The organism is Burkholderia sp. 572 (assembly GCF_040545135.1).
GTDB lineage: Bacteria > Pseudomonadota > Gammaproteobacteria > Burkholderiales > Burkholderiaceae > Burkholderia > Burkholderia cepacia.
Window position 1 is genome coordinate 1 of sequence record NZ_JBEPLH010000037.1, and the last position, 57671, is coordinate 57671.

The window sequence follows — 57671 nt, forward strand, 5'->3', positions numbered from 1 at the left end:
GCGCCGTGGTAACGCAGGCCGTCGCCAACCACGTCGAGGCGCGTGGTGTAGGGGGTGATCCAGCGCGCGCCGAGTTCTCCCGCATCGTAGGCCCCCAGGCTGGAGCGGTAGGTGCGCGTCCAGTCGAGGGGGAACGGCCCGGAGAGCGTGAAGTCTGTGTGGCTGAGCGTCTCGCTGCCCATGGCGAAGCTGATGCTGCCGTTGGTCTTGGCGCAGGCACAGCCGTCCTTCGGCGGATTGGGGTCGTTCGTGGTGGGGTGCTGCCTTGCATGGGCTTCGATCATGCCTTCCGAGCCCGTTTTCTCTCCCTTGCTCGTGGTCTTGGGCTTGACGTTGGCGCTCTGGCCGGCAGCGCCCCGCGCGCGCCAGCGCGCCAAGGCGGTGACCAGGGAAGCGAGCAGATAGCCGATGCTGTTGGCCACTTTCTCGTCGCCCAGGCTGGTGACCTGGCGCTTGAGTTCCGGCGCGAAGTTGCGCAGCGCCTCGGTATTGCGGAGCACCAGTTCGCGTTGGCGCTCGTCGAGCAAGGCCTTGGCGGCAACGTTGGCGGCGGCCTTGCCGGTGGCTTTATAGGCCCCCCACAAGGCGCCGAGAAAGTTGCTGATGCTGGCCTTGGGGTCATGCAGCAACTGGTCGCCAGCGGCACGCATTTGCTCGGCCGCTGCCTTGGCGTCGCCGGAGGCGTTGAGTTTGCCCTTGGCAAGCGCTTCGAGACCGCCTGCGATGTCGACAATCGCCTTGCCGCCCCAATCGCCCGCATCCTTGAGGATGCCGTTGAGCTTGCCCTGGGCTTCCTTGGCGAACTTGTCGATCTCGCCCACGATGCTGGCGTTGAGGTGGGCCACGAGCACGTTGACGAGGGCATCACCGAGCAGCGATTTGCCATTCAGCTTCAGCTCCTGGCGCACCAGGAACAGGGTCGGGCGCAGGCTCATGCGCGCTGCCGCCATGGTCGGCGGCGCCGGCAGCACGCCGATGAGGTTGATGCCCAGGCTGACCCAATCGAGCAGTTGGCGCTCCTTGGCCTGCGACAGGGTGACGATATCGCCCAGGCTGTCGACCAGGGCGATGATGTTGCCGACCACGGGCAGCGACCCCGCCACGGTACGGATGCGGTCGAGGGTGACCACGCCATCGCTGACCTTGCGCAGCCACTGGTCGAACTCTCGGGCGCCGCGGTTGACGTCGCGCGCATCGACGGTGTTCAGCGGCGCGACCGCCACCTGGGGTTCGCGTTGTTGTTCCTGCGGGTTCGGGCTTGCCATGCGTGACTCGTGGTGTAGGTTGGCTTGCACGGCATGACCACGGCCGTGCTCGGTGATGAATGGGGGGTATTGGGCGGAGCGCTATGCAGCGGGGGCGGCAGGACCATTCGCGCGCCCGTGCCGACGCAGGGTGATGACCTTCAACACCTCGGATACCAGCAGCAGCCCGAGGTTGAGCGACAGGCTCGATCCCTCGCCCAAGTGCAATAGCCATGGAATGAATGACAGAGACGGCACCGCCAAGAGCAGGCGCAGCGGCACCTGGGCATAGGCCAGCGGCCGCGCGTAGCGGCCGCCCCGCAGAAACAGGCAGGCCGACACGGCGATGGACACGGTGAGCAGCAGGGACAGGCCGAGCCAGACGGCCGCATGGTCGCCCGGCTCGTGCAATTGCCCGAATGCCTGGATGTCGTGGTACAGCGGAATGCGTCCGTCGGCGAAGTTGAGCCAGAGGAAGCGAATCAGATAGAGCAGATCCAGCCCGCCCCAGAACAGGTAGAGCGGACGCGTCACCACGGCACCTCCCGGTTTGAATCCGGATTGGCCGCTGTCCGCTGAACCGGCGTGGGGGGCCACGTCGGCGTGCCGATATAGCTGCTCTTGTCCCAGGGGGCGGCCGGGTCGTCGCCAGACTGTACGCGCGCGGGGCCGGGAGCCAGGTCAACGACAAGGGCGCGGCCGGCTTCGTCCAGCGTGCCGCTGAAGACTGGCCCCTGGGCATCTTCAACCTCGTAACTTCCATGGCTGACCGCCGCGCCGTTGGCGCGGGTGTTTTCGAGCAGCAGGCGTGTTTCTTTCATGGTTTGACCCCCTTGATTTCGTGAACTTCGTCGGCAACACCGGGTTGCCAATGCCAGGACTTGCCGCCGATGGCCCAGGCATCGGCGCCTTCGAGATAGCGTTGCTTGATCTTCCGGGTCTCGCCGTAGACGTGGACGGCCGAGTTGTCCTTGAGCCACTGGTCGGCATCCGCAGGCAGCGGCGTCCACTTCTGGATCTTGTCGCGCGTGGTGTTCATGTAGTCCTTGCCGTCGGAGCCGAACAGGCGCCCCTCGTCGCCCATGGAGGTCAGGCGATTCACGAACATCACGCCGGTGTTTTTGATGCCGTGGTAATCGTTGTCCGTGGTAACCCAGCGGCCGGGGCCCGAAGCGGGCACTGACGGAGCGCCAGCGCTCAGGGACTTCGCCATGGCTGGCACGGGCGCGGAGGCCTTGGGCTGCGACGGCATGGCGCCGGCGACAAGAGCCTGGACCTGGCCGATACCGCCACTGGGCGGATTCGCAGGCCACTTGGGCACGCCGACATAGCTGGCCTCCGACCAGGGGTCGGCGGGGTCAAGCCCAAAACGAATCTTTGCCGGCCCCGGCGCCACGCCGGAGACCACGTTGCGGCCCGCTGAATCGAGCGTGCCCTTGAAGACTTTGCCGAGCGCGTCCTCGACTTCGAAACCGCCGTTCGCCAGGCCGCGCAGATTGGCGTAACGATTGAACAGCTCGAGGTTGCCCTGGCCAGGCTTGGGTGGCTCGGGGAAGCTGGCCGCCCGGCTCTTGGGCCCGGTGTAGCTGAACTTGGCCGCATGGCCCGTGTATCGCCCGCTGGTCTGGTGGGTGATGCCGCCGGCGTTGTACACCGTGGCGCTGCCGCCGCCGTTGATGACCAGCTCGGTCTTGGCGTTCAGCGTGATGCGCTCGGCGGTGTACGTGATGTTGAGCTTGGCCAGCAGGTTGATGCTGTCCTTCAGCGCGCGGATGTCGATGTCTCCCGCCGCGGCTACCAGGCGGTAACCCATGCTCTGCACGAACAGGCGGATGCCACGGCTGGCACTGGCGAGCAGGCGCTTGCCGCTGGTCAGGCTGATGTGCTCCGTACTGCTGAGCGCAATGTGCTCGCCGCTGGCGATATGGGTCGAGCCCGGCGTGCTGGTGGCGATACCCACCGGGCTGGCGACGACGACGTACGGCTGCGCGAATTCGGGAAAGTTGTTGCTCGCCGGATCGCCGGGGCCGTTGCCGACGATGCCCTGGTGCTGCTTTTTCAGCGCCTTGGCGACCGTATCCTGGTCACCCGCCTCCTGCGCCTGAACTTCACGGGCCTGGGTGCCGAAGCCCTCCTGCTGCTCGCCGGCCACGTCCAGGCGGGCGGCGGTCTCCTTGAGGTCCTTGTGATGCTCGCTGGCATGCGGGCGCGGCTCGGTGGTCAGCAGCAGGCCGGAGCCGGCGCGCACCGCGCCGTGCTCGTCGGTGCGCAGCTCGAAGCCCTTGCCGCGCGCCTTGCCGCCGCCCGGGCGCGGGTGGACCAGGTAGCCCAGGTTGAGCGCACTGGCACCCTGGTCACTGCGCAGCGTGGTGCTGATCTCGCCATTGGTGTCGTCGAACAGCAGTTCGTTGTTGCGCCCGGCCTTGTGCTCCTTGCTCTTGATGGTGCTGAGGATGTTGTGCTTCGGCAGCTCGTACGGCGGACGCTGCAGGGCCATATAGGTGCGGCCGATGATGATCGGCTGGTCGCAATCGCCGTCGATATTGCCGACCAGGACTTCCTGGCCGATGCGCGGGATGGCCACGTGCCCCCAGGTGGCGCCGGCCCAGTTCTGCGAGACGCGGATCCAGCAGGAGCTGTGCTCTTCGGACTTGCCCTGCCGGTCCCAGGTGAACTGGACCTTGACCCTGCCCCACTCGTCGCAGTGGATTTCCTCGCCCGGCGGGCCGACGACGATGGCGACCTGCGGGCCGTCGATGCGCGGCTTGGCCATGGGTGCGGGACGCCATTCCACATCATCGGGAATCAGCTCGGCGGTGTAGCTGTAGTGGGTGCCCTGCTGCGCATCAGCGCTTTCCTCGGCCTGGCTGGTGTGCTGCACGCCGCGGTGCCTGATGCGCAGGGGCCGCCAGCCACGGTTGAGGTCGGCGCGCGGATGGCCGGTGAGGTCGAAGGCCAGGCCGGGCACCAGGCGCGCATCGTCGCCTTCCACTTCGGCGGTGCGGGCGTCGCCGCGCAGCCCGAGCAGGCGGGTCCGGGTGAAGGGCCGCCCCGCCGCGTCTTCCTTGTAGCGGCCGGGGAACTGGTAGACCTCGTAGTCCTGGCTCTGGTGATCGAGCTGCGCGCCGTCGTGTTGATGCTCCTGGTTATAGGTCGGGTGCTTGAAGGTGTAGTCGCGCTGGGTCTGCCGCGCGGTACGCACGCGCTCGCTGTAGCGCAAGCGCCGCAGCGCCGGCGTGGGCTGGTCGCCGCCCGGCGTGGCGTTGTATTCGACCGGGCCGCCATCGATGGAGCCGAAGATGTAGAGATTGTCTCCATGGACCAGGCGGTGGCTGTCATCGGCAAAGGCAAAAGCGTAGTAGAAGCCTTCTTCCGCCGCCAGCCGGGCGAGGAAATGCAAGTCGCTGTCGCCCGCCTGCACGCAGTATTCACGCGGCAGATGCGTCTCGGTCACCAACTGTTCGTAGTCGGTGATCTCGTGTTCCTTGAGCACCGCCGACAGGATGTCCGGCACACTCTGCCGCTGGAAGATGCGCCAGTCGGCGCACAGGCCGGTGCGCGCAAGCTTGGGCTCGACCACGGCGCGGTAGCGGGTGCGGCGAAAGCCGGTGTCCCCTTGTTCGAAATCGCTGACCAGGCCGTGGACGTAGCGCACGGGCTGGTCGGCGCGCCAGATGGTGAGCTGCGCGGGCTGGTCGAGGACGGCCGCGAAGTCGATCGACGGATCGGTGCTGGCCAGATCGACCGACAGCGTGAACGGCTGGCTCAGTCCCTCTTCCAGCTCGAACGAAACCACATCGAACTCGAGGCCCCCAGCCTTGAAGGTGAAGCTCATATCGGATTGTCGAGGCATGGTGTGTTCCTCAATCAGTAAAAATTGCCCGGTGTGGATTGCCGCGAGGTCCTGAATTAGCGCTTGAGAGTGGCGTCGAGTGCGCGCAGCACCTGCCCGGTGCTGCTGTCCAGCTGAACGCTGAAGTAGGTGTACGCGCCGGTGAGCAGCACCAGCGCGCAGGCCCAGGGTGTCCACCACGGCAGTTGTCCGCCGAGCCGGTAACGGCGTGTGGCGATATTGCGGCCGCCATCGGTGAGCTTTTCCGGGACGTCGCCACGCAAACCGCGCAACACGTGGTGCAGCCGGTCGATGATGTGATTGAGCGACTCATCGCGGTTATTACGCACACCGTATTTGCCGGTGAAGCCCAGACACAGGCAGAGGTACTTGAACTCCAGTACATCCCGGTACTTGGCGGGCTCCACGAGCATGCGGGTGAGCACCGTGAAGAATTTCTCGCCGCCCCACGTTTCGTTGTGGAAGTGGCTGAGCAGCGAGCGCTTGGCCCATACCGAATCGGAGCCGCCCCAGGGCGTAGCCATGACGGCCTCGTCGATGAAGGCGCACAACGCATAACGGAAAGCCAGCTGGGTGGCGCTGTCGTAGCTGTGCTGGCGGATTTCCTCGTCCAGCGCGCTGATCTGGTCGCGCACGGTTTGATAGAGCTTGCCGATGTCGTCGCAGCGCTCCAGCCGGCGCAGGCGAATCACCAGGCCCAGCAGCGGCTGCGAGCCGTCCACCAGAGGATTCCAGCCATGGCCTCGCAACTGGAAACTCAGGTCCGGGTCGCCGTTGAGCTGTTCGATCCGTTCATAGCCGACGGTCTGGCTGAGTTCGTCCGCGGCGGCCTGGCCGGGAGCCGGACGAGAGCGCGAGCGCAGCGTGCGCGGGTCGTCGATGGAAATGGTCGTGGTCATGTCATTGGCTCCGGATGGCCCAGAACTGCATTTCAAGTTCGGGGAAGTCGCCGGCAACGTGGAAGCCGAAGCCGGATGTCTGTTGCGTCATGACCTGCCACGCCGGATGCGTGCGATCGAGTTCGAAATAAATGAACCCGGCGTGATACGGCAGATAGCGCGGCGCCACGTGCAATTGCTTGAGCGGAATGCCGGGCAGTTGCAGGCTGACCAGTTCACCGAGGCGCTCCATCGAGGTGACCTTGGCTTGCTGGACGAACAACTGACGCAGGTCGTCCCCGGACATCCGGGCGCGCACGGCGAGCACGAATTCCGCGCTTTCGATCAGCGTGCGATCGTGCACCTCGGCGGTCAGCGTGCCGTAGCGCTGCTCGATGATCGGCAGCGACACCGCGCGGGGCTGGAGCACGGTGCTCAGGGTCCGCCGCAGGGTATCCATGAGCATGCGGAAGGACACGCGCGGATCGTCGTGCTGATAGGCCGGGTACTCCTGCGGCAAACGGCCTTCGTCGGTGAAGGTGACCAGTTCGCCGCAGGCCTGGATGAAGGCCACGTAGAGATCCTCGGGATGCACATGCCGCTTGCGCGACAGATAGCCGAACCAGGGCTGCAGGCGGTTGATGACCTGCAGCAGGTTGAAGTCTGTGATGTCGGCCACGCCCGACTGCCCGGCAGAGCCGATGCGCTCGGCGATGCTCTTGGCTCGCTCGCGCATCAACCCGGCCACCTCGCCGACGAAGCGATGCAGCGGCGCGATGGCGTTCACGGACAGGCTGGTGGGGTAGAACCCGCTGTCGTCCAGCACCAGGCTGCCGTCCGGGCGGCGGTCGAGGATTCGGCACATGGCGATGCCGGTGAAGGCGCTGCGGTCCTGCTGCTCCAGAGCGAACTGAAGGTTGGGGACCACGAGGTCCACCGGCTGGTGATCGCCTTCGAGGCTGTGCGTGTCGCGCACGGCCTCCGTGCGGGCCACGTAGCGTGCGTTGACGTAGGTGTCCGGCCAGCGGACTTCGAGGCCGCTGTCCTGCTTGAGCGGCAGCGTAAGGTAGACCGTCTGATTGGCCACGCTGGCATCGGTGATGGCCAGGGGCTCCGGCGCGGGCTGCTCGCCGGGAATGTCGATGACGGTGCCGTCTGGCATCACGCCGCGCGCCCGCACGATGGCTACCTTGCCGAAGGCCAGGTACTCGTGGTTGAGTTCCAGCTCGCTGAAGCCGTAGAGATGATCCCTGACGCTGTCCAGTCGCTGGTTGGCGTGGTACTCGGCGGCGCGGGCCTGCTGCTGGAAGTGCTGGGGTTGGACGAACAGTCCTTCACCCCAGAGAACGGCGTTGCGTGAAGTCATGGCGTTACCTGGATTCGGGATTGGTTGGAAGCGGCCGGCAGGTTCGGAGCCGAAGGCAACGGCCCCGCCGGCAGCGGCGGAACGGCCGCCGTTGCCGGCAACTTCGAGGTCGGCTGCCTGGAGGCTCTTTTGACGGGTGCGGACAGCACGGGGCAGGCAGCCGGCGCGGGTGTCGCGGGTAGCGCGGGCCGCCCCTCGCGTGTCAGGCTCACGCTCGTTTCGCTCAACTTGACCAGTAAGGAATACTTGCGGCCTTTTGGTTCGATCGGCATGACCTGCTTCCAGGCCACCGCGTTCGCATCGTGGAAGTCCGCGATGGCGGCGATGAAGCGCGTGCCGTCGCGAACCTCGCCGAAGGGCACGAATTTGAACTGTCCGGGCAACAACAGGTAATCGTCGGCGGCAAGGTAGGTGCCGCCCAGGGTCTTCTTCAGGTCCTTGCGCAGTTGATCCGGGTCGGCATTGAGCAGCACGGAGTCGTCCTTGAGCTGCAGGACCTTGAAGGCGATCGGGGTTCCGGGTGCCTTGGCCGGCCTCGACTGAGCGGTCGACGACGCGAAGCTATGACGGCGGCCATTGGCGTCGTACTGCCCCAGTTCGAGACCCTGCCGACCGGCTGCCCCCATGTTCGGTAACGGAGGCACTGTCGGTAGCGGCGGCACCATCACCTGCTCGCTCGACTGCCCGGCTCGCGGACGCGCGACCGGCGCGCCGACCCCGGCCGCGGGCCGCGCGACAAAGGCGGAAGCATCGGCGCCGGCGCGCAGTTGCTTGACAAGCAGTCCGAGGTTTTCGAGAAGCTCCGGCTTGCTGGCGCTGACGAAGCGCACGGCATAGGGGCCGTCTTCCGCGTCCTGCTCGTCGGTAACGTCGAACTCGGGCACCTGATGCTGCCCATTGGGATTGACGTCGTGGTCGGCATACAGGCTGAGGCCGATCTGGGTCGGCTGGTCATCATCCACGCCCACCTGGATGGACGGGTCCATCAGAACCTGCCCCGTCTTCTTGAAGACATTTCCGATGGCGCTGCATCCCGTGAGCATCAGCAGTGGCATCAGCGCCCAGACGAGCCACTTCATCGCGGCTCCTGACGCAGGGCTCGGTCATAGGCCTGTTCGAAGACTTCCCAGAACAGTTTCTCGAAGCCTTGCTGACGAGACGACGCCAGCTCGTTGTAGTAGTGGATGTACATCTGCCAGTTCCAGTCCGCTGCCTCGGTTTGCTGGACCTGGGCCGCCCGATAGCGCTGGAAGCGCTGCTGCAGTTGCTCCGGGGTGAAGGCACGTAACAGGGCCTGGAGGCTGGCCTCGATAGCCTCGATCAACGCGGTCTGGTGCCGTTGAACCTGGGCGAGGCTTTCCTCCACGGCGGCGGACGGCGACAGGTGCACGACGCTGCGCTCGCTGGAGAACAACGCGCGCACAGTCTCCGGGTAGCCCAGCCCCAGGCGCAGGGGGTTGTCCTCGATGGGCTGGAGCGTACGGGCCAGCGGCGCCAGATTGCGCGGCTTGCCGTCCTGGGTATGCTGCAAGGCAGTGATGCCGTGAATGACGGCGCTCAACGTCCTGCCAATCTCCTGCAAGAGCGCGTGTCCCATCTGCGGATCGACCACGCCGACCGAGGCCCCCAGCCCTTCCACCAAGGGCTGGATCAGGGCATTGGCGTCGCCGGTCGAGACGGCACGCGAGTAGGACTGCGACATCGTGGATTCTCCAGATAAGGTCTTCGGTGAGCCGGACACGGCTTCGAATCGGGTACGGGCGTGGTTGGCCTGGGTCTGGCCGGGACTGAGGCCGTAGTTCGTAGGGTCCAGCGGGGCAACGCCGAGTACCGGCTCACATCGCTGTTGCTCGGCATCCAGGGCGGACAGCGGATCGCGTTCCTCTGCGGGCCGGCGCTCCCTCGCAAGATCATCGAAGGCCCGGAAATCGGGCTGGCGCGGCCTCGCATCCAGCGATCTGTCGGTCTCGGCCGTGGGGGGCAGGCCAGCGCCCGGCTCGTTGAGCAACTCGCCGACCGAACGCTGGAGCAGCGGCTGGCTGTTGGTCAGATGCGCTTCGGATGTCTGCAGATGGACGGTGACCTGATAGGCGCCGATATGCAGCACGTCGCCGTCGCGCAGACGCGCGGCCGTGCCTCGCCTCAATGGCGTCTCGGCGTCGTTGACGCGGGTGGCGCCACTCTGGTCGCGCACGCAGTAGCTGTTGTCGATCCAGGTGATCTCGCAGTGAATCGCCTGCACCTGGCCTTGGCCGTCATCGAGCAGCCAGTCGGCACCACGACTGCCGATGGTGCCGCCAGCGTGGCCGAAGTTATGCCGTGCAGTGCTGCCGGCACGCAGGGCATGGGTATTGGCAACGAGGAGTTCGAGGCGCTGCATGCCTGCCGGCGCCTGGCTTGTTGGTGGAATGGGCGTGTTCATAGTCGCACCTTGATACGCACGGGGGTTCGAGCGGCGTCATCACCGTTGACGAAAGTGGTCCAGCCAAGATGCGAGCCACGCTCCCGGCTCAGGTTGAAGGACTCGACTTCCGCCGGGCGAAGCCGCAGTTCCAGGTCGAAGGCCATCGGGTCACGCAGCAGGAATTCCATGAGCTTGCGCAGGCGTGCGAAGTCTTCTCCGCTGGGCAGGAAGTGGCGGAAGCGCTCCTGGTCGAGATCGGAGATGACGACGGTGAACTTGTTGTGGCAGGCACGTACCCGCTTGCCGATCACGAAGCTGTCGCCGACCTCGCCATTACGCTTGCCCAACGACAGGCGCTGCCCGGACGGGATGTCAACGTAGCGAATCTCGAACTCGCGCACCTGAACGGATTTCAGGGCGAAGCAATCGGCCACGATGCCCGCGACCATCGACGCAGAGCGGCTGCGGTTGATGATGGAGCCGGCGAAACTGAGCAGGCGGCTCCAGGGCAACGGTGTCGCGCCGCGCAAGTCACCGTTGCCCAGGCCAACGAGGGCAAATACATAGCGGGAGAAGCCATCGCTGGCTTCGCTGCGGAAGCGGATGTGGTAGCGGTACTTGCGCCATGCCCGGTGCAGCAGCGTGAGCAGGCGGTGGTGAAAGAAGTCGAGGAAGGCCGGACGAATGCCGGTGCCCTGCCCATGCTCATAGGCCAGACGGTCCAGGTAGTAGCCCGGCAGCGGCGAGTCAGGGCCGTGCAGCCCGAAGAAGTTGGCCTGCACCTGGTAGTCGCTGGCGGAGCTGTCGGGCATACGCGCGGCGAAGCTGATGTCCGATGCCGGAAACGCCAGTGCCGCCGAGCTGCCCAGGCGGATGCGCCAATGGGCATCCCCGAGCGGATCGCTCGCTTCCAGGTCGTCGCCGTGCAGCGCATGCAACTGCTCCAGCAAGCGGAAGAAATCGTAGGCCTTCGCGCTGGCGAGCACCGCATCGGCGATGGCTAGATCAGGGGTTGCTTGCCGATCTGCAATGGCCATTGATAGTGCTCGTTGTTGCTGATGTTGATGACTTCCAGCACATGGAAGGAGTTGATGCTGGCGTAGAGCGCAAGGAAGTGGCTCAGCACGCTGCCGAACAGATAAAGGTCCCCTTCGCAGAGGAAGGCATCCTGATCCAGATGCAGCACCGTCTTCAGGCCACGGATGGGCAGGCCCTTCATGAGCCAGTCCATCGGTTTGGTCTCGGCCTCGCCGATGCCAGCCAGGCGCTTGCTGCTGGCCCGTGCATGCTGGATGTCATGCAACGCGGCGAAGTCGTAGGCACGCAGAACCGCCTTGAGTGGCTCGGCCGAAAGCAGAGACAGGTAGTTCAGCGACAGGTTGGAAATGAGGCTCCACTGAAGATCGCCGTCCAGCACCGGGCGATAGGATGGCGTCGGACGCGTGATGTTGCGACAGCGGCTGTAGGATGGCGCCCTCTCCGATCCTTCGCAGATGTCGCCCACGTCCAGTGCCAGCGGAAGGTCGCGATTGGTGCAGGTGAGCGACAGCGAGACCGTTTCGGTCTGGTCCACATACTCGCTTTCGTCGGCGCGCACGAAGGAGACAGCGTGGTCGAGACCGCTGCCGTCAAGCGCGTTGCCGATGTGGGTTCGGTAGTAGATCGCGGTACGGCCTTCGGCATGCTCGACTTCGTGCGCCATCGACTCGAAGGGGCGGAAGGTCCGCAGCCGGTCGCCACGTCGCCCATCGGCGCAGCGACGCAGCCCGCGAACTTCGTCGATGCTGAAGATCTCGTAGGCATGCGGCCGCTGCCCCGTGGGGTAGACCGGCTGTTGCGCGACCTTGCCGTCGATCCTGAGCGGCTCGGCGTCATGGGCGAACAGGTTGACCGCCGGGGTGCAGTACAAGGCAAGGTCGCCATCGCGCAGGCGAATGCCCGGCGGCATCGGTCGGTTGAAGTGGAACTCGATCCGTACCGTCTCCTGGCTGGTGGACGGCCAGAACGGCGCCAAGCCGCTCAACCGGAAGCAATGGAAACGCTGGGGAAAAACGAAGTATTCCTGCAATATCCGGTAGCCGTCGAACGCATTTTTCGGATACGGCAGCAGGGCTTCATCCTCCGCAAAACCGGGAAACTCCACCTGTCGGTTGGGCAGCGAGAATGCCTTGCCGTCAAGGTCCACCCTGACCTTGTCAAGGTACTGGGCCAACCAGAGATAGAGGGTCTGCGCGGTGGTGTCGTCGCCACTGAGCTGGAAATCCAGCCGGTCGCAGTCCATGAGGCTGGGCGGGTTATCGGTCAGGAACGTCAGCTCGACCGTCAGGATCGACTTTTCACGCGAGTGGGCGTCGCTCACCCGGGTCATCTTGAGCGGCAACAGGTGAACGTCCGCGCAGGTGCGAAAGCGACACTGGACGCCATCGACCGGGCGGGACAACACGAGGGTTCCCTTCGGAACGGTTTGCCGCTGCGTGATGGCGGTTTCGACCGGCTCGAAGCAGACGATGGTCGAGCTTGGTAGCGGCCGAAGGTAGTTCGGCCACAGCAGCTGCAGCATCGAGTGAGTCAGCTCGGGCAGATCGTCTTCGATCTTGAGCCGCAGCTTGGCGGTCAGGAAGCCGAAGCCTTCGAGCAGGCGCTCGACATCAGGGTCACTGCTCTCCCCGCCAAGAAAACGGGAGAGTTGCGGATTGTCACGGGAAAACTCGCGGCCGAAGCGACGTAAGTAGTCGAGCTCTTCTCGGAACTTGCGGCGTAATGTCATGGCAACGACTTTCCATTGCGGATTGCGCGGCGGATCAGGTAAACCGCGCGGTCCTGTTGTGATGCTGAAGCACCAGGTCGAGCTCGATGCTTTCGTATGCGTTGCGAACCGGCACCAGGCAGTGCAGCCTGAAATGCAGATCCATCGGGCGCACGGCATCCGTGAGTGGCTGCACGCGAGTCACCTTGACCCGCGGCTCGAACTCGTTGACCACGGCCTGGATGTGCTCGCTCAAACGGTGCCGAAGATCTGTGCTGCCGACCGCGACATCGTTGAAATCGGGCAGACCCAGTTCAGGACTGCTGGACGAACAGCCCTGCCGGGCATTGAGCACCCACTCGATATGCCGCTTGATGGCCTGGATGCGCTCGGCGGCCAGATCCTGGCTCGTTCGTAGACGTCGCAACGGAAGCTCGGGATCGAGCCGCTCGAACAAACTTCCCTGTCCGAGCGTTCTCGGCATGGTCTAGGCTCTCGTCATTCCTTGTCGAGCCTGCCGACCAGGGACAGTTCGAAGTTGGCACCCATGTACTTGAAGTGCGGACGCACCGCGAGCGACACCTGATACCAGCCCGGATCGCCGGCCACATCCTGCACGATCACGCGGGCCGCTCGCAGCGGACGGCGGCTGCGCACGTCGGCCGAGGGGCTTTCCTGGTCGGCGATGTATTGCTTGAGCCAGTTGTTCAGCTCCCGCTCGAGGTCCTGGCGCTCTTTCCAGCTACCGATCTGCTCGCGCTGCAGCACCTTCAGGTAATGCGCCAGCCGGTTGACGATGAACATGTACGGCAGTTGCGTGCCGAGCTTGTAGTTCGTCTGCGCGGCCTGGCCCTCCTCCGTCTTCGGGAAAATCTTGGGCTTTTGCACCGAGTTGGCGGAGAAGAAAGCGGCGTTGTCGCTGTCCTTGCGCATGGTCAGCGGGATAAATCCGGCTTCGGCGAGTTCGAACTCGCGGCGGTCCGACACCAGGACTTCAGTGGGGATCTTGGCTTGCAACTGGCCGAGGGACTCGTACAGGTGAACCGGCAGATCATCCACCGCCCCGCCGGACAGCGGGCCAATGATGTTCGGACACCAGCGGTATTTGGCAAAGCTGTCGGTGATGCGGTTGGCGAGCAGGAACGAGGTATTGCCCCACAGGTAGTTGGCGTGGTTACCGTCGATGCCTTCGCGGTAGACGAAGGTGCGCGTCGGGTTGTCCAGCGGGTCGTAGGGCTGGCGCAGCAGGAAGCGCGGCATGGTCAGGCCCAGGTAGCGCGCATCCTCGGACTCGCGCAGGCTGCGCCATTTGGCGAAACGCGGGCCTTCGAAGATATCGCCGATTTCCTTCAGGTTGGGCAGTTCCTGGAAGCTCTCCACGTTCAGGAACTCGGGACCGGCGGCACCCAGGAACGGCGCGTGGGCCATGGCGCCGACCGCGGCCACGTAGCCCAGCAGCTTGATGTCCGGCGCCGAAGGGCCGAAGGTGTAGCTGCTGACCATGCAGCCCACCGGCTCGCCGCCGAACTGGCCATAACCCGCCGTGTACGCATGCTTGTAGAGGCCGCTACGGGTGATATCGCCGGCACCCTCGAAGTCTTCCAGCAACTCGGCCTTGCCGACGTGCATGAAGCCGATCCTGATGTTCTCGCGTGTATCGGTGTTGTCGGCCAGGAGCTTGAGCTGACGCCAGTGGGACTCCAGGTTCTGGAACGACGGATCGTGGAGAATCTCGTCCATCTGCGCGGTGAGTTGCTCGTCGAGCCGGGCAATCATGCCGTCCACCAGCAGCTTGCTGATGGGCTGCTCGCGATCGTCCGTCTTGAGCATTTCGGCAATGAAGGCGGCAACGCCGCGTTCGGCGACGGCATAGCCCTCGTGACTGGGCTCGATGCGCGTCTGCGCCATGATCTGTTCGAGCAGACCCCGGGATTGGGCCGTTTCAGCCCGGGCAACAACAGCGCTTTCGGTTTTCATGTTCGTTTCCTTGAAGCCGCGGAGATATTGGAAGGTGTGATGTGCCGCGGGAGGCGCGTCAGTCGGACGAGCCCTCGAGCGCCTGGCTCAGCTCCTGCGCGAGCTTGCTCCGCGCAGCCTCATCCCCGAGCAGGGCCTGCAACTGCTTGCGGAAGGCGGGCACGTTACCCATGGGCCCCTTGAGGGCTACCAGCGCCTCGCGCAATTCCAGGAGCTTGCGCAACTCGGGTACCTGCCGGGCGACGGCATCGGGACTGAAATCCTTGATGTGCCTGAACTGAAGGTCGACGGTCAGCGCGTCGTCGGCACCGGCATTTCCAAGGCGCAACGGAACGGTGGTTTTCAACGCCACGCCCGCCTCGCTGAGCACATCGTTGAAGTTGTCCTTGTCCACACGCACCACCGGCCTGTCTTCGAGAGCGGTCTCTTCTTCGCGCCCCTTGAAATCGCCAATCACCAGCATATTCAAAGGCAGCTCGATCTCCGCCTGCTGATTACCTGTTGCCGGAACGTATTTGATATTGATTCGTTCCTTCGGGGCTACCGATGCCGTGCTCTTCGCCATAAATGCTCCTTATCCTTATTTCTTGAGGATGCTGGAAATTCGCTCTCAGCCGTAAACCGCAGCATGACCGAACTGGTTCGGAATCTGCCTGGGAAATCATCCCCAATATTCCTTGGCCATCGGAAACCATGGCTCTCAGAAGCGCTTACCAGACATATTCAGCCATACGCGGCCCGCCTGAATAATTGACCTCGCTCCGCTGCATCGTCAATAAGACATGTCTGAAATTTCACTCAAAATAACCGCGGAATATCATCCAAAAACGAGACAAGAAAAAACATGACATTCAGCAATAATTTTCCACGCACAAAACAATAAATATCTCATTTACTAATCGGCAATATTATGTTTCCTTAATGGGCCAACCATTCCCTGCACCACTGATATAGCTGCGTGCAACGACTCGTTTCCAACCATCCTTGATGGGCTGTGCTTCATGATCCGAATTGAACTCTCGGCAGTCTTCGACCGCTTGAACCCTCCCTCTCGACAAGCCCTGGAAGAGGCCGCGAGCCTGTGCATCAGCCAGCAAGGCGCCGAAGTCACGGTGCCGCACGTGCTGCTCAAGCTGGTGGACCTGCCGTTGGGGGACGTCCGGCTGCTATTGCGGCAGGCCGGGCTGGATCCGGACGCCGTGCGCCAGGCGCTGTCGGCCAACTTCCCGAACCAGGAATCCACAGGAGGGCAATACCCCGCGTTCTCGCCGTTGCTGGTCGAGCTGTTGCAGGAGGCCTGGCTGTTGGGTTCGCTGGAATGGAACCAGGACGCCATCCGCGGCGGCAGCCTCTTCCTGGCCGCGCTGCTCAACCCTGGCCGCTATCTGCCACTGTCCGCCGTGCGTCTGTTCGACCGCGTCAACCGGGAAGCCTGGCGCAAGGACTTCCTGTCGTTGGTCGCGACCTCGGCGGAAACGCCCCAAGTGGCGGAGCGCGTCCCGTCGCCCGCCATCGCGGCAACCGATTCGGCGCTGGCCAGGTACGGCCATGATTTCACCGCCCAGGCGCGTGAAGGACGGCTGGACCCGGTGCTGTGCCGCGATGGAGAAATCGATCTGATGATCGACATCCTGTCGCGCCGCCGCACGAACAACCCGATCGTCGTAGGGGACGCCGGCGTTGGCAAAAGCGCGGTCATAGAAGGCCTGGCGCTGCGCATCGTCCAGGGGCACGTACCCGAGCCGCTGCGCTCCGTGACGCTGTGGGGATTGGATCTGGGCGCACTACAGGCCGGCGCGTCGGTCAAGGGCGAATTCGAGAAACGGCTGAAAGCGGTCATCGACGAAGTGAAGACCGCCGCCACGCCGATCATCCTGTTCATCGACGAAGCGCACACGCTGATCGGCGCGGGCAATGCCGCTGGCGGCAGCGACGGCGCCAACCTGCTCAAACCGGCGCTGGCCCGGGGAGAACTCCGCACGATCGCGGCCACCACCTGGTCGGAATACAAGAAGTTCTTCGAGAAGGACGCGGCCCTCAGCCGGCGCTTCCAGCTGGTCAAGCTCGACGAGCCGAGCCCCGAGACGGCTGTCCATATCCTGCGGGGGCTACGGAACACTTACGAGCGCGCTCACGGGGTCTACATCTCCGACGAGGCCCTACAGGCCGCTGCCGGGCTTTCGGCGCGCTACTTGTCGGGCCGGCAGTTGCCCGACAAGGCCATCGACGTGCTTGACACGGCTTGCGCGCGGGTGGCGACGGCACTTGCCGAATCACCCAGGCGATTGCGGGCGCTGGAGCACGAACTGTTGCAGATCGACGCGGAGTCAGCGCTGCTGCAACGGGATCGGCGTGCCGGCCTGCACGCTGACGCGCAACGGCTCGAGGTACTGGACAACGCGCGCCGCGAGGTTCAGGGCAAGATGGATGCGTTGCAAACCGCATGGTCACGCCAAAAGCCGCTTGTCGATGAAATCCGGACGCTACGGTCGTCGCTGGCGGCCGACGGCGCCCCAGACGATGACGAACGCTCCAAACAACTATCGACCAAGGTGATGGAGCTGGCGGCGCTGCAACGCCCAAGCGCACTGCTGCATGCGGAGGTAGGCCGCGAGCAGGTCGCGCAGGTCATCGCCGACTGGACCGGCATTCCGGCGACAACCATCAGCAGCGACCAGATGGCGCGCCTCGGGGGCTTGCCGGAAATGCTGCGGGAACGGGTCAAGGGGCAGGACGCCGCCATCGAGCACATTCACCGGCATCTGCTGACCGCGATGGCGGACCTGCGGCGTCCCGGCACGCCGCTCGGCGCCTTCCTGCTGGTAGGCCCCAGCGGCGTGGGCAAGACGGAAACCGCCCTGGCCCTGGCCGATTCGCTGTTCGGCGGCAAGCAGTTCCTGACGACGATCAACATGTCCGAGTTTCAGGAGAAGCACACCGTGTCGCGCCTGCTCGGCGCGCCGCCGGGATACGTCGGCTATGGGGAAGGCGGCGTGCTGACCGAGGCGATCCGCAAACAGCCCTACTCGGTGGTCCTGCTCGATGAGGTCGAGAAGGCGCACCCGGACGTGCTGAACATCTTCTATCAGGCCTTCGACAAAGGTGAGCTTGCCGACGGCGAGGGTCGATTGATCGACTGCAAGAATGTGCTGTTCTTCCTGACCTCGAACCTGGGATTCGACCAACAGGAAAACGAGCTGACCGACCAGGACGAGGCCGCTCTTCGCGAACGCCTCTCGCAATTCTTCAAGCCGGCACTGCTGGCGAGAATGCAGGTCGTGCCCTATCGCTATCTGGACGATCGCGTGCTCGGGAATATCGTGGAAAGCCGCTTGCAAAGGCTGATGACGCAGTTCACCCAGCGCTATGACGCCGTCTTGTCGGTGTCCGCGAGCGCCAGCGAGGAACTGCGCCGGCGCTCCACCCGCCACCAGAACGGTGCACGCATGCTGGATGCGAGCATCGACGGCGAGTTGTTGCCACCGCTGTCGTTGTCCGTCCTGCAGCGTCTGGCCGAGGGCACGGCCTTCCGGCGTGCCGAGCTGTCGTGGAGCGGCAACGCTTTCGAGGCCGTCGTGGAATGACGATGCCGCGGCAACTGGATCCGATCGAGGTCGCGCGCATTGCGCGCGACATGACCTGGGCGACTCATCCCGACGGGCTGGCGACGGTGCTCCTGCAAGCAGCTGTGAATAGCGGCTCGTTGCGCCTGGGGATGTGCTATCGCCTGGATCAGACGAGTGACTGCCTGCGGCCGCTGTCCTGCGTGCCGGAAAAAGCGTCTGCTCTGCCGGAGCTGGATATGGGCGAGTTGGACAATCCGCTGGTCTACGGCCTGGTCAGCGGTCATCCCTGCAAGGTCGAGCACATCGCCGGCGTGGTCGGCGTGGGCAGCTCTTTCGAGCGGCTGCGCGAGCGTTTCATGCCCGGGGACGGCGCCTGGATCCTGCCGCTGCGCGATGCCAATCAGCATGCCTTCGCGGTCCTGGCGCTGCTGGGCAATCCCTCGGCACTGCACGCATTGCGCGAGTCCGCGCTGTGGCAGGCGCTGCTGCAAATCCATGAGCGCCTGTTCTCCGGACTTCAGCAGAACCTGGGCGACGCGGCGCGGGCCCGTTCCGCCGACGCCATGCGCGCGCAGGTGCATACCCGCACACGGGAGCGAGCAGCCAGGCTATTGGCGGCGGAGTTCGTCGGCGTGAGCCCGGCGGTCCGTGAACTGCGCAGCGACATGCTGAGCATGACGGACTCGAACCTGGCCATTCTGATCACCGGAGAAACAGGCGCGGGCAAGGATCACGCGGCCTGGCTCATTCACCAGACGGGAAGCCGCCAAGGCAAGTTCGTGCCGGTGAACTGCGCGGCCATCCCCAAGGAGCTGATCGAGGCGGAGCTGTTCGGCAACGAGCGAGGTGCCTTCACCGGCGCCAGCCAGGCACGCGCGGGGCTCGTGGCGGAGGCCGACGGCGGCACGCTGTTCCTCGATGAGATCGGCGACATGCCGCTGGAATTGCAGGGACGGCTGCTGCGCGTGCTGAACGAGAAAAAGTACCGTCCGGTGGGCGCGACGCAGGAGCGTCATTCCGATTTCCGCCTGATATGCGCCACCCACCAGCCGTTGCTTCAACGCATCGCGGAAGGGAGCTTTCGGGAGGATCTGTACTTTCGCATCCGCCAGCAATGCCTGCACGTGCCTGCGTTGCGCGAGCGTCCGGAGGATATTCCCGTTCTGGCCGAGCACGTGCTGCTGCAATACAACCGCGAGCGACAGACTCACATCCCGGGCATCAGCGCCGAGGCGTTGCGCATGCTGCAGATGCACCCGCTACCCGGCAATGTCCGGGAACTGCGCAACCTTGTACTGGTGGCAGCCGAGCGCACCGAGCGCGGCCAGGACATCGCGCCACAGGCATTGCGCGAGCTGCGCTCCCCTGCTCCACGCACTCCCCCCCTCCCCACCCCGTCGACGATGCCGCTGCACGATCTCTGGGAGACCAACGACCTGCCCGGTGCGCTGGCGGCTTTCGAATGCCACCTGATAAGCGAACGCCTGCGTCAGGCAAACGGTTCGCGCGCGCGCGCCGCGCAAAGCCTGGGCATCCCCAAACGCACGCTGGCACGAAGATGCCAGCGCTGGAACATTTTTCAGGAGGACTCAGCACAATGAGATCACTGAGCATCGCCATGGTTTGCGCAGCGCTCGTGGCCGGATGTGACGCCGGCAAACCGGGGGCCGCCACCGGTCCGTCCACAGCGGCCCCGGCAGCCATGAAAACCTGTACCGCCATTGTGTCTGCGGTTGAACGGCTGGCCTGCTTCGATGCCCTTGCGGGAACGCCACCAGCACCGGTTGCGGCGACTCCTGCCACGCAACACAACGAGGCACCGACAAGAGCCGACAGCCAGAAGCCGGCGACAACGCCAGCGATCGTCGAGCTGGTCCGCCTCAACGAGGCGAAACGCGCCGCGGGCGAGACGGGATTCCGGCTGTCGCGCACTGAGGAGGCTGTACCGGGGCGGTGGAGCGTGGTGATGTCCGCTCCGGCGTTGGGCGGCGCTACCGCGCCGCCGATCCTGGCGATCAGTTGCCTGTCGAACATCTCGCGTCTGCAGTTGCTGGAAAACCAGCCGATCACGCCCAACCGGATGAACATCCGGTTACTGCTGGACGGGCATCCCATCTCGGCCTCGGTGCCGTGGCAGGTACTGGAGGACGGCACGGTCGTGGACGCGGGGCGGGGCCTGATCGCCATCGAACAACTGCGCTACCTGGTCAAGGCTGGCGGCCGCCTGCAGGTCGAGAGCGACTATGCGCCGTTCTCCGGGCTGCTGTTCGATGCAACCAACCTGCATAACCTGATGAAACAACAGCGTGAGGCCTGTCACTGGTGATCAACCTGCCTCCCCTGGATCTGGACGCATTGCTCGGCCCGCTTGACGCCAAACAGCCGGCCGGCGTATTCGATGAGGAAGACGAAACGTATCAGGGTATCGAGCATGAAATGGTCAAGCTCGGCAGCCTGCAGGAAGGCAGTATCGACTGGTCTTATGTCGATGAGGCCTCGCGTCAGTACCTGAGCAGCCAGTGCAAGCACTTCCGCGTGGCCGGGCATCTGGTCACGGCCCGCCTTCGCCCCCGCACCTGGCCCCACTGGACCGAGGCGACGCTGGTGCTGGCCGGCATGGTCGAGCGCTACTGGGAAAACGGCCAGCCCAAACCCGGGCCGCGTGGCCTGCTGGCCAAACGCAAGCTGGTCGCCTTGCTGGTGGAGCGACTGAGCCAGACATTGGAGACGCTGGATCAGAAGACCTACAACCCCGGGCTGCACGATCGGGCGCAACAGGCCTTCGACCGATTGCAGGCAGAAGCAATCGCGGCGCAGTTGGATGTATCGATGCTGTCCCGGCTGGAAGCGCAGATGCACCGGCATGTCGAAAGCACCCTGTTCCCGGAGCCGGTGGTTCTCAAGCCGAGTGACGGTCAGCAAGGTGGGCGCGCGCTGAGCGACGCATTCTTCCAGCCGAGCGAGATACCGAGGTCCGGCGATGAACGCGAGGGGCGCCGGACGCTGTTGGCGATGGCGGAGTTCATCAACGAGCAGGACATCTACGATCCCACCGGCTACCAGTTGCGGCGCTTCGCGCTATGGGCACACCTGCGGGCCGCACCGCCCGCGAAGCGCGACCAGTTCACGGAACTGATGTGCGTGCCGGTCGATACCGAAGAGGCCTATCTCGAGGCGATCTCGACCAATTCGGTCAGCCCGGTGGTGTTGCGGCGCGTGGAAAAGAGCGTGACCAGTTCTCCCTACTGGTTGCGCGGCAGCTTCTTCGCGGCGGCCATGGCGACCCGTCTGGAAATGCCGGCTGTGGCTGAAGCCATCCGTCACGCAGCCGAACGCTTCCTGTTGCGCATTCCCGGCTTGAGCGACCTTCGCTTTGCCGACGGCCGGCCCTTCGTCGACAGCGACACCTTGGGTTGGATCGGCAGCGCCGAAGCGCGGCCTGCCGATGCCGGCGCACCGCAAGAGTTCGTGGATTTACGCGAGGAACTGGCCAGCCGGTTGGACACCGAAGGTGTTGAACCCGTGCTGCGCCGACTGCAGGCGCACCAGGCTTCGTCTGGTGGCCCACGTCATCGTTGCCACGCAACCGTGATCGCGGCGGACCTGCTGAAGTCACGGGGTTTGGATTGGCTGGCCGAAGAACTCTATGCCAATGCCAGCCGGTTGATGAAGGGCGTCACGGTGGATCAATGGGAACCTGAACTGTTCCAACACCTCGCCAAACATGTCCCGGCGCCTCAGGAAAACGAACATGGACGAAGCCAGTCGCAAGGAGAGAGAAAATGAAATACTGGTCGTTGCTCAAACGATATGCCGCCCCCCTGCTGCGTTGGGTCAAGGGCGGCATGCCACTGCTGCTGGTACTGGGGCTGCTATTCCTGTTGTTAGCCATCTGGTGGCTAGGGCCGCAGTGGGCCTGGCGTGATCGGCATCCTCTGGCGAGCCTGGGCGCCCGGGTCGGGCTGACCTTTGCCCTGCTGATGATTCCCTTGGTGGCCTGGGCCCTGGTCCTGCGGGCCAGGAACCGCCGGCTGGAAGCCGAGCGTCAACAAGCCAGTGCCGTCAAGGAAGACCCCGTGCTTGTCCATATCCGCGCCCAGGAGAAGTCCCTGGACGCCAACCTGACGGTGTTGCGCTCCCACCTGCGAGGCCGTCAGGGCCTGTACCAGTTGCCGTGGTATCTCGTGCTCGGGCAAGAGGACGCCGGCAAGACCAGCTTCATCAACCGCAGCGGCCAGAACTTCTCGCTCACGGGCGAGATCAAGGCTGGCGGTCATGGCACGTTCATCGACCCCGACCTGATCTACCGGACCGATTGGTGGATGGGCGACCAGGCTGTGCTGATCGACCCGCCCGGAGAGTTGATCAGCCAGTTTCCCGCAGAGGAACATGCCCCCACGGGGGCATCGACGACCGACACTGAAGAAGCGCCGGCGCCCGAGCAGCTTGGAGAGCCGCCCGAGACTCGGGCCCGCCTCTGGCAGCATCTGATCGACTGGCTGGGCAAGAACCGCTCGCGACGGCCGCTCAACGGCGTGGTGCTGATCGTCGATCTGCCCTCGCTGCTGGGCCAGAACGCCAGTGAGCGCAAGGCACTGGCCGTCCTCTTGCGCACGCGCCTGGCGGAACTGAGCCGGCATCTCGGAACGCGTCCGCCGCTGTATGTCGTCCTCAGCAAGTTCGACCTGCTGGAGGGTTTCGAGCAGTTCTTCGCCAGGCTGCCGAAGGCGGAACGGGAGGACATTTTCGGGTTCACCTTCACGCTGGATTCAGCGCGACAGTATGACGCCTGGCAGACAGAGCTCAGCCAGCGCTACACCGACTTCATCGATGGCCTGAACAATCAGGTCTTCGATGTGTTGAACGATGCGAAGTCGCTGCCGATACGCGAAGCGCTGTTCTCCTTTGTCGGGCAAATAGCCGGCATGCGCACCGTGCTGTTCAATTTCCTCGACGACGTGCTGGGCAGCGATCGCTACGGCACCCCCGCCTTGCCGCGAGGCGTGTATTTCTCTTCGGTTCATCAGCAGGGGTTACTGCACAACGCTTTCGTCGACAATGCCTCGCAGACTTACGGTGTGCGAACGCTGGTACCCATGGCACAGCCGGCGGGACGCTCCATGGTGTACTTTGCCCAACAGGTATTCCAGCGGGTCATTTATCCGGAAGCCGGCCTGGCCGGTGACAACCTGAAGGTGCTGGCCGACAAGAAACGGAATCTGGCCGTGGGCTTCGGCGTCGCGGCGCTAGGCAGCGCGGTCGTGATCGGCGGCTGGTATCACTACTACACCGTGAACCGCGCACTGGTGGCGAGCGTGCTGGAGAAAAGCCGAACGTTCGCCAGCAATGCGATCGACGGCGGTCAGGACCCGACCGGACGCAATCTGCTGCTGCCGCTGGACCAGCTTCGCGATGCGGTGGCCGTCTACGGCGACTACCGGGATGCATGGCCGCTGGTATCCGGCATGGGTTTGTACCAGGGGCGCAAAATCGGCCCGAAGGTGGACGAAGCCTATCTGCGCTTGCTTTCGACACGCTTCCTGCCGCAATTGGCCGGCGGAGTCATGACGCAACTGAACGCCGCAGCGGATGGTTCGGATGCGCAGCTCAGCGCCCTTCGGGTGTATCGCATGATCGAGGACCGGGCCAACCGCCGCGCTCCCTTCGTGGAAGACTGGATGAGAAAGGAGTGGCAGGCGGCATTTCCTGGCGAGGCGCCGGTGCAACGCGCCTTGTCGAGCCATCTCGATTACGCGCTGAAGTATGCCGATGTGTCGCTCCCGCAGTATGCCGCCCGGGTATCCGATGTGCAGCGGCAATTGCGGCAGATTCCCTCGCCGCAGCGCATTTACATGGCGATGCGCAGCCAAGCAGGCGACGTCCTGCGGACACCACTGGATCTGCGTAATGAGATCGGTCCGGCCTATGACATCGTCTACCAATCCACAACCGCTGCAGCCGAGGGTGGCGAACACCACGGTACGCGCATCGACGCGCTGCTGACCGCCAAGGGCTATCGCAACTACTTCGAGCCGCGCAATCAGGATGTCGCCGCGCTGGCCGTCATTGACCAATGGGTGCTGGGCGAACGGCGGAACGTCGACTATTCGGAAGCAGACAAGCAAGCCCTCGTCGCGCGTGTCCGCGCGCTGTACAGCCGTGACTACATCGAGAATTGGCGCCGCGGGTTAAACCAGCTCGAGGTCGCCAATTTCGACGATATCGGCACCGCAGCCAACGTGCTCGGCGCCGTGAACAGCCCGGCGGCGCCCCTGCGCAGGCTTCTGGAAACCGTGCGCGACAACACCGATCTGACGTCCAAGGCGGCGTCGGACGCGGCGCGGACCGAAGGCACTGCCACCGCGGCAAAGAGCGGCCCCGACGGCGAAGCCCAGGAGATCGCCAAGATCGCTCAGGCGTTCACCCCGCTGACGGCATTGCTTGAAGCCAAGGGCGAGAAGCCTTCCTATCTGGACGAGACGATGCAGGCCATCGGCAGCGTCCAGGATATGTTGGTGAAGGTACAGGACAGCCCGGACCGGGGGAAAGCGGCGCTGGCGGTGATGCTGGATCGCTTTGCGCTGCGCGGCACCGATCCGCTGGGCAATCTGCATCGGGTGGCTACCGGCCTGCCGGAGCCCCTCAATCGCCAGGTAAAGAAACTGGCTGACGAATCCTCCGACGTGCTGCTGATCGAGGCGCTGCGCGAGCTCGAAAAGCGCTGGAATGCCGAGGTCTTCAGCTTCTATAGCCAGCGCCTGGCCAACTTCTATCCGTTCAATCCGAACAGTCGCACCGATGCCTCCGTCGAGGACTTCACCGCCTTCTTCGGCCCACAAGGCAAGTTGCAGGACTTCAAGGACAAGTACCTGAAGCTGTTCCTGGACGACAACCTGGAAGCACTCTATTCAGAGCGTCGAGGGGGCTACCTGATGCGCACCGATGTGCCAAAGCAGCTGGAAGCAGCCGATCGGATCCGCGATGCCTTCTTCAACAGCCGCGGTGCGATGGCCGTGCATTTCACCCTCGAGCCGCTTGGCCTGGCACCCACTCGACGGAGCAGCGTGCTGAATATCCAAGGACAACTTATCACCTATAACCACGGGCCCAGCGAGACTGTCGGCGTCATCTGGCCCAACACGCTTGGCGGTAGCCCGGAAAGCCGCATGACGCTCGTCAACGGCGATGGCAACAGCAGCAGCCTGGTCTACAAAGGCTCATGGTCGCTGTTCCGCCTGCTGAGTCAGGCACGACTCAATGGCGCAACGGCTACCACCGTCGACCTCAGCTTTACGGCCAGCGATGGCAGCATGCGTTACCGAATCACCGCGGACAAGAGCAATAACCCGTTCACCCAGCGCTTGTTCCACGGTTTCGCGCTGCCAGGCACGTTGCTGCAATGACAGCCGGGTCATTCCTGACCCGGCCAAGTCAAGAATGACCCAGATTTTTCCTCTTTGATTTCAATAGCTTGCCAGCTGACGAGTCAATCTTGACCTATCTGAAAGGAGTCGCTGGCTTGCTTAGCCGACTCGAAGCGCGCCGGCACAAGCCAAATCGAAACATAAACCATTGATTTACATATTTATTTTATGAAACACGGCAGCATGGCACAGCGATTGCGATGTAGGTGTTGCTATCACTGATGGCGCATCGGGCCATGGGGGCCCGCCATAACAAAACGGAGTAAAGCAATGCCTACACCCGCCTATATCAGCATCCAGGGCAAGACCCAAGGCAACATCACCAAAGGCGCCTTCACCGCCGATTCCGTCGGCAACGTCTACCAGGAAGGCCACGAAGACCAGATCCTGGTTCAGGAAATCGAGCACCTGATCGCTACCCCGACCGACCCGCAGAGCGGCCAGCCCTCGGGCCAGCGGGTGCACAAGCCGTTCATCTTCACCTCGCCGCTGAACAAGGCCACGCCGCTGCTGTACCAGGCTCTGGCCTCCGGTGAAATGCTCCCCGAAGTGGAAGTGAAGTGGTACCGCACCTCGACCGAAGGCAAGCAGGAGCACTTCTTCACCACCAAGCTCGAAGACGCCACCATCGTCAACATCAACACGGTGCTGCCGCATGCGCAGGATCCGGACAAGGCTGCGTACACGCAACTGGTCAAGGTGGCCATGGCTTACCGCAAGATCACCTGGACTCACCCCATCGCCGGCACCGAGGCATCGGACGACTGGCGCAAACCGCAGGAAGGCTAAATCTGGCTAAAGGCAAGGCTGGCGCACACCAGCCTTGCTTGACGTACGGGCGGGCTACCCATCCGATGCCGCGACTAACTTGTAGGGAGTGGGTATGAAAGGCACTCGCCTGTGCGGCGCGATCGAAGTGACGCCCCAGAACCACCACGAAGTTGGTTTGTGTCACTGCTCCACGTGCCGACGTTGGGCTGGCGGGCCCATGTTCTCGGTTCTCTGCGGCTCGAACGAGCAGTTCACGGTCGATGTTCAACCTGACGCGCCATTCGCATCATCATGCTCAGGGCGAAGTGCCCTATCAGGATCTCAAGCCGTTTGCCGATGCGCCGATGATAATCGGCGGCTACCTGACGACGATCGTCGTCGCGATGATTCCGCCGCTTTGGCACCGGCTGATGCCCCCCAAGGTACTTGCATGGGATCGCATCCATGCGACGGAACCGGAACGACGCCTCGCGGCCGACGCCAATGCGCGCAGCGGTATGACGGGGTTCGTGGCCGCGACGTGAAACAAGCCTCGCGCGGGCACGACGCGTAACGCGTCGCTGCGTTTCGCGCGGGTGACGCGACACGTTGAAATTCTCATCGAATCGCGATACGACTCCGTTGCGATGCCGACCGCGGCCCGCGGCAGCGTTTCGGCCGGTACGCTGAATGTGCCGGCGTCGAAATCGATGCCGGCACATTCTGTCGTTCAATGTTTGCGGGAAGCGAAGCGTGTTGTACGCGGGAACGTGCGGTCGTCCATCATTCCGGCAATCACGCCTTGCCCATACCGCCCGGCAACGCGGCGCGCATCAATGCAGCCACTTCATCACGATCGTCGCGAACACGACCATCGCGGCGCAGCGGATATTGCCAGCACCGTTGTCGGTCCCGGCCAAGCTCACAGGCATTCCTTCGCGGGGTCGCTTCATGTAACGGAAAAGAACACGCTTACGCCCTTGACTCCGAGAGGCCGGACTTTGAAACGTGTCTTCATCGGCATCGCAGGGAACGAGATTTTTCCCTGCGCTCTAAGGTAAGCGAAATTTCCAGGAGATCACTTGCGAGTACTTGCGCCTGTTTCGCTTGCTCCGCGTGGCGCTTGAGGTCTTCCAACGGCGAACCCAAGTGATCCTCCGTTCCGCCCATGAAAATCAAAACCGCAGCGTTGGCGTGGGCGCGGGCGCGCGCGGCGTGGAACTGAGCTTTCCGGACACGTGAGCCGATCAGGTCTACGTGAGCGCGAGTGCTCGGAAAATGCGCGGTCGGCAGCCTCGCGTGCCGAACTTCGAGACTTTCGAGTTCGGAGACACTCGCTTCCGCTCTGACGGCAGAAATGGTAGCGGCGAGGACCACATCGGCCCCGCTCGGATCCTCGACAAGATCGCTCGACGATTGAAAGCCGATTGGCTTGCGATTCGCCGCAGGAATGCAACTCGAAACCCGAGCACGAATGCGTCCCAACGCAACGCGAATTCGGTCGAGCGACATGGATATGGACATGGCAGGGCATAAGCCTATGCATGAACCGGACCGGCACTCAGTGGCCAACGACCGTATTCGGGATGATGCGTGACGACGGACGATGGCATGGCAAGTCAACTCAGTGCATCGGTTGCCGATGATGCCGCCGGCTCCGCGATCCAATTCGACCGGTGGATCAGGAACTGTTCCCTTGCCCGGCCAGCGATCCACCGAGGCTCTCGTCCCCGCCCACTCCATAAGGCGCCAGACTCCGGATCACGATACTTTACAGTGGCCGGGCCGCGACGCTTGCCGCGACGCAGCTTGAGCTTGCGTTCAGAGAACAGGTCCTCGGGCATCAGGTCGAATTCCTCGATCAATTTTTGTATTTCCTTAACCGCACTCGCCAATTCCTGTGTGCGAGCAAGCTCAGCCTGCTTTTGAAGTTCCTGAATCTGCTCTTTCAAATCACGGTAGCTTTGCATATCGTATTCTCGAAGAGAAGAGCGCCAAGCACTCACCTTGGTTCTCGGATGTTGCGATCGTTAAATATAGGGATGCGAATTATATGAATCAGACGCACCACACCCGTATGAAATCAAAAGCGCGATCGAGAGGGGGATCGCGAACCGCCTGCGCTGAGATCTCGCGAGTCGCCGAACACAGGCAGGGTCGGCGACAGATTACCGGCTTCGTGCCCTGGTGTTCGATCCCCGTTGGGGACGACGACCGCATTGGGTGATTCGGGCAGAGGCAGTGGCTGGCGCGCTTGCGCGGCGCGCCTCGTTCACGATCGACTCCACTTCTGCCAGAGCGGATCGGTCATCCGGGACGCCATCGACGTTCAGCGCGCTTCATTGATTTCCCTTCAGCTTCAGCCAGACCTTGTTACGCAGTTGAATCGCTGCAGGTGAACACATCTTGTAAGGCTTGAGTCGATCCTTATACTGCTCCGGCGTCTTGATTGCAGGATTGTCATGCAGCGCAGGATCAATGTAGCGCTCCGATCCGATAATCTCGTTGCTGTACCGTAGCGCGTTCGTCACCAGCGCGATGTTCTCGGGTCGCATCATCCAGTCGATGAACTTGTAAGCCGAGTCGACATTTCGCGCTTTTGCCGGAACAAGCAGGCTGTCCATGAACAGTCGGACGCCCTCTTTCGGATACACGAATCGGATAGTCGGCAAGCGATCCTGTGCTCGCGCAGCCGCACCGTTCCAGACGTGCTGCACGATGATTTGCCTGGACGCGAGACGATCGACCGTTCCGTCGTTGCTATAGGTCTTCACGAATGGTTTCTGCTTCTGCAGTACGTCGAGGACGCGTTTCGCATCATCGGGGCGCTCGGTGCATTCATCCTGTCCCAGATACCAGCTCGCTGCCATGTACAGTTCCTCCTCGACGTCCAGATCGCCGACCTCGCCGCGAAGTGCGACGGGGGGCTCGAAGAACGACTTCCAGCTATCGTCGAGGCGTCCGCCCGGCACACGCGCGCTGTCGTAAGCAAACCCGGTCAGGACGACCGTGAAGGGCATCGCGTAGTCCCGCTGGGGATCGAACGACGGATGACGGTACTCAGGCTTGATGTTTGCGACATTCGGCAACTTGCGCTTGTCGAGCTTGAGCAGAAGGCCGGACTTCACGAGCACCGGAACGTAGTAGTCTCCGGCGACCACAACGTCGTACCCCCCTCCTCCTGCCTGCAGTTTCTGGGTCAGCGCTGCATCGCTCGCATAGGTGTCGAGTGTCGTCTCGATGCCGGTATCAGCCTGGAACTTCTTGAGCAAATTGACAGGCAGGATGTTCGGCCAGCTTCCGATATGTAGCTCGGCGGCCTGGGTCGTGACAGCGGCAAGAAGCAACATCGCTCCGATTGTTTTTTTCATGCTGTTCCTATTGCGTGGAGATTGGCGTGGTGTATCTCGGACTGCTCGGCCCTGGATCTTCTTTTACCTCGCGCACCGATGATCCAGACTACCGTCAGTTGTATTGTCGACAGGCCGATGACGACGGTTGACACGGCGCTGACCTTGGGTGTGATTCCGATCTTCAATGCACCGAAGATGTACATCGGCAATGTGGTCATGCCGGCGCCGGCGAGAAAGTAGCTGGTGACGTAATCATTCATCGACGCGACGAATGACAGCAAAGCCCCTGCGACGATGCCGGGCAGAGCCAAAGGCGCAGTAATTTGCCGAAATGCAGCCCATGGCGTGGCCGACAGGTCCGCGGCCGCCTCGAGCAGCGTGCGATCGATCGTCTTGAGTCTGGCTTTGATCGGCAGATAGGCCAGCGGCACACTGAACACCACATGAGCAAACAGAACAGCGCCGAATCCAAGCTCTGACTCGAACATCGAGAACAGCATCATGGTCGCGATCGCCAGCACGATTTCAGGTATCGCGAGCGGAAGCGCAATGACGAGTCCGACCGAATCGAAACCACGCCGGTCACTTCTCGACCACCAGGCGACCGCCGCGCTCGTCGCGAGCGTGGTGGAGAGCACCGTCGACGCCAGCGCCAGCAACAGTGAATTCTTCGCGGCGCGGACCAGTGTCGGATCGGACCAGGCCTCGACGTAACCTCGAATGCCAAACCCGTCCCATATGAGGGCCGACGGGCCGACGTTGAAGCTCATCGCCATCACGGTCAGCATTGGCAGATAGAGGAACACCAGCACCGCGCACGCGATCGTTGCGGTCAGCGGAAACCGGCGCAGTTCAGGCGAAATCATGAACGCGCTCCTGCCGTTGGAAGAGCGAACCTAGTCGAGACGCGAGCATCGCCAGAAGCACAGCGGCGAGCAACGCGAACGACATCGCGGCGCCCAAAGGCCAATCCCGTCCGCCGGCAAACTGGAAGTCGATCAGATTGCCGATCATGAAAGCGTGGTTACCGCCGAGCAGCCCTGGGATCGTATAGGAACCCAGCGCCGGAACAAAGACGAGCCCGATTCCTGCCATGATGCCCGGACGGCAACACGGTACGACGACATGGACCAGTACCGCCGGCTTGTGTGCCCCCAGATCGTAGGCCGCTTCGGCCAACCGCCAGTCGAAGTCATCAAGCGCAGCGAAGATCGGCAGGACCATGAACGGGGTGAATGCATAAACGAGACCGATCAGCGTCGCAAGATCGGTGTAGAGCAATCCGAGCGGGCCATGCATGAGGCCGGCTCGGGACAACATCTGATTCAAGAGGCCGTCGTCCGCAATGACGATGATCAATCCGTACATCTGGACGACGACGCAGGTCCAAAACGGGATCGTGACCAGGATCAGCAACGTGGCCTTCCACTTCAGGGAGCGCGTCGCCATGAACAGCGCCGTCGGGAACGCGATCAGCAGACATCCCGCGGTGGTCAGTACGGCCATGGTCATCGACCTGATGAAAATGGCGAGATAACCCTGCTGAAGGACGCGTCCCCCATCCCAGTCCCGATCGAAGAGAATCCGCTCGTATGCCCCGGCAGTGAAGTCGCCCCACGAGACGCCGCCGAAGTCGCGCGGTGCACTGAGCGAGACCACTGCCAGAACGATCATCGGAAGGACAACGCCCGCGATCATGACGAGCGCCGTCGGGCTGGTCATTGGCCGCCATGATTTCAGCAGATTGAGTATTGGGACTCGGCGCACCGCCAACTACCTCAAATCATTCAGTTCGATTGGCAAGAAGCGTACCAAATCGATGGCGTCATTTATAGTCGGCATGTGTGCCGATCACGCCAATGTGTTATCCCTGTGTGCCATTTCCATTATAAATTTGAGGAAATGTATTTTATTGCGGATTATTGCATATATAGAAATTTCCGCGCTCGAGTCTTACTGAGAGCGCCATCCACAATTTTCGGGGCTAACCGAACATTTCGTCTAAATGTTCGGTCACGGTGCACAGCGCCATGCGCCGACGCCAAACCGGTAATTCGCGGGGTGTGCGACGACGTCGTCGGCAGAATCGCTTGACTCCAGCCTCCGGAGCGAACACGTGGATGCCACGGTTGCCATGCAGCGCCAACTGCGCCATCGCGAACAACAAGCGACACACTTCAAACGGATCAATAACACTCACAATAATTCTGTTGACGGATGTTCGTTATGGTGCTCAGTTGACCACCACGGCTATCTGACACCCGCGATCACGTTCGTTGGAGAATTTGCAAAAATCGTGAGATAGTTATCCGAGTTTCGCCACGTAAATTTCACATAACGAGAAGAGAGACGGTAAAAACATGGCCACTGCTGAGCAGCTAGAATACCGACCGATGACTGAGCGCGACGTCGGCGCTTTTTATGATGTGCGATTCTCCGTGAGCGAGAATAGAATCCATCCCCACCAGGTTCATCTTCTGAACCGCAACCTCCTGATCGAGAAAATCAGGCAGGGAGGTGGCTGGATCTGTGAATGTGGCGACGAGGTCGCCGGGGTCTGTCTGCCAGTCATCACCGAGACGCCGTTCATCTCGGCCTTGTTTGTGGCACCTCAGTTCCATGGTGTCGGCATCGGCCGCGAGCTGCTTGCCCGTGCGCTTGCATGGCTGAAAGACAAGGGAGTGAATCATGTCACCCTTGTGACCGATCCAGGCTCGCGGGCCGATGGCTTTTACCAGCGTCTTGGGTGGAAGCGCGGCGAATTGGACGAGTACGGGTGTCAGGTCGTATTTACAAAATTGCTTGTGGACTAGAATCCAAGGAGTCGAATGAAGCCGGTAGCCGACGCGATTCGCCGCACTGCTGCGCAATGTCCAGCGCCACTGCACACCATCTTCATCACGCTCGATTTGATGAAGCGCATGGGTGTTCCGGTCGACGTCTTGCTGAAAGGCACCGGCATTTCTCCTGCAGACATCGAGCGGCCCGGTGCAATGGTGACGCATGCACAGGAAATGGTCCTGTTTGCGAATGCGCTGGAAGCGACCGGCAACAGCGCGATCGGACTGCATATCGGATATGCGATCCCGGTGACGTCGTACGGCCTGCGCGGCCACGCAATGCTGGTGAGCCCAACGTTGGGCGATGCGCTGCGCATGGGATTCGAGCACCCGTTGCTCGGGATCAGTTATTTCAGAATCCGGATAACCACAATAGGCGAGACCGCGAGAATTATAGTTGGCGGTTATACCTATCGTACCGACCTGCTTGTCGTAAATACCGATATGGTATTTACCGCCTTACGTCGACAGATACGCGATTTGATCGGACACAATCCCGATTTTTCCAGAATAGGGTTTGTTTTTCCCGAGCCGCCACACGCGAGTTCTTACGCCGAATATTTTGACTGTCCCATCGAATTCGAGGCCAACGAAAATTACCTCGAATTCAGCTCATCGGTGCTTGATATTGCCCTTCCGCTCGCCCATCCGATCGAATTCGAAGTAGCAAGGAAAGCATGCGCCAAGCGTGAATTTGAACTGGCGCACTGGGTTCCGTCCGACCTCATCGGGCGGCTGCTCGGTCTTATGTATGATGACCCTACGTGCCAGGATATCGCAGAGCAATCCAGAAAGCTTGGAATGTCAATGCGGAGTTTACAGCGGAAGCTTCAGGAAATGGGGACATCGTTTAGCGACCTGTATGATATTGTCCGACAAGATCTGACGTCGCGGTATATTGCGGAAAAGGAATATACAATCAAGGAGATAGCCGCCAGATTGGGGTATAAGAATTCCTCCGCATTCAGTCGGGCAATGAAACGATGGTCAAAATTTTCACCTGAATGATCGCGACATTTCATTACCGCCCCTGCCTCGATTCCACATGCAAGAAGAAGTTTGACAACTTTTTGACTGTATGGAAAAGAACATGGCGGTGTGCACGCCGACACGACGCACAATATGAGTAAATCCTGTCGCTTCCTCGCCAACCCGGCCGATAGTTCCGCCGTTCTGACCTGGTTCGGCACGCTGAGCAATCTTTCGTCCGGGGCACGTCACCGTCATACAAGGTGACGCGCTTTGGGCGCCTGCTTCTGCGTAGCCGTCAACCAGTCGCGGCTACGGAGGGAAGTTCGGGGCAGTATGTCCGCGCGTCAGACCGGTTCGGTCGCAACGCCCGGCGAATTCAGTTCACGCCACCGGTTCGGGGTGATGCCCTCCCAATCGCGGAACGCGCGATAGAACGAGCTCGTGTCCTGGTAACCCAGCAGGCAGGACACCTCATCGATTCCCGCGGACGGGTCCGCAAGCAACCGGCGCCAGAGCTCCTGTCGCGCTTCGGCAAGCAGATCCCGGAACGTCGTGCCTTCGTCCGTGATGCGCCGTTGCAGCGTCCGCTCGCTCATTCCGAGGTCGCGCGCGACGCCCGACAGTTCCGGCCGGCCGCTTGCGAGGCATCGCTTGAGTACGACTTTCACCTGCTCGCGGATCGGGCTGCGCGCGTCGATTTCCCCCAGCGCCGCCGTCAGTGCGGGGGTCAGCATGTCGAGCAGTTCAGGATTGTGACCGGGAAACGGACGGCCCAGATCGGTCGATTTCAGCACGAGCGCATTGCGCGAAGCACCGTAGCGAATCGGACAGCCGAAATACGCGCGGTAGACCTCGTCCCTCGGGCCGGTACGAACGAACTCCACGCGACGCGGCGTCACGTGTTGCCCGGTGCCGCGCCTGCCGAGTTCGAGCAGCATCGCGAACGTGACGTCGGTCGCAACGGCGGGTTCCGGTTCAGTTGCGTACGGCCACGCCGAGGCAAGGATGCATTCGCCTCCCTCTTCGACGATATGCAACTACTCCGGCGTGCAGAGCCGCTTGAAGCGGGCGACCCGCTCGAGGCCGTCGCGATAGTCTCGCGCATGGAACGCAGCCACGATGAAAGGGGGATGCGTTGCGGCTTCGCTCCCGGTCACCAGCGCGATGCCCAGACCGGGCTCGGGCGCCAGCTGCCCGATCGCTTTCCATAGCGCGAAGTACTGGTCGGTGCTCACGAGCGCTTGCGGATTCAGGTGCAGCGTGGCGGGTAGCCGGGCCTGACGCAGTACCGCGGCCGGCGCCAAGCCGGCGTGCGCCATCGAGCGCCAGAACGCCCGCGGTATCTTGCATCTGTCTGCCATGACTGCGCCCATCGTTACCCCTGCGTGGAAACGCCCCTGCCGCTCGTGCGCCCGGCTCGTGGCGGGCGCGCGGATCATCCTAGCGCATCTGGCTCATGATGATGCGGTCGAACACGCGGTCGCCCAACCAGGCGCGGATCAGGATCATCGGTTTCGCGTACTTGCCGGCGACGTATCGCGTGCGCGGTTTCCTCGCGCGCACTGCCTGCGATACGACGTTGGCGATGACATCCGGGTCGGTGCCGCGTCCGTTGCCATAGGCTTGCTGCGTCGCCTTCGCGACAGCCTGGATCAGCTTCGCATAGGCGCCGCTGCCGGAGCGGGTCAGCAGGCTGCGCGAAACCACGTCGCCGAACCCCGTCTCGATCAGGCCGGGCTCCACGATCACGACGCGGATGCCGAACGGCGCGAGTTCGAGCCGCAGGCAATCCGACCAGCCTTCAAGGGCATGCTTCGTCGCGTGATACCACGCACCGAGCAGCGTATAGATCTTGCCGCCCATCGACGTGATGTTGACGATCGTGCCGCTGCCCTTCTCGCGCATGGCGGGCAGGAGCAACTGCGTGAGACGGGCCGTGCCGAACACGTTGACCTCGAACTGGTATCGCGCCTCCTCGATGCCGATGTCCTCCACCGGCCCGTACAGCCCAAACCCGGCGTTGTTGACGAGCACATCCACGCCCCCGGTTTCCTTGAGAATCGTCTCGACGGCCGCCACGATCTCCGCGTCGCGGGAAATGTCCATGCGCAGCAGCCTCGCGCCGAGGCGTTCGAGGTCGATCATCTTGTCCAGGTTCCGTGCAGCCACGTAGACCTGGAAGCCGTCCTGGATCAATTGCCGGGCAATTTCCTTGCCCATGCCCGAGGAGGCCCCCGTCACGAGGGCCGTCTTCTTGCTTCTATCAAACATCGTGGTCTCTCACCGAGTTCTGACTAGCGTGAACGTTACTCGCCGCACGGCGCCGACGCACTAACGAAAGGCGCCACTCTGGTCGCAATTCGCGCCATGGGGAGCGCAGCGGCCGGGAAGCAATCCGCAGCACCGCTCCCGTTCCGCGACGAATGGCACCGTTCGCAACGGGAGCGGCGCCATCCGTCACTGTGCGATCCAGCCTCAGTCCTTACGATCCGGTTGTCTTTCGCAAACGGATCGGCGGCTCTCTCTACGACGGCTCATCCGGACGCACGTCCGCCTGCAAGGCGACCATCAAGGACGGGAAGATGCTTCTACACGGCTACCTCGGCATTTCCGCGCTGGGACAGACCAGGGTGTTTCATCGCGCGAACGGGTGGCGAAATACACATTGAAGGGCACCAAGAACGCCCCGACGCCGTGGGTATTCGTCGGTGGATTTCCTGGAGTGCTCCGATGAAACGGACACGCTATCCGAATACCCGCGCCCATACCGCCCGAAGGCGTCGCGCGCGGTCTTCGAGGAGATAGGAGGCCGCCAGCGTCAGGAGACCTGAAATTGCGCCCGTCACGATGTGCTCGAGATAGGGGATGCGGTAGTGACTCGTGTGCGAGTAGGCGTCGCCCAACGTCGTCAGGCAGCCGACGATCAGCGCATTGCCGTATCGATGCGCATAGAGTTTCGCCACGGGCGTGAACGTCAAAAGGACGGCCAGGAGTCCGGTAAGCAGACCTGTATGAAATGCGATAGTCCAGTGGGCAACGCTCATGATGTTGCCCCAGCTCCCCGGCATGCAGGTCATGCACGCACTGGTCGGCTGCCAGAAACGCTGGATAAACAGTCTGACGCGGTGCTTCCACTCGGTTGACATGATGCATTCCCGTCGATGCCGTTGTCATGGCCAACGCCGCCACACGTATCGTTGAAGCAGTTTCCACGCCCTTCAGCGAGCTTGCTGCCCCCGTCACGGACGGGCTGGCCGTAGGCCAGAGAGGCAGAACAATAACCCGGACATGGGGGAATACTACTCCACGATCGGAGGGCCGCTGCTTCGACCGAGGCCGGCATTCGACGCTCGCGTCTGTCGGTGCGATCCTGTCCATGACGGGCATCGGGCGTTGGGCTTTCGCGCGAAGTAGACGTCCGGCGTCAACGGCAAATTCAGCCGATGTATCGACGTTTGACGCCCCGCCTGGCCGGCAAACGTCGCCGTCATATAGAATGATGCGCTTTGCCCGTACGCCCATGTGGTTCAAGAATCTTCAGCTTCATCGTCTTCCGGCCCCCTGGGCCGTTACTCCCGACCAGATGGAAGCCTGGCTGGCGCCCTATGCGTTTCAGCCGTGCAACAGCATCGAGATGCAGCGCTTCGGATGGGCGTCGCCGCGTGACGACGGCGCGCTTGTGTATTCGAACAACCGGCAGATGCTGCTGGTGTTTCGTTCGGAAAAGAAGCTGCTCCCGGCGTCGGTCATCAATCAGGTGACCAAGGCCCGGGCGCTCGAGGTCGAGGAGCAACAGGGCTTCAAGGTCGGACGAAAGCAGCTGCGCGAACTCAAGGAGCAGATCACCGACGAACTGCTGCCGCGCGCGTTCAGCATTCGCCGCGATACTCGCGTGTGGATCGATACTGTGAACGGCTGGCTCGTCATCGATGCGGCTTCACAGGCGCTCGCCGACGAGATTCGAGGCCTGCTCGTCAAATCGATCGACCAGTTGCCGCTCGCCGGCGTTCAAGTGGCGCATTCGCCGGTTGCCGCGATGACGGACTGGCTGCTGTCCGGCGAGGCGCCGGGCGGATTCACCGTGGACCAGGACGCCGAGTTGCGTTCGAGCGGCGAAGGCGGCGCCACGGTGCGATACGTCGGCCACGCGCTGGAAGCGAGCGACATGCGCCGGCACATCGAGGCCGGCAAGCAATGCATGCGCCTCGCGATGACCTGGAACGACCGGATCTCGTTCGTGCTGACGCCGTCGCTGACGATCAAGCGCGTGACGCCGCTCGACGTGATCAAGGAGGCGGCGGATCCCACCGCGCAGAACGACGATGAGCGCTTCGATTCGGACGTCACGCTGATGACGGGTGAATTGGCGCGGATGCTCGCCGATCTCGTCGAAAGCCTCGGGGGTGAACAGCAGCACGACTCGATTCAAAAGGCAGCAGCCTGAACGCCGTCGGTTGTCGCGGATCCTGGCTGCTTTGCGGCAATCGCTCCGCCACGCATTCGTCAGCTGATTCGCCTGTCGGCCCCATGCGCGCGTCCGGCTGATGGCTCAGGGGATGAGCCGGGCCGAACGGTCCGTCGATCCGGCACACGCTTGCACGATCTGCGCCCCGGCAGCGTCGTCGAGCATCGACGACGCCAGCAGCGCGCGCGTGTAGGGGTGTGACGGCGAATTGAGCACCTGCAGCGTGTCACCTTCTTCGACGATGCGCCCCGCCTGCATCACGATCACGCGGTGCGCCATCGCGCGCATCACGGCCAGATCGTGCGTGATGAACAGGTAGCTGAGCCGATACCGGGCCTGCAGGCTCGTCAGCAACGCCAGCACCTGCTTCTGGATCGATACGTCGAGGGCGCTGGTCGGCTCGTCGAGCACGAGCAGCTCGGGCTCCACCGCCAGCGCCCGCGCAATTGCGATCCGCTGCCGCTGCCCGCCGGAGAACTCGTGCGGATAACGCAGCATCGTGTCGGCCGGCAGCCCGACTTCCTCCAGCAACGCCGCGACGCGCGCGCGGCGCGCGGCCCCCGCCAGTTCCGGCCGATGCAGCGCGAGCCCTTCGCCGACGATCTGCTCGATCGTCATGCGCGGCGCCAGCGAACCGAACGGATCCTGAAACACCACCTGCAGCCGCCCGTATAGCGCGCGGCGCTCCGCTTTCGCGCGCAGCGCCGCAAGCGGCAGCCCGTCGATCTCGATCTCGCCCGACGCAGGCCGCTGCAAGCCGAGCACCGCCGACGCGAGCGTCGATTTCCCCGAACCCGACTCGCCGACGATCCCGACCGTCTCGCCACGACGCAAGCTCAGCTGCGCGTCGTGCACCGCACGGAATGCGGTCTGCCCGAATACCGCGCGCCAGCCTTTCGCGGTGGTCCGGTAGTCGACCGCGAGCGCACGCACGTCAAGGATCGTTCGCGCGTCGGCCGCGACCGGCTCGATCGCGCGGCGCGGCGCACTGTCGAGCAGCCGGCGCGTATAGGGATGCCGCGGCGCGTCGAACAGCGCCCCGGTTTCGTTTGCCTCGACGAGCACGCCGTGCTCCATCACCGCCACGCGCTGCGCGAAGCGCCGCACGAGGTTCAGGTCGTGCGTGATCAGCAGCACGGCCATTCCGCGCGCGGCGGCCTCCTGCTCCTGCAGGTCGAGCAACAGGTCGACGATTTGCTGGCGCACGGTCACGTCGAGCGCGGTGGTCGGCTCGTCCGCGAGCAGCAGCCGCGGCCGGCATGCAAGTGCCATCGCGATCATCGCGCGCTGCCGCTGCCCGCCCGACAACTGGTGCGGAAAGCTGTCGATGCGGCGCTCCGGCTCCGGAATCCCGGTGCGGCGCAGCAGCTCAATACCACGCATCCGCGCCGCACCCGACCTCAACCCTTCGTGCAGCCGCAGGCTCTCGGCGATCTGCCGGCCGATCGTATACAGCGGATTGAGCGCCGTCATCGGCTCCTGGAACACCATCGCGATGTCCGCGCCGCGGATGCCGCGCATCTGCCGCTCGCTCTTCGTCAGCAGATCCTCACCGTCGAACAGCACGCGCCCCGACAAGCTTGCCTGCCGCACCAACCGCATGATCGACAGCGCGGTCACGCTCTTGCCCGAGCCCGATTCACCGACGAGCGCGACCCGCTCACCGCGTTCGACCGACAGGCTCAGCTCGCGCACGACCGTCCGGTCGCCGAATCGGGCGGAGAAGCCATCCATTTCCAGCAACGGGTTCGTCATCACCGGCCTCCGCCAAATGCCGAGCCACGCGTGCGTGCATCGAGCGCGTTGCGCAGCGCGTCGCCAATGAAGGTCAGCAGCAGCAGCGTGACGACCAGCGCCGCGAAAGCCGATACCGAAATCCACCACGCGTCGAGATTGTTCTTGCCTTGCTTGAGCAGCTCGCCGAGGCTCGGTGTCGGCGGCGGCACGCCGAGCCCCAGGAAGTCGAGGCTCGTCAGCGACAGGATCGCCGCGCTCATCCGGAACGGCAGGAACGTGATCACCGGCGTCAGGCTGTTCGGCAGCACGTGCCTCCAGATGATCTGTGCGTTCGACAGCCCCATCGTGCGTGCCGCTTTCACGTAGTCGAGCGCGCGGTTGCGCAGGAATTCGGCGCGGACGTAGTCGGACAGCACGAGCCAGCCGAACATCGATAGCAGCACGAACAGCAGCCACAGCGACGGCGTGAAGATCGACGCGAAGATGATCAGCAGGTACAGGTCGGGCAGCGCGCTCCAGATCTCGATCAGGCGCTGGCCGATCAGGTCGGTGCGCCCGCCGTAGAACCCCTGCACCGCCCCCGCGAGCACGCCGATCAGCATGCCCGACGCGGTCAGCGCGAACGCCATCAGCACCGACAGCCGGAACCCGTACAGCAGCCGCGCGAGCACGTCGCGCCCGAACTGGTCGGTGCCGAGCCAGTTGCTGGCCGACGGCGGCGCCGGATACGGCCGCGACGCGAAATAGTCGATCGTGTCGTAACGGTATCGGTTCGGCGGGAAGATCGCGAAGTTGCCGCGCGCGTCGAGGTTCGCGCGAATGGCAGGGTCGAGATAGTTCGTCTTCGCGGGAAAATCGCCGCCAAAGCGCGTTTCCGGATAGTCCGTCACGATCGGGAACGCGTAGTGCCCGCCATATCGCAGCACGAGCGGACGGTCGTTCGACAGCACGTCGGCGAACAGGCTGATCGCGAACAGCGCGACGAAAATCACGAAACTCCAGTAGCCGAGCGGCTGCGTGCGAAAACGCAACCATGTGCGCCGCCACGGCGACGGCGATTGGCCGGCGCGGTCGCGCTCAGCGGTCCAGGCTGTTGAACTGGATACGGGGGTCGACGAGGACATAGCAGATATCCGCGATGAGTTTGGTCAGAAGACCGATGAGCGTGAACAGGAACAGCGAGCCGAGCACGACCGGATAGTCGCGGCGGATCACCGAGTCGTAAGACAGTTGCCCCATGCCGTCGAGCGAGAACAGTGTCTCGATCAGCAGGTTGCCGTTCAGGAAGGCGCCGACGAACGCGGCCGGCAGCCCGGTCAGCAGCGGGATCGCCGCATTGCGCAGCACGTGCTTCCACAGCACGTCGCGCTCGGGCACGCCTTTCGCGCGGGCGGTCAGCACGTACTGCCGGCCGATTTCATCGAGGAACGTGTTCTTGGTCAGGATCGTGACGATCGCGAAGTTGCCGACGACCGACGCCGTCACCGGCATCACGATGTGCCACAGATAGTCGAGCGCCTTTCCGATCAGCGTCAGGTCGTCGAAGTTGTCGGACGTGAGCCCGCGCATCGGGAACACCTGCCAGAACGTGCCGCCGCCGAACAGCATCAGCAGCAGCACGCCGAGCACGAAGCCCGGCACCGCGTAGCCGGCCAGCACCAGCACGCTCGTCACGGTGTCGAACCGCGACCCGTTGCGCACCGCCTTCGCGATGCCGAGCGGCACCGACACCAGGTACGTGAGAATCACCGTCCACATCCCGAGCGTGATCGACACCGGCAGCTTCGAGCGGATCACGTCCCACACGCGCGCATGGACGAAGTACGAGTCGCCGAGGTCGAATCGCGCGTATGCCTTCAGCATCATCCAGTAGCGCTCGAGCGGCGGCTTGTCGAAGCCGAACTGCCTGCGGATCTGCTCGACCTGCTGCGGATCGACGCCCTGGCTGCCGTGGTAGCCCCCGCCTCCGCCGCCCGCCTCGCCGCCGTGCGCGCTGCCGTGGCGCAACTGCGTGAGGACCTGCTCGACCGGGCCGCCCGGCACGAACTGCGTGACCGCGAACGTGATCGTCACGACGCCGATCAGCGTCGGGACCATCAGCAGCAGCCGCCGGAATATGTAGCCAATCATCGTGGTGCTCTCCGTTCCGTCATGTACCGGAAACCCGCGCGGCGCCCGCCGGTTTCTTCCGGTACCAGTAGCTGATGATCCAGTCCTCGTACTGGTAGGAATCCGGAACGATGGCCGGATGTCCGTAGCTCGCCTTGTACGCGATCCGTGCGTTCGGCAGGTAGTAATGCGGCACGAGGATGTACAGGTTGATCAGCACGCGGTCGAGCGCGTGCGTGGCCGTCTCGAGATCGTCGAGCGTGTCGGCCGCGAGCGCCGCGCGGATCAGTGCGTCGACCGCCTTCGACTTCACGCCCGGATAGTTCTCGGAGCCGACCTGGGACGCCGCCGCGCTGCCGAAACGGCGTGCGAGCTCCGCCCCCGGGATCGTGACGGGCGAATAGATGAAGGTCGTCATGTCGTACTGGAAGTTGTCCAGGCGCCGCTGGTAAAGCGCGCTGTCGAGCTCGTGCAGCGACGCGCGGATGCCGAGCGTGCCGAGCGCCTGGATGTACGGCAGGATCAACCGGTCCATGCCCGGCTGGTCGTCGATGATCTCGATCGTCATCGGCGTGCCGTTCGCGTCGCGCAGCGCACCGTCCCGAAAATGCCAGCCGGCCTGCGCGAGCAGGTCGCGCGCCTGCTTCAGGTTCGCGCGCAACGAGCCAGGCGGCAGCGTCGACGGCGGCCGGATCATCGGGCCGAACACCTCGGCCGGCAGTTCGGCGCGATACGGCGCGAGCAGCGCCAGCTCGCGCTCGCTCGGCATGCCCTTCGCGCCGAACGGGCTCGCCGCCCAGAAGCTGTCCGTGCGGCGGTACTGCCCGTAGAACATCATCCGGTTCATCCAGTCGTAGTCGAATGCGAGCGTCAATGCATGACGCACGCGTACGTCGGCGAACTGCGGTTTACGCAGGTTGATCAGAAAGCCCTGCATCTGTGCGGGGCCGTCCGGGAATTCCCCCTGCTTCAGCATCCCGTTGCGGAAATTGCGGCCGACGTAACGGCGTGCCCATTGCGTCGCGCTGTATTCCATGCGCGCATCGATGTCGCCGGCCTTGAATGCCTCCAGCATCGTGTACTGGTCGAGATACAGCTTGAACGACACGCGCGCGAAGCGGTACATGCCGCGTCGCGACGGCAGGTTCGCGGCCCAGTAACGCGGGTTGCGCACATAGACGATCTGCTTGTCGTTCTTGCGCTGTTCGATCAGGTAAGGGCCGCTCGCGATCGGCGGCACTGTCGCGATCTGGTCGAACGGCGGCCGCGTGCCGTCGGCCCGCATGCCCCACTTCGGCGAGAACACCGGCAGGTCGCCCGCGATCAGCGCGGCGTCGCGCTCCGCATGCTTGAACTCGAAGCGCACCGTGTGGCCGTCGACGACCACTGCGCGCCGGATCACCGAAAACTGCGCGTTGAAGAGCGGCGACGCCTGCGGGCCCGACAGCGTGTCGAACGAGTATTTGACGTCGTCCGCCGTGATCGGGTCACCGTTGGAGAAACGTGCGGCCGGATCGATGTGGAACGTGGCCGAGAGTCCGTCGGGCGCGACCTGAACGTCGTCGGCGATCAATGCATACTCGGATGCGAGCTCATCCCAGCTGCGCTGCATCAGCGTGTCGAACATCAGGTTCTTGATGTCCGGTGCGGGCGAGCCGCGCACGAGGAACGGGTTCAGCGAATCGTAGCTCTGCGCTTCGTTGTAGTTCTGAAAGGCCAGCGTGCCGTCGTCCGGCGCGTCGGGGTCCGCATACGCGAAATGCGTGAATCCCGCCGGATACTTCGGCGCGCCGAACTGCGCGATCGCCGGCGCAGCCACCGCGCTCGCGATCGCGACGCCGTACGCGAGCGCGGCTGCGCACACGGCGATCGCGCCCCGGGCCGCGATCGCCTGCGCGCGCCGCGCATGCAACATCGATACTGTCATCATCGGTCTTCGTGTGATCGCACCGGCGCGCGGCCGGTGCCATGTCGATTCGAAATGCGGAAACGCATGCGGTCGGCGACCGCAACGGCCGACCGCATGCGCGGGCACGCGCCGTCAGAACCGGTAGGTCGCACCGGCCTGCGCAAAGCGGCCGACGTACGTGTACAGCGACGTGTCGTAGCCGGTCTGGTAGGCCGCGTTCATGTACACGGGATCGAACGGCGGCTTGCGGTTGAAGATGTTGTTGATGCCCGCATACAGCGTCCAGTGCTTGAACCCGGTATAGCTGACGGTCATGTTGAACTGGCTGTACGACGCGACGCTGTCCTGCATGTTCGGGTAGTTCCCGGCCGGCAGGATCGCCTGGCTGTACGGGCCCACGTAGATCCACGTCAGCGTCGTGTTCCACTTCCGGTAGTTCCAGTTCAGGTCCGTATTGCCCTTCCAGCGCGGGAAGCTGCCGCCGAACGGCTGGTTCACCGAACCGTTGTTGCCCGCGAAGTCGGTATCGACGCCGCCCACCGGCATCTTGAAGTGCCACACGTACGCCCAGTCGCCCGACAGCGTGAACGTGCCGATCGCCGTCTTCACCGACTGGCGGAACGTCGTCTCGAAGCCGTCCGTGTCGAGATGCGAGAGGTTCTTGTACGGCATCACCACGTACGCGATCGAACCGTTCGGGTTGCGTATCACGCGAGACGGATCGTTCGCGTCGACCACGCTCTGCACGTCGTCGGTACCGATCACGTTGTCGACGTGGATCTTGTACCAGTCGAAGCCGATGTCGGTCGTGCGCGTCGGCGACAGCTGGAAGCCGATGTTGTAGTTCTTCGTGCGCTCGGGCTGCAGGTTCTGGTTGCCCGCCTGGATTTCTTCCGTCAGGTTGTACGAGCCGGGCGCGTTCCGATCGTGCGCGTCGATCACGCCTTGCGTGGAGAAGGTACGTGACGCCGTATTCTCGATCAGCGTCGGTGCACGGAAGCCGCGCGTGTACGACGCGTAGGTCGTGAACTCGCGCACCGGCTGGAAACGCAGCGCGAAGCGCGGCGAAAACGCCCCGCCGAAATCGCTGTAGTGATCGTAGCGGCCCGACTGGCTGAAGGTGAGGTTTTTCAGGATCGGTACGTCGAGCTGGTAGTAGACCGCCGCGACATTGCGCTGGCCGTTGACCGACTGCATCGCCGGCCGGATGAGCGTGCCGTCCGCCCAGCCCGAGCCAGTGCCGATGTACTGGGTTTCATGCAGGAATTGCGTACCCAGGCCGAGTCCGACGTTGCCGGTGGGCAGCGTGAACAGGTTCGGCGTCGCAATCGTCGCATCGACCGAGTCGAGTTTCGTGATCGCCTGCGTGCTGGTGCTGCCATAGGCGCCATCGAGGCCATGCGGCGTCGCGGCCGGATTCGCGAAGTCGAACCCGCCGTTCTGAACGATGTTCTCCAGCGCGGACGCCCGCATCCGGTTCGAGAAGTCGTTCGACACCTCGCTCTGCGAGTGCGAGTACGCCACCGACCAATCCCAGTCGCCCACCTTGGGTGTGGAGAAGGTACCCTTGACGCCCGTCGCCGCCCGCCAGAAATTCGCGCTCGTGCGAACGGACTGCGTGTCTCCGAACGTGTAGCGAAGCTGCGTCGGCGTGCCGAACGGATTGTACGGATTGCTGCCCGGCACGACATTCGGCACCAGCTTGACGCCCCCCGTCGCGGGATCGTACGTCTGCGTATTCGAACGCAGGCGCTCGACGCCGGTGTTCGTGACCGTCGTATTGTTGCTTTCCCACAGGTCGGCGAATGCCTGCATCGCGTCGTTGATCTTGAAGTCGGCATGCACCTTCGCGCTCAAGCGTTCGGTCCACGGCGAGATCGACGATGCGTACGCGGTGTTGTTGCCGCACACGCTGCCGCTTTCGCCGAATGCCTGCGCGGTCGAGCCGGCCGGAATCGCCTTGCCGCCGCGCGGGCATGGCGACAGCGGCACGTCGGTGCCATTGCGCCGCCAGTACGACAGCGATTCGTTGTTCAGGCCGCCGGGGAAATTCGAGAAATTCTGGTTCTGCGACATGTCGCGATCGGACGCCAGAATCCCGTTGGACTTGTAGTAGCTGAGCGCCGCGGTCACGTTGAAGCGATCCGAATTCAGGTCGCCGATGCCGCCCAGGATGCTGAACTGGGTCGTGCCCGCGCCGCCGCCGCCCTGCGTCGCGCCGCCGTAGCTGCCGCCAAGCTCGAGCCCCTGGAAGTTCTTCTTGGTGATGATGTTCACGACGCCCGCGATGGCATCCGAGCCGTACTGCGACACAGCGCCGGTCTTGACGATCTCGATGCGGTCGATGATGTTGATCGGCAGCGTGTTCAGGTCGAAGAACTGGTCGGTGCCGTTCACGGCGAACGCGTAGGGTGCCACGCGCTGCCCGTCCACCAGCACCAGCGTGTACTTTTCGCTGAGGCCGCGCAATGCGATGCCCGCACCGCCCGGCGCGAAACTGCCCTGCGCGCCCGAGCCTTCGCCCCAGCTGCTTGACGAGTTCGCCGACACGCCGCGCAGGAAATCCGATACGGTCGTATAGCCGCTGTTCTCGATGTCCTTGGCCGTGACGGTCTGCACCTGGTTGAAGCCGACCTTGTCTGCACTGCGGATCAGCGAGCCCGTCACCTCGAAGCGCTTGATCTGCGCGACCTTGCCCTGCGCCGCCGCGCCACCGGCCTGCACGCCGGCTCCCGGGCCCGGCTCACCGGTCGGCACCGGCGCATCCTGCGCGACCGCCGTCGCAATCTCTGCCCCCCCGGGCGACGGCTGACTCTGCGCGAATGCCGGCGCCGCCAGCGTGGCCGTCAGCGCCATTTCCGCCCAGATCATCCTCTTGATAGCCAACGCCAAAACTTTCTGCTTCATCTTGGTCCACTCGTTCATCAATAAGAACCCACCGGTTTTGCCCGGGATCTTGTGAATCCCCGCCCGCTTCCGGGCCCTGCGCACCGGCCCCGTGATTTCCGACCTGCCACCTGCACTGCCTCGAGCCCGCCGGCAACGCGACCTGCGCCCCGTGTTGCCGGCTCCTTCGTTCGGCGCGGCCATCCCGACCGCACGCCTCACACGTTCCATCCAAAAACATTCAGTAATACTTATGTAATCACCCGGTGAAACGGATGCGTTTTCGTGTTCTCTCAGGCTCCGGCCGGCGCCCCGACCCAGACGATCACCGCTTCCTCGTTGGTGGCGTTGCTCCAGACCTGGGTCAGGGTCGACTCGTAGTGCGCGGCATCGCCCGCTTTCAGCACGACGGTGCGGTCGTCCAGCGTCAGCTCGAGCTCGCCGTTCATCACGTAGACGAATGCCTCGCCGGCGTAAGGTGCTGCTTCAGGCGTGGCCCGGCCGCGTGGAATCCGGAACAGCCTCGCATCCAGCTTCGTTCCGCTCGCCAGATGCGAAAGCTGTGCGAACGCACTGGCGAGCGACTCGACGCCGCAGTGCTGCAGCGATTCGCACTGGCACGCCGTCGGCGTGTCGGGCGACGCGCCGACGAAATGGTCGATCGTCACGCCCAGCGCCTTCGCGATGCCGACGAGCGTCGCGATCGACGGCATCGCACGTCCGCGTTCGATCTGCGACAGGAACGGTTTGGAAATGCCGGCCGCAGCGGCGGTCACATCCAGCGTGAGCTTGAGCTGCCGGCGCAGCGTGCGAATCTTGTTTCCCATCGAGGTGGCGACAAGCATCGATTCATCGGAAGACGAAACCATAGTGAGACACGAACCCATAGTCGAAACTGTTTGATGAATACGCTCCCCCGGTCGACGCGATCGCAGTGCGCATTCAGCGCGACTGCGTACCGACGGAAACCGTGATCGCGCGGCGGACATTCGATGTTACGGCTTTCCCGGTTTTCACATCGCATCGCTACATTTGCACTACTGATCGATATGGATTCCCGGTGGTCATGTCGCATCGTCAGCTCCGTCAAGGGTTCGTCGGGCCTCGCAAGGTGCCGGTCTCCGGCCCTGCCGCCAGCTTCACGGCATGTACTGCTCGTTGCCGATGAGGCCGATCTTGGTCGCGCCGACACGCTGCGCGCTTGCCAGCACGCCGGCGACGGCCCGGTACGGCGCGAGCTTGTCCGGACGCAGGCGGATCTCCGCCTGCACGGGCTCCGCGGCGACGTGCGCGAGCTTCTGCTCGAGCGCCGCGCGATCCGGCACTCGCGCGCCGTTCCAGGTCGTTGCGCCATCGGCGGCGATGTCGATCTGCACGGCCTCCGGCGGCTTCGACGGCGGCGGCGGATTGCCGACCGGCAGGTCCATCCGGACCGAGTGCATCTGGATCGGGATCGTGATGATCAACATGATCAGCAGCACCAGCATCACGTCGATCAGCGGCGTGGTGTTGATGTCGACCATCACGTCCGGCTCGCCGCCGCCCGAAGATACGTTCATGCCCATCGTCGACTCCTACCCGCCGCGCGCCGGCGGCTCGGTGATGAAAGAAACCTTGGCGATGCCCGACCGTTCGCACGCGGTGATCACGCGCCCGATGAATTCGTAGCGCGTGTTCTCGTCGCCGCGTACGTGCACGTCGGGCTGCGGTGACATCTGCGAGATGCCCTTCAGCTTCGCGAGCAGCGTCGGGCCGTCCACGTGCGTTTCGCCCCAGAAGAATTGCCCGTCGCGATTCACCGCGATTTCGACGCTTTTCGGCGTCGTCTCCAATGGCTGCACCGTTTCCTTCGGCAGCTCCAGCGGAATCGTGTGAGTCACGACCGGGATCGTGATCAGGAAAATGATCAGCAACACCAGCATCACGTCGACGAGCGGCGTCGTGTTGATGTTGGCGATCACGTCGTCGTTGTCGTCCTGCCCGACGTTCATGGCCATCGTGCACTCCCGCCTGCGTCAGTGCACGAGCGACGCGGCCGGCGTACCGGCGGCCCGCACCGTACGCTTGCCGCCCGCGAGCAGTACCGTATGCAGCTGTGCGCCGAAGTTGCGCACCCGCTCCATCAGCGACTTGTTGCGACGGACCAGGAAGTTGTAGCCGAGCACGGCCGGCACCGCGACAGCGAGCCCGATCGCCGTCATGATCAGCGCCTCGCCGACCGGGCCCGCGACCTTGTCGATCGACGCCTGCCCGGCGATGCCGATGGCCGTCAGCGCGTGATAGATGCCCCACACGGTGCCGAACAGGCCGACGAACGGCGCGGTCGATCCGACTGTCGCGAGGAACGCGAGACCATCCTGCAGCCGGTTCGACACGTTGGTAATCGCGCGCTCGACCGAGACGTCGATCCACGTATTGCGGTCGACCGCCTCGAGCAACGCCGCGTCGTGATGCTCGCCGGCCTCGATCGCGGTCTCGGCGATGAAACGGAACGGCGACGCCTCGTCGAGCAGGCTCGCGCCGGCCGATAGCGACGGCGCGGACCAGAGCTGCTCGTCCGCGAGCTTCGCACGCCGGTTCGCGCGGAATTGCTCGAGGAACTTCGCGATCATGATGTACCAGCTGCCCATCGACATGATCACGAGCAGAATCAGCACGAATCGTGCGACGAAATCGCCGTTCTTCCACAGCGCGCCGAGCCCGTACGGATTCTCGACGGCCTGCGTCGCCGCCGGTGCAGGCGGCGGCAATGGCTCGTCCGCAGCCGCCTGCGGCGCGGACGCCGTCGCGGCCACGGCCACCGGCGCGCTCGCCTCGGCAAACGCCGGCTGCGGCGCAACCAGCGCCTCGAGCGCGACGGAGGATATCAACATGCAGGCCGCGAGTGCGGCCAGTGAACGCTTTGCCATACCTACTCCACTTATTTCGTTTAACTGATCGATTGAAATTCCCGTCCTGCCGCCCCAGGGCCCCGCACGGGTCAGTTCAGGTTGAACGAGAACGGAACCTGGACGCGCACCGGCTGTCCCTGCGCCATGCACTTGAATCGCTTGACCGTGTTGTAGGCAGCGCGATCCAGGACTGGATCGGCCGACTGCAACACCCGTACGTTGGTGACGTTGCCGTCCGCATCGACGACGAATTCGATCGTGACATCGCCCGTGATGTTGTTTTCCTGCGCTTCCTTCGGATACTGCATCGATGCACGCATCTGGTCGGAATTCGGGCAGACCACGCCGACTTCATGGCTGACCGGCTTCGCCGCCGGCGCCGGCGGCGTGACGACGGGTGCCTGCACGGCCGGCGCGGACGGCACGGGAGCGGCCTGATGCGTGATCGCTGCCTGCGGAGGCGCCTGCACCGGTACCTCCGCCGGCGGCACGAACGGCGGCGGCGGCAACGTCGCCTTCGGCGGCGGCAGCTTGACCACCGGCAAAGGCGGCGGAGGCGGCGGCGGCTTCACCGGTTCGATGATGCGGGTTTCGATCGGATGCTGGATAACCTGCACGACCTTGGTCGCGAGGCCGTTGAGGAGCGCGTAGACCAGCAACACATGCAGCAGCAGAACGGCCGCGATACCGCCGAAGCGGCGCACCGGGTTCCGCTGTTTCCCGCCGAACTGCCGCTGGCGTCCGGGCCTCGCCGGTCCGCCTCCGGACGCGAGCACGCCATCCTCGATCTTGATACCCACCTTCAGTCCCCCAACGCGAATGTCGCCGATGCACGATGCCCCACGGCCCGGATAGCGGCAGTGTCTGATTCGAAACCCGGAAAACCCGATTTACTTATTTTCGAAAATACGATTCCTGCCCGTCGATCGCTCGATACGGGGAAAATACCTGCTCATCGAAATTGATTAGATTCCGGAGAATGAAACGGATGCCCGTCCGCTCGAGCAGAGACCGACGGAGTGCTACCCAGACGCAATCATGCGAATGGAAGGCAAAGATATTCGATAAGGAATTAATCCATCAAAAGACGCCACCCGTTGATTACAGAAGATATCAAGAAAAAATTTTGACCGTCAAACTTTTTTTGATGGAAAGACAAAAGTTTGATCACATCAAACTTTTAGAATTGACGACGACGAATGCGCGAGTTTAATTGCATCAAACATTCCCCATTTCAGTGCGCACGATAATCCGAACAAGTTTAACCACATCAAACTTCCACATGAATTTGTTCGTCGGAAGCGGTGCTTCCCGAAGCAGGAGTCGACTCGAACGGGATCGGCATCCAGCGCCGCGCATCATCGCCGAACTGCCGGGGCACACATCATCCGCAGCCGCAAATACCGCGCACGTCGTACATTCCGGCGGATTGCAGGCCATTGATCGAGGCAAGCTCGGCCAATACGAGCGTGGTCGCGCCGGTTCCATGCACGACGATCGACCGTTGCGGCACGCAGCGCCGACGGAGTGAACCCGCGGCGAACGAACAGCCGCAACCTCGCACACCGCCTTAATCCGGATGTCTTTCCCCGTTTTCAAAAAACAAATCCAATTCCGGCGTGATTTCAATTTACCCCACCCTATCCATATCAATACAAGCATCGATCATTTGCCCGACCAAAAATCGATCGATAAAGTCTCTCGCCACGCGCGCCGACCATTAATCTCGAATTCGGCACCCGATGGAAAAATTGGGCCACCCGTCATATTTCGGATTACATCCGTGATTCCGGGTGCTCGATCCGAATACAGGAATTGCGCGAACGACAGGGGGTTGCGAGTCGACATGCCATCGCAAACGGCATGGATACCCGACAACTGCTAACCATTGAACTTGCTCGTCAACACAACTTGAAGATGCAAAACACGTCGCTCCATATCAAGAGCGTGGGCGCAATCGCGCTCTGCCTGTCCGGCCTCGCGACACCCTGGATGCCCGTCGCGGCACAGGAAGCCGCGTCGGGAGCCGCCGCCGCCGCGCCGCCGAATGCGGCCAGCCCCTCCGCGCCGGCCCGTGGCGAGGCTGCCACGCAAAAACCGGCCACCGCATCGCTGAAGGCGTTTGTCGTGACGGGATCGCGCATTCCGCGCTCCGAGAAGGAAGGGGCGACGCCCGTCACCGTCATTACCGGTCAGGAGCTCGAATCGAAAGGGTACCGAAACGTCTTCGACGCGCTCCAGTCGCAAACCCAGAATACCGGCTTCACGCAAGGCGCCGACTACGGCAACACGTTCACGCCGGCCGCGAATGCGCTCAGCCTGCGCGGCCTCGGCCCGAACCACACGCTCGTGCTCGTCGACGGCCGGCGCGTGGCGGACTACCCGATCGCGTACGACGGCAACGTCAACTTCGTGAACCTGGCCAACATTCCGTCGGCGATGATCGACCGCATCGAAATCCTGAACGGCGCGGCCTCCGCCGTGTACGGCTCGGACGCGATTGCAGGCGTCGTCAACATCATCATGAAGAAGCACATCGACGGCATCGAGGTCAACGTCAAGGGCGGCCGCACCTGGGACGGCGGCGGCGGCAACGGGCGGCTGCAGGTGTCGGGCGGCAAGGAATTCGGCGCGCTGAGCACGGTGTTCGGTCTCGAGATCAGCAAGACCAACCCGATCTGGTCGGGGCAGCGCGACTTCATGGCGTCGTCGACGCTCGAAGGTGAACCGCCGACCAAGACCTGGGCGCGCCAGAACCTCGACACGGGCCGCTACGTCGGCGCCGCCGGCGCGTGCGGCCCGCTCGCCGGCATCGGCGCATTCGGCGGCACCTCGACCGTCGGCACCCGCAATGGCGCGTACTGCGGCAGCGGCGGCGCGCAGCCGTCGTACTGGACGACACAAACGAACAATGTCAGCGAGAACCTGTACGGCGGCGTCGAATACCGGCTGAGCGATCTCGTCACGCTGTTCGGCTCCGTGTCGACCGCCTGGAACCAGACCGAGAACAACACGCGCGGCCCGAGCTGGACGTCGGCCGCGGCGACGACCGGCTATTTCTTCAACCAGGAAACCGGCGCGAACGAGGCGTGGACCAAGCGCATCTCGCCCCAGGAGATCGGCGGCGCATCGGTATGGAACAAGCACTGGAACGACGTCGCGGGCAACCTGATCACCGGCCTGCGCGGCAAAGTGCCCGACAGCAGCTGGAACTACGAGTTCACGTACAGCGCGTCCGGCTATCAGAGCCGCGCGACCGTGCCGCGCCTGCTGTCGAACGTCGACAGCTATTACCTCGGCCCGCAGCTCGGTACCGCCGCCGACGGTGCGCCGATCTACGCGCCCAGCGCCGCACGCTTCGCGACCCCGCTCACACCGAACCAGTTCGCGTCGATGTACGGTGAATCGACCAGCAGGAACAACACGTGGACGCAGACCTTCAGCCTCGCCGCCAACGGCAACCTGTTCTCGCTGCCGGCCGGCCCCGTGCGCGCCGCCGGCGTGATCGAATACGGCACGCAAGGCTTCAGCAATTCGATCGACCCTGCCCTGAACCAGGGCGTCTACTACAACGCCGCCGGCGCGACCGGTGCGAGCGGCAACCGCAAGCGCTACGCAGCCGCGGTCGAGCTGCGCGTCCCGATCCTGAGCCAGCTGACCGCGAACGTCGCAACGCGCTATGACGACTACTCGTTCGCAGGCACCCGCAACAACAAGCTGACCTACGACCTGGGGCTCGAATACCGGCCGCTGCGCGAGCTGTTGCTGCGCGGCAATTACGGCACGAGCTTTCGCGCGCCGGACATGAATTACATCTTCATGAGCCAGTCGAAGGGCTATTTCGAATCGACCACCGACTACTTCCGCTGCAACCAGTCGGGGAAATCGCTCGCCTCATGCGAATACGCGAACGTGTCGCCGGGCTCGAACTTCATTCAGAAGGGCAATGCGAACCTGAAGCCGGAAAACGGGAAATCATGGGGCGCCGGCTTCGTGCTCGCGCCCACGCCGGACATCGACCTGTCGGCCGACTACTACAACATTCGCATCGACAATCTGGTGACGACCATCGATCCGGACAACCTGCTGAGAACCGAGGCCGCGTGCCGAGCGGGGCAACTGAGCGCCAGCTCGCCCAACTGCGTGGACGCGCTGAGCCGCGTGATCCGCAACCCGCTGACGGCCGTGCTCGACCCCGGCGCGATCAACACGATCCTCGTGAACCCGATCAACGCCGCGATGGAAAAGACGACGGGCTTCGACCTCGGCGGCAAATGGCGTTTTCGCCTCGGCCGCGCCGGCACCTTCCTGCTGAGCGCCAACTTCACCAAGGTCCTGAGCCACAAATACCAGCAGTACACGAACGGCCCGGTACAGGATCTCCTGCATTCGCTCGCCAACCCGACCGGCAACCCCGAATGGCCGGACAAGCTCATGCTGAGCCTGACCTGGTCGATCCCGAAGTGGACGTCGACGGTGCAGCTCGAGCGCTACGGCAAGGTACCGAACGCCGCCCAGACCGCGTATCTGACGCCGACCACACTCGCGAACCTGAGCATCTCGCACCAGTTCTCGCGGGATACGTCACTGACCTTCGTGATGAACAACGTGTTCAATACGATCAAGCACGACGATTCCTCCGGCTGGCCGTACTACACCGTGGGCTACTACATGCCGTACGGCCGCACGCTGTGGCTCGAGTTCAGCCATCACTTCAGTTGATCCGGACGACACATGCCCGCCGCGGTATCGCTGGCCGGACCGGCCAGCGTTCTGCTACCCGCATGTGCGCGCAACGCCCCTGCCGGCGATGATCGATCTCGGGGCGGACCTGCCCGCGCAGGTTCGTCTGCTGGCCGCCGGAAACCTCGTGGCGACACGCACCGCCCCGCTTCACTGCACGCTAACCCAGGATGCAATATATTTTCCCCGCGATCGCGACATGCCCCGGCAATCGAGCCGGGAAATGCATCGTCGCGGAATCGCATCGTGTTCTTTCTCATTCACCGGCACCTGAAGTAATCAGGGGCATCCGTATCGGCACTCCATGTTTTCGAATAAATTCCCGATTCTCATCGCAGCCAGCGCAATATTCGCGGCCCATGCATCAGCACAAACCACCGCGTCCGCGCCCGTCCCCGAACAACTGCCATACGACATCCCTTACGGCCCGCCCATCACGCTGACGCAGGCGCGTACCGCCATGGCCGCCGCCGAAACGGAGGCGCGACGCCGAAACTGGAAATACGCGATTGCCGTGGTCGACAGCGGCGGGAACCTGGTTTCGTGCGACAAAATGGACGGGACGCAACTCGCATCGGTTGAAATCGCGGAGGCCAAGGCGCGCGCGTCGGCTCGATTCCGCAGACAGACCCGGGATCTGCAAAACGCCATCAACAACGGCGCGACCGCCAATCTCAGCATCCCGGGGATTCTCGCGGGCGAAGGCGGCATCCCGATCGTGATCGACGGGCACCTGATCGGCGCGATCGGGGCCAGCGGTGGCGCGGGTGTGCAGGATAGTGTCATCGCGGCAGCCGGTGCCGCGGCAATCAAGTAAGTCGCACTCCCTCGCGCCTGTCGCAAAACCGTATCGTCGACGACGCTCGCGCTGCCGTCGCACTGCTCACTTCGGCAATAAAGCAGCCGAATCCCGACGTTTTAATTACTTCAAGCTTTCGATTTTGTTCTAAATCGGTCGCAGCGGGCCGATACCGTGTTGAAAATACGCGATTCGACCGATATCGATACACTCCGCCGTTGCGATGAAATTTGAACGAGACACTGGACGCACGAATGGAACCGGTTCCATAATCTCGTGCCCGAATGCTGTCTCGCGTGAACAGATAAAAATCTCCGCATGCGGCGCCTGCAATTCCTCGTCCAGCCGGCAATGGTCGTTTGCCGATGCGCTCGGACAGGTAACGCAGCGCCGCGGGGGACGTATTCGGGTCGTTTCGGCCCGGAGCGGCTCCCGACGCGGAATATTCGGAAGAAAGAAAACATGCGAGCAACGACTCGCGAAAAAGACGAAAACGACATGGCCCCACACAAAAATGAATCGCGCATTTATGCGCGCGCCGGCATGACCCGTAGAGCGGTGCTGAAAATGATGGCCGCGGCGCTGACGCAAGTCGGATTGCTCACCGCCGCACCCGGACATGCATTCGCGCAGCAGCCGTCGCTCGACACCCGGACCTTTCTCGCGCTGTCGAAAGCGCTCACCGGCCACGCGAATCTCGACCCGACGACGGCTGCTCGCCTCGTCGACGCATTCCGTCGCACGGACCCAGGCTTTGCCACGCGTGCAGCCGCGCTGGCGCAACGCGTCCGCGCCGGCCAGACACCCGCGCAACTGCTGGCCGATGCCGACGGCGCAGGCCTGCACGACACGGCGCTCGCGATCGTCGCCGCGTGGTACACGGGCACCGTCGGCCACGGCCAGAAGGCCGTGATGGTCGCCTATGCCGATGCGCTGATGTACGACACCGTCCACGACGGCATGAGCGCACCGACCTATTGTTCGAACGGCCCGCTATGGTGGACCGCCGAACCGCCACCGGCCGATGTCGCGCCGCCCCGCAAAACGGTTGCGTCAGCAACTACCCAGCACCCGCAAACGCACGCCTGAACCTCATGAGAACTCCTGTATTTGAATCGAACGGCGACGTATCGGCCGATGTCGTGATCGTGGGGTCCGGCGTGGTTGGCGGCCTGATCGCCGACCAGTTGGTCAGCCAGGGGCATTCGGTGCTGGTCATCGAATCCGGCCTGCGCATCGAGCGTGGTCAGGCGGTCGAGAACTGGCGCAACATGCCCTTCGACAATCGCGTGGGCTCCGACTTCCAGGGCCTCTACCCGCAGGCGCCGAATGCGCCCGCCCCGCTGTATTTTCCGAAGAACAACTACGTCGGACTGAGCGGACGGGATGGCCAGAGTTTCCAGCAGGGCTATCTGCGCACCGTCGGCGGCACGACGTGGCACTGGGCCGCGTCGAGCTGGCGGCACCTGCCGGTCGATTTCCGGATGAAGTCGACCTATGGCGTCGGCCGCGACTGGCCGATCTCCTATGACGACCTCGAGCCGTACTATTGCCGCGCGGAAGAGGAAATGGGCGTCGCCGGGCCGAGCGATCCGGCGATGCAGTCGCCGTCGCAACGCAGCCGCCCGTATCCGATGGACATGGTGCCGTGGGGCCATGGCGACCGGCGCTTCGCCGAAATCGTCAATGCGCATGGCTACCGGTCGATCCCGATTCCGCAGGCGCGCAGCACGCGGCCTTGGCACGGCCGTCCGGTCTGCTGCGGCAACAACAATTGCCAGCCGATCTGCCCGATCGGCGCGATGTACAGCGGTATCCACCACATCGAGCGCGCGGAGCGCAAGGGTGCGAAAGTGCTCGCCGAATCGGTCGTCTACAAGATCGACACCGATGCGAACAATCGCGTGACGGCCGTGCACTGGTACGACGCGTCGCACAAGTCGCACAAGGCCAGCGGCAAGATGTTCGTGCTCGCGTGCAACGGCATCGAGACGCCGCGCCTGCTGCTGCTGGCCGCGAACGAACGCAATCCGCACGGCATCGCGAACGGCTCGGACCAGGTCGGGCGCAACATGATGGATCACTCGGGCTTCCACTGCACGTTCCTCGCGAACGAGCCGATGTGGCTCGGCCGTGGCCCCGCGCAGAGCAGCTGTATCGTCGGCCCGCGCGACGGCGATTTCCGCGGGCAGTATTCGGCGAACAAGATGATCCTGAACAACATCTCGCGCGTCGGGCCGGCCACGCAGCAGGCGCTGAAGCTCGGCCTGGTCGGCAAGGCGCTCGACGAGGAAATCCGGCGCCGCGCGATCTATGGCGTCGACCTGTCGATCAGCCTCGAACCGCTGCCGGACCCGAACAACCGCCTGACGCTCAGCAAGACACGCTTCGATCCGCTCGGCCTCGCATGCCCCGACATTCACTACGACGTCGGCGACTATGTGCGGCATGGCTACGACGCGGCATGCAAGCAGCTCACGCATATCGGCAGCCTGTTCGACGCGGTCGAGTTCAACATCACGAAGACGCTGAACGCGAACAATCACATCATGGGCGGCACGATCATGGGCTCCGATCCGAAGAATTCGGTCGTCGACGGCGACTGCCGCACGCACGATCACGCGAACCTGTGGTTGCCGGGCGGCGGCGCGATGCCGTCGGCGTCCGTCGTCAATACGACGCTGTCGATGGCGGCCCTCGGCCTGAAGGCCGCGGATTCGATTTCCGCGAGCCTCGCGAAGGGTTGATTCGATGACACA

At 63.5% G+C, this 57671-nt stretch carries 46 protein-coding genes and 2 pseudogenes (1 of these 48 running past the window's edge); 16 read left to right on the forward strand and 32 right to left on the reverse strand.

What is annotated here, in order from left to right:
• The 13 genes from ABIC51_RS38220 to tssB all read right to left on the reverse strand — a co-directional run.
• The coding region (locus tag ABIC51_RS38220) for a DUF6531 domain-containing protein (protein WP_354007011.1) at positions 1 to 1265 on the reverse strand (1265 nt) is incomplete at its 3' end.
• Between the two features lie 81 nt (positions 1266 to 1346).
• The gene (locus ABIC51_RS38225; RefSeq protein ID WP_146254187.1) at positions 1347 to 1778 is read right to left on the reverse strand and encodes an arginine:ornithine antiporter; all 432 of its coding nucleotides are present in this window, start codon (positions 1776 to 1778) and stop codon (positions 1347 to 1349) included.
• On the reverse strand, positions 1775 to 2065 hold the full coding sequence (locus ABIC51_RS38230) for a hypothetical protein (RefSeq protein ID WP_354007012.1): 291 nt from the start codon (positions 2063 to 2065) through the stop codon (positions 1775 to 1777). The genes ABIC51_RS38225 and ABIC51_RS38230 overlap by 4 nt, the downstream gene beginning before the upstream one ends.
• Positions 2062 to 5079: a type VI secretion system Vgr family protein gene (locus tag ABIC51_RS38235; protein WP_354007013.1), complete on the reverse strand. Its 3018-nt coding sequence runs from the start codon at positions 5077 to 5079 to the stop codon at positions 2062 to 2064. The genes ABIC51_RS38230 and ABIC51_RS38235 overlap by 4 nt, the downstream gene beginning before the upstream one ends.
• Positions 5080 to 5153: 74 nt before the next feature.
• The gene (gene icmH / locus ABIC51_RS38240) at positions 5154 to 5996 is read right to left on the reverse strand and encodes a type IVB secretion system protein IcmH/DotU (RefSeq protein WP_146254816.1); all 843 of its coding nucleotides are present in this window, start codon (positions 5994 to 5996) and stop codon (positions 5154 to 5156) included.
• 1 nt (position 5997) lies between these two features.
• On the reverse strand, positions 5998 to 7341 hold the full coding sequence (gene tssK, locus ABIC51_RS38245) for a type VI secretion system baseplate subunit TssK (protein ID WP_060175104.1): 1344 nt from the start codon (positions 7339 to 7341) through the stop codon (positions 5998 to 6000).
• Positions 7338 to 8420 carry a type VI secretion system lipoprotein TssJ gene (tssJ, locus tag ABIC51_RS38250; protein ID WP_354007014.1) on the reverse strand — a complete coding sequence of 361 codons (1083 nt, stop codon included), beginning with the start codon at positions 8418 to 8420 and terminating at the stop codon, positions 7338 to 7340. Before tssJ ends, tssK begins: the two co-directional genes overlap by 4 nt.
• Complete coding sequence (gene tagH, locus ABIC51_RS38255; RefSeq protein WP_354007015.1) at positions 8417 to 9763, reverse strand: type VI secretion system-associated FHA domain protein TagH; 1347 nt, start codon at positions 9761 to 9763, stop codon at positions 8417 to 8419. The genes tssJ and tagH overlap by 4 nt, the downstream gene beginning before the upstream one ends.
• Positions 9760 to 10782, reverse strand: coding sequence for a type VI secretion system baseplate subunit TssG (tssG, locus tag ABIC51_RS38260; RefSeq protein ID WP_146254814.1), 1023 nt, complete (start codon positions 10780 to 10782; stop codon positions 9760 to 9762). The genes tagH and tssG overlap by 4 nt, the downstream gene beginning before the upstream one ends.
• On the reverse strand, positions 10746 to 12512 hold the full coding sequence (gene tssF / locus ABIC51_RS38265; RefSeq protein WP_146254813.1) for a type VI secretion system baseplate subunit TssF: 1767 nt from the start codon (positions 12510 to 12512) through the stop codon (positions 10746 to 10748). The genes tssG and tssF overlap by 37 nt, the downstream gene beginning before the upstream one ends.
• Positions 12513 to 12546: 34 nt before the next feature.
• A complete protein-coding gene (gene tssE, locus ABIC51_RS38270) occupies positions 12547 to 12975 on the reverse strand; it encodes a type VI secretion system baseplate subunit TssE (RefSeq protein ID WP_060175109.1) in 429 nt (142 codons plus the stop codon).
• Between the two features lie 14 nt (positions 12976 to 12989).
• Positions 12990 to 14468: a type VI secretion system contractile sheath large subunit gene (gene tssC, locus ABIC51_RS38275; protein ID WP_124536754.1), complete on the reverse strand. Its 1479-nt coding sequence runs from the start codon at positions 14466 to 14468 to the stop codon at positions 12990 to 12992.
• Between the two features lie 58 nt (positions 14469 to 14526).
• Positions 14527 to 15033 (reverse strand): type VI secretion system contractile sheath small subunit, encoded by a 507-nt coding sequence (tssB, locus tag ABIC51_RS38280; protein WP_060175111.1) that lies wholly within the window; start codon positions 15031 to 15033, stop codon positions 14527 to 14529.
• Between the two features lie 436 nt (positions 15034 to 15469).
• Here tssB and tssH point away from each other — a divergent pair, with 436 nt between their 5' ends.
• From tssH to ABIC51_RS38315, 8 genes and pseudogenes are all read left to right on the forward strand, one after another.
• The gene (gene tssH / locus ABIC51_RS38285) at positions 15470 to 18052 is read left to right on the forward strand and encodes a type VI secretion system ATPase TssH (RefSeq protein WP_354007016.1); all 2583 of its coding nucleotides are present in this window, start codon (positions 15470 to 15472) and stop codon (positions 18050 to 18052) included.
• 2 nt (positions 18053 to 18054) lie between these two features.
• The gene (locus ABIC51_RS38290; RefSeq protein ID WP_208451795.1) at positions 18055 to 19635 is read left to right on the forward strand and encodes a sigma-54 interaction domain-containing protein; all 1581 of its coding nucleotides are present in this window, start codon (positions 18055 to 18057) and stop codon (positions 19633 to 19635) included.
• Positions 19632 to 20360 (forward strand): type VI secretion system-associated protein VasI, encoded by a 729-nt coding sequence (gene vasI, locus ABIC51_RS38295; RefSeq protein WP_208451794.1) that lies wholly within the window; start codon positions 19632 to 19634, stop codon positions 20358 to 20360. Before ABIC51_RS38290 ends, vasI begins: the two co-directional genes overlap by 4 nt.
• Complete coding sequence (gene tssA / locus ABIC51_RS38300) at positions 20357 to 21820, forward strand: type VI secretion system protein TssA (protein ID WP_208451793.1); 1464 nt, start codon at positions 20357 to 20359, stop codon at positions 21818 to 21820. The genes vasI and tssA overlap by 4 nt, the downstream gene beginning before the upstream one ends.
• On the forward strand, positions 21817 to 25437 hold the full coding sequence (tssM, locus tag ABIC51_RS38305) for a type VI secretion system membrane subunit TssM (RefSeq protein ID WP_354007017.1): 3621 nt from the start codon (positions 21817 to 21819) through the stop codon (positions 25435 to 25437). The genes tssA and tssM overlap by 4 nt, the downstream gene beginning before the upstream one ends.
• Positions 25438 to 25728: 291 nt before the next feature.
• A complete protein-coding gene (locus ABIC51_RS38310; RefSeq protein WP_060175116.1) occupies positions 25729 to 26247 on the forward strand; it encodes an Hcp family type VI secretion system effector in 519 nt (172 codons plus the stop codon).
• A gap of 94 nt (positions 26248 to 26341) precedes the next feature.
• Positions 26342 to 26437: pseudogene (locus tag ABIC51_RS40960) on the forward strand (GFA family protein); the annotation flags it as partial.
• Positions 26438 to 26489: 52 nt separating this feature from the next.
• Positions 26490 to 26753, forward strand: coding sequence for a hypothetical protein (locus ABIC51_RS38315; RefSeq protein ID WP_226129056.1), 264 nt, complete (start codon positions 26490 to 26492; stop codon positions 26751 to 26753).
• A 469-nt stretch (positions 26754 to 27222) separates the two neighbouring features.
• Here ABIC51_RS38315 and ABIC51_RS38320 read toward each other — a convergent pair whose 3' ends face one another.
• The 5 genes from ABIC51_RS38320 to ABIC51_RS38340 all read right to left on the reverse strand — a co-directional run bounded on the left by ABIC51_RS38320 (position 27223) and on the right by ABIC51_RS38340 (position 31283).
• Positions 27223 to 27732 (reverse strand): hypothetical protein, encoded by a 510-nt coding sequence (locus tag ABIC51_RS38320; protein WP_175900504.1) that lies wholly within the window; start codon positions 27730 to 27732, stop codon positions 27223 to 27225.
• A 95-nt stretch (positions 27733 to 27827) separates the two neighbouring features.
• Positions 27828 to 28178, reverse strand: coding sequence for an H-NS histone family protein (locus ABIC51_RS38325; protein ID WP_049097964.1), 351 nt, complete (start codon positions 28176 to 28178; stop codon positions 27828 to 27830).
• A 369-nt stretch (positions 28179 to 28547) separates the two neighbouring features.
• Positions 28548 to 29579: an extracellular solute-binding protein gene (locus tag ABIC51_RS38330; RefSeq protein ID WP_059695812.1), complete on the reverse strand. Its 1032-nt coding sequence runs from the start codon at positions 29577 to 29579 to the stop codon at positions 28548 to 28550.
• Positions 29576 to 30427: an ABC transporter permease gene (locus ABIC51_RS38335; protein WP_027792462.1), complete on the reverse strand. Its 852-nt coding sequence runs from the start codon at positions 30425 to 30427 to the stop codon at positions 29576 to 29578. Before ABIC51_RS38335 ends, ABIC51_RS38330 begins: the two co-directional genes overlap by 4 nt.
• Entirely contained in the window at positions 30414 to 31283 is an 870-nt protein-coding gene (locus ABIC51_RS38340) for an ABC transporter permease (RefSeq protein WP_049097966.1), read from the reverse strand. Before ABIC51_RS38340 ends, ABIC51_RS38335 begins: the two co-directional genes overlap by 14 nt.
• A 638-nt stretch (positions 31284 to 31921) precedes the next feature.
• Here ABIC51_RS38340 and ABIC51_RS38345 point away from each other — a divergent pair.
• Both ABIC51_RS38345 and ABIC51_RS38350 read left to right on the forward strand, forming a co-directional pair.
• Positions 31922 to 32374, forward strand: a complete 453-nt coding sequence (locus ABIC51_RS38345) for a GNAT family N-acetyltransferase (protein ID WP_174392205.1) — start codon at positions 31922 to 31924, stop codon at positions 32372 to 32374.
• 15 nt (positions 32375 to 32389) lie between these two features.
• Positions 32390 to 33409, forward strand: coding sequence for an AraC family transcriptional regulator (locus ABIC51_RS38350; protein WP_175900499.1), 1020 nt, complete (start codon positions 32390 to 32392; stop codon positions 33407 to 33409).
• Between the two features lie 308 nt (positions 33410 to 33717).
• Here ABIC51_RS38350 and ABIC51_RS38355 read toward each other — a convergent pair whose 3' ends face one another.
• The 4 genes and pseudogenes from ABIC51_RS38355 to ABIC51_RS38370 form a co-directional block, all read right to left on the reverse strand.
• Positions 33718 to 34107, reverse strand: a complete 390-nt coding sequence (locus tag ABIC51_RS38355; RefSeq protein WP_226129078.1) for a helix-turn-helix domain-containing protein — start codon at positions 34105 to 34107, stop codon at positions 33718 to 33720.
• Positions 34108 to 34149: 42 nt separating this feature from the next.
• Positions 34150 to 34812, reverse strand: a pseudogene (locus ABIC51_RS38360) (AraC family transcriptional regulator ligand-binding domain-containing protein); the annotation flags it as partial.
• Between the two features lies 1 nt (position 34813).
• Positions 34814 to 35644, reverse strand: a complete 831-nt coding sequence (locus ABIC51_RS38365; protein WP_027792457.1) for an oxidoreductase — start codon at positions 35642 to 35644, stop codon at positions 34814 to 34816.
• A gap of 473 nt (positions 35645 to 36117) precedes the next feature.
• The gene (locus ABIC51_RS38370) at positions 36118 to 36519 is read right to left on the reverse strand and encodes a hypothetical protein (protein WP_021157904.1); all 402 of its coding nucleotides are present in this window, start codon (positions 36517 to 36519) and stop codon (positions 36118 to 36120) included.
• Positions 36520 to 36893: 374 nt separating this feature from the next.
• Here ABIC51_RS38370 and ABIC51_RS38375 point away from each other — a divergent pair, with 374 nt between their 5' ends.
• Complete coding sequence (locus ABIC51_RS38375) at positions 36894 to 37817, forward strand: recombination-associated protein RdgC (RefSeq protein WP_060060985.1); 924 nt, start codon at positions 36894 to 36896, stop codon at positions 37815 to 37817.
• A gap of 105 nt (positions 37818 to 37922) precedes the next feature.
• Here ABIC51_RS38375 and ABIC51_RS38380 read toward each other — a convergent pair whose 3' ends face one another.
• The 10 genes from ABIC51_RS38380 to ABIC51_RS38425 all read right to left on the reverse strand — a co-directional run bounded on the left by ABIC51_RS38380 (position 37923) and on the right by ABIC51_RS38425 (position 50164).
• A complete protein-coding gene (locus tag ABIC51_RS38380) occupies positions 37923 to 39593 on the reverse strand; it encodes an ABC transporter ATP-binding protein (protein ID WP_226161524.1) in 1671 nt (556 codons plus the stop codon).
• A complete protein-coding gene (locus ABIC51_RS38385; RefSeq protein ID WP_226161522.1) occupies positions 39593 to 40699 on the reverse strand; it encodes an ABC transporter permease in 1107 nt (368 codons plus the stop codon). The genes ABIC51_RS38380 and ABIC51_RS38385 overlap by 1 nt, the downstream gene beginning before the upstream one ends.
• Entirely contained in the window at positions 40653 to 41705 is a 1053-nt protein-coding gene (locus ABIC51_RS38390) for a microcin C ABC transporter permease YejB (protein WP_027792453.1), read from the reverse strand. The genes ABIC51_RS38385 and ABIC51_RS38390 overlap by 47 nt, the downstream gene beginning before the upstream one ends.
• A 19-nt stretch (positions 41706 to 41724) precedes the next feature.
• Entirely contained in the window at positions 41725 to 43611 is a 1887-nt protein-coding gene (locus ABIC51_RS38395; protein ID WP_175854673.1) for an extracellular solute-binding protein, read from the reverse strand.
• 114 nt (positions 43612 to 43725) lie between these two features.
• Positions 43726 to 46500 (reverse strand): TonB-dependent receptor, encoded by a 2775-nt coding sequence (locus ABIC51_RS38400; protein ID WP_354007018.1) that lies wholly within the window; start codon positions 46498 to 46500, stop codon positions 43726 to 43728.
• A 272-nt stretch (positions 46501 to 46772) separates the two neighbouring features.
• The gene (locus ABIC51_RS38405) at positions 46773 to 47348 is read right to left on the reverse strand and encodes a helix-turn-helix domain-containing protein (protein WP_354007019.1); all 576 of its coding nucleotides are present in this window, start codon (positions 47346 to 47348) and stop codon (positions 46773 to 46775) included.
• Between the two features lie 270 nt (positions 47349 to 47618).
• Positions 47619 to 48044, reverse strand: a complete 426-nt coding sequence (locus ABIC51_RS38410; RefSeq protein ID WP_027792450.1) for an ExbD/TolR family protein — start codon at positions 48042 to 48044, stop codon at positions 47619 to 47621.
• 9 nt (positions 48045 to 48053) lie between these two features.
• Positions 48054 to 48476 carry an ExbD/TolR family protein gene (locus ABIC51_RS38415; RefSeq protein WP_027792449.1) on the reverse strand — a complete coding sequence of 141 codons (423 nt, stop codon included), beginning with the start codon at positions 48474 to 48476 and terminating at the stop codon, positions 48054 to 48056.
• 18 nt (positions 48477 to 48494) lie between these two features.
• On the reverse strand, positions 48495 to 49388 hold the full coding sequence (locus ABIC51_RS38420; RefSeq protein WP_059696035.1) for a MotA/TolQ/ExbB proton channel family protein: 894 nt from the start codon (positions 49386 to 49388) through the stop codon (positions 48495 to 48497).
• Between the two features lie 71 nt (positions 49389 to 49459).
• The gene (locus ABIC51_RS38425; RefSeq protein WP_027792447.1) at positions 49460 to 50164 is read right to left on the reverse strand and encodes an energy transducer TonB; all 705 of its coding nucleotides are present in this window, start codon (positions 50162 to 50164) and stop codon (positions 49460 to 49462) included.
• 1123 nt (positions 50165 to 51287) lie between these two features.
• On the opposite strand from ABIC51_RS38425, the gene ABIC51_RS38430 reads away from it, so the two are divergent.
• From ABIC51_RS38430 to ABIC51_RS38450, 5 genes are all read left to right on the forward strand, one after another.
• Positions 51288 to 54092, forward strand: coding sequence for a TonB-dependent receptor domain-containing protein (locus tag ABIC51_RS38430; RefSeq protein WP_175900490.1), 2805 nt, complete (start codon positions 51288 to 51290; stop codon positions 54090 to 54092).
• A gap of 325 nt (positions 54093 to 54417) precedes the next feature.
• The gene (locus tag ABIC51_RS38435; protein WP_060173236.1) at positions 54418 to 54930 is read left to right on the forward strand and encodes a GlcG/HbpS family heme-binding protein; all 513 of its coding nucleotides are present in this window, start codon (positions 54418 to 54420) and stop codon (positions 54928 to 54930) included.
• Between the two features lie 300 nt (positions 54931 to 55230).
• Complete coding sequence (locus ABIC51_RS38440; protein WP_226129064.1) at positions 55231 to 56001, forward strand: sugar dehydrogenase complex small subunit; 771 nt, start codon at positions 55231 to 55233, stop codon at positions 55999 to 56001.
• A gap of 5 nt (positions 56002 to 56006) precedes the next feature.
• A complete protein-coding gene (locus tag ABIC51_RS38445; RefSeq protein ID WP_175861794.1) occupies positions 56007 to 57659 on the forward strand; it encodes a GMC family oxidoreductase in 1653 nt (550 codons plus the stop codon).
• Positions 57660 to 57663: 4 nt separating this feature from the next.
• Positions 57664 to 57671 carry the 5' end (the start) of a cytochrome c gene (locus tag ABIC51_RS38450; protein ID WP_175854663.1) on the forward strand. Its footprint extends 1498 nt past the window's final position, so 8 of the gene's 1506 nt are visible here — the first part of the coding sequence; it begins with the start codon at positions 57664 to 57666; the stop codon falls past the right edge of the window.

What these genes read in the sequence shown, in the direction of transcription:
- tssE (WP_060175109.1), bottom strand. Translation starts at nt 12,975, where the DNA reads ATGCCGAGAACGCTCGGACAGGGAAGTTTGTTCGAGCGGCTCGATCCC.
- ABIC51_RS38375 (WP_060060985.1), top strand. Translation starts at nt 36,894, where the DNA reads ATGTGGTTCAAGAATCTTCAGCTTCATCGTCTTCCGGCCCCCTGGGCC.
- tssG (WP_146254814.1), bottom strand. Translation starts at nt 10,782, where the DNA reads ATGGCCATTGCAGATCGGCAAGCAACCCCTGATCTAGCCATCGCCGAT.
- tagH (WP_354007015.1), bottom strand. Translation starts at nt 9,763, where the DNA reads ATGAACACGCCCATTCCACCAACAAGCCAGGCGCCGGCAGGCATGCAG.
- ABIC51_RS38315 (WP_226129056.1), top strand. Translation starts at nt 26,490, where the DNA reads ATGTTCAACCTGACGCGCCATTCGCATCATCATGCTCAGGGCGAAGTG.
- ABIC51_RS38355 (WP_226129078.1), bottom strand. Translation starts at nt 34,107, where the DNA reads ATGCTGACCCCCGCACTGACGGCGGCGCTGGGGGAAATCGACGCGCGC.
- ABIC51_RS38395 (WP_175854673.1), bottom strand. Translation starts at nt 43,611, where the DNA reads ATGACAGTATCGATGTTGCATGCGCGGCGCGCGCAGGCGATCGCGGCC.
- ABIC51_RS38310 (WP_060175116.1), top strand. Translation starts at nt 25,729, where the DNA reads ATGCCTACACCCGCCTATATCAGCATCCAGGGCAAGACCCAAGGCAAC.
- ABIC51_RS38400 (WP_354007018.1), bottom strand. Translation starts at nt 46,500, where the DNA reads ATGAAGCAGAAAGTTTTGGCGTTGGCTATCAAGAGGATGATCTGGGCG.
- ABIC51_RS38235 (WP_354007013.1), bottom strand. Translation starts at nt 5,079, where the DNA reads ATGAGCTTCACCTTCAAGGCTGGGGGCCTCGAGTTCGATGTGGTTTCG.
- tssF (WP_146254813.1), bottom strand. Translation starts at nt 12,512, where the DNA reads ATGACATTACGCCGCAAGTTCCGAGAAGAGCTCGACTACTTACGTCGC.
- icmH (WP_146254816.1), bottom strand. Translation starts at nt 5,996, where the DNA reads ATGACCACGACCATTTCCATCGACGACCCGCGCACGCTGCGCTCGCGC.
- ABIC51_RS38380 (WP_226161524.1), bottom strand. Translation starts at nt 39,593, where the DNA reads ATGACGAACCCGTTGCTGGAAATGGATGGCTTCTCCGCCCGATTCGGC.
- ABIC51_RS38290 (WP_208451795.1), top strand. Translation starts at nt 18,055, where the DNA reads ATGCCGCGGCAACTGGATCCGATCGAGGTCGCGCGCATTGCGCGCGAC.
- ABIC51_RS38405 (WP_354007019.1), bottom strand. Translation starts at nt 47,348, where the DNA reads ATGGTTTCGTCTTCCGATGAATCGATGCTTGTCGCCACCTCGATGGGA.
- tssK (WP_060175104.1), bottom strand. Translation starts at nt 7,341, where the DNA reads ATGACTTCACGCAACGCCGTTCTCTGGGGTGAAGGACTGTTCGTCCAA.
- ABIC51_RS38330 (WP_059695812.1), bottom strand. Translation starts at nt 29,579, where the DNA reads ATGAAAAAAACAATCGGAGCGATGTTGCTTCTTGCCGCTGTCACGACC.
- tssB (WP_060175111.1), bottom strand. Translation starts at nt 15,033, where the DNA reads ATGGCGAAGAGCACGGCATCGGTAGCCCCGAAGGAACGAATCAATATC.
- ABIC51_RS38325 (WP_049097964.1), bottom strand. Translation starts at nt 28,178, where the DNA reads ATGCAAAGCTACCGTGATTTGAAAGAGCAGATTCAGGAACTTCAAAAG.
- vasI (WP_208451794.1), top strand. Translation starts at nt 19,632, where the DNA reads ATGAGATCACTGAGCATCGCCATGGTTTGCGCAGCGCTCGTGGCCGGA.
- ABIC51_RS38385 (WP_226161522.1), bottom strand. Translation starts at nt 40,699, where the DNA reads ATGTCCTCGTCGACCCCCGTATCCAGTTCAACAGCCTGGACCGCTGAG.
- tssC (WP_124536754.1), bottom strand. Translation starts at nt 14,468, where the DNA reads ATGAAAACCGAAAGCGCTGTTGTTGCCCGGGCTGAAACGGCCCAATCC.
- ABIC51_RS38370 (WP_021157904.1), bottom strand. Translation starts at nt 36,519, where the DNA reads ATGTCAACCGAGTGGAAGCACCGCGTCAGACTGTTTATCCAGCGTTTC.
- ABIC51_RS38435 (WP_060173236.1), top strand. Translation starts at nt 54,418, where the DNA reads ATGTTTTCGAATAAATTCCCGATTCTCATCGCAGCCAGCGCAATATTC.
- ABIC51_RS38445 (WP_175861794.1), top strand. Translation starts at nt 56,007, where the DNA reads ATGAGAACTCCTGTATTTGAATCGAACGGCGACGTATCGGCCGATGTC.
- ABIC51_RS38350 (WP_175900499.1), top strand. Translation starts at nt 32,390, where the DNA reads ATGAAGCCGGTAGCCGACGCGATTCGCCGCACTGCTGCGCAATGTCCA.
- ABIC51_RS38410 (WP_027792450.1), bottom strand. Translation starts at nt 48,044, where the DNA reads ATGGGCATGAACGTATCTTCGGGCGGCGGCGAGCCGGACGTGATGGTC.
- ABIC51_RS38320 (WP_175900504.1), bottom strand. Translation starts at nt 27,732, where the DNA reads ATGTCCATATCCATGTCGCTCGACCGAATTCGCGTTGCGTTGGGACGC.
- ABIC51_RS38365 (WP_027792457.1), bottom strand. Translation starts at nt 35,644, where the DNA reads ATGTTTGATAGAAGCAAGAAGACGGCCCTCGTGACGGGGGCCTCCTCG.
- tssH (WP_354007016.1), top strand. Translation starts at nt 15,470, where the DNA reads ATGATCCGAATTGAACTCTCGGCAGTCTTCGACCGCTTGAACCCTCCC.
- ABIC51_RS38440 (WP_226129064.1), top strand. Translation starts at nt 55,231, where the DNA reads ATGCGGCGCCTGCAATTCCTCGTCCAGCCGGCAATGGTCGTTTGCCGA.
- ABIC51_RS38335 (WP_027792462.1), bottom strand. Translation starts at nt 30,427, where the DNA reads ATGATTTCGCCTGAACTGCGCCGGTTTCCGCTGACCGCAACGATCGCG.
- ABIC51_RS38390 (WP_027792453.1), bottom strand. Translation starts at nt 41,705, where the DNA reads ATGATTGGCTACATATTCCGGCGGCTGCTGCTGATGGTCCCGACGCTG.
- ABIC51_RS38430 (WP_175900490.1), top strand. Translation starts at nt 51,288, where the DNA reads ATGCAAAACACGTCGCTCCATATCAAGAGCGTGGGCGCAATCGCGCTC.
- ABIC51_RS38415 (WP_027792449.1), bottom strand. Translation starts at nt 48,476, where the DNA reads ATGGCCATGAACGTCGGGCAGGACGACAACGACGACGTGATCGCCAAC.
- ABIC51_RS38420 (WP_059696035.1), bottom strand. Translation starts at nt 49,388, where the DNA reads ATGGCAAAGCGTTCACTGGCCGCACTCGCGGCCTGCATGTTGATATCC.
- tssJ (WP_354007014.1), bottom strand. Translation starts at nt 8,420, where the DNA reads ATGAAGTGGCTCGTCTGGGCGCTGATGCCACTGCTGATGCTCACGGGA.
- ABIC51_RS38340 (WP_049097966.1), bottom strand. Translation starts at nt 31,283, where the DNA reads ATGACCAGCCCGACGGCGCTCGTCATGATCGCGGGCGTTGTCCTTCCG.
- tssM (WP_354007017.1), top strand. Translation starts at nt 21,817, where the DNA reads ATGAAATACTGGTCGTTGCTCAAACGATATGCCGCCCCCCTGCTGCGT.
- ABIC51_RS38345 (WP_174392205.1), top strand. Translation starts at nt 31,922, where the DNA reads ATGGCCACTGCTGAGCAGCTAGAATACCGACCGATGACTGAGCGCGAC.
- ABIC51_RS38230 (WP_354007012.1), bottom strand. Translation starts at nt 2,065, where the DNA reads ATGAAAGAAACACGCCTGCTGCTCGAAAACACCCGCGCCAACGGCGCG.